The sequence below is a fragment of the Streptomyces sp. NPDC057302 genome (genome assembly GCF_042667685.1).
GTDB lineage: Bacteria > Actinomycetota > Actinomycetes > Streptomycetales > Streptomycetaceae > Streptomyces.
The window spans coordinates 1-43,565 of record NZ_JBHUZJ010000080.1; the positions used below are offsets into that span (position 1 = coordinate 1).

Sequence of the window (43,565 nt, forward strand, 5' to 3'; positions counted from 1 at the left end):
CTTGTACGGGGTCTGGGGCGGAGCCCCAGGTAGGTCCGGGGCGCAGGCACGGTTTTCGGGAAGGGGCGGGGTCGGGGAGAATTACGCCTTCCAGACGCCCGCCTCCGCATGCTCCCGGGCGAATTCCGCGAAGTCACGAGGCGCCCGCCCCAGGACCTCCCGCACCCCCTCGGAGAGATGCGCGTTGCGGCCGTCCAGGTTCGTCTCGAAAAGCTCGACCAGGAACTCCCGCTCCTCCTCCGGAACCCCGAACTCCGCGAGCGCGCCCGCATACTCCCGGGCGGACACCGGCACGTACCGAATCTCCCGCCCCGCAGCCGCAGCCACCTCGGCCACCGCGTCGCGGAACGACAGGAGCCGGGGGCCCGACACCTCCACCACACGGCCCGCGTAACCGGAGTCGGGACGCAGCACCGCCACCACCACATCGGCGATGTCCCGCGAGTCGATGAACGGTTCGAGGACCTCCCCGGCAGGGAACACCAGTTCCCCGGCCCGCATGCCGTCGAGCAGCGGACCCTCGCTGAGGTTCTGCGCGAACCAACTCGCCCGTACGACCGTCCATTCCGCCCCGGACTCCCGCAGCGCCCGCTCGGCGGGCTCCGCCTGGTCCTCGCCCCGTGCGGACAGGAGCACGATCCGCCGCACGCCGAGCGCCACCGCCTGCCGGGCAAGCGCGCCCACCGCCTCACCCGCGCCGGGCGCGCCGACGTCCGGCTGGTAGGCGAGGTACGCGGCGTCCGCGCCCCGCAGCGCGTCCTCCCACGTCGAGGGGTCGTACCAGTCGAAACGCACCGCGCCCGACCGCGAAGCGGCCCGCACCGTGCAGCCCGCCGCCTCCGCGGCCTCGGCGACCCGGCGTCCGGTCTTGCCCGAAGCGCCCGTGACCAACACCGTCATGTCCTGCGTGTTCAACGCGTTCTCTGTCATGACTTCAGTGAACTGGCCCGCGCCACAAGGAGCCATCCGCCAGGGACTCACCCCCATACGCGTGCGTCTACGCTTCGCGCATGGACGTACTCGCAGGCTTGCTGGAGGGCCCGCGCGCACGCGGAGCCTTCATGATCCGTGCGTGCTTCGACCCGCCCTGGTCCGTCCGCATCGCGGACGAGGCACCGCTGTCGGTCATGATCATGGTGCGGGGCACCGCCTGGATCGTGCCCGACACGGGTGAACCCCAGCTGATCCGTCCCGGCGACGTGGCCGTCGCGCGCGGCCCCGACCACTACACCGTCGCCGACGACCGGGCGAAGAAGCCCCACGTCGAGATCCGGCCCGGCGAACACTGCGTGCCCCTCGGCGACACCCCGGCCGACCAGTACCGCGACCTGGGGCGGCGCACCTGGGGTCAATCCCTCGACGGCGCCGCCGAGATGCTGATCGGGACCTACCAGGCGCGCGGCGAGATCACCGGCAGGCTCCTCGACGCGCTGCCCCCGCTCCTGATCCTGCCCACCGAGGTGTGGGACTGCCCGCTCACTCCGCTGCTCGCCGACGAGATCGCCAAGGACGAGCCGGGGCAGGACGTCGTGCTCGACCGGCTGCTCGACCTGCTGATGATCGCCACCCTGCGCGCCTGGTTCTCCCGGCCGGAGGCGGCGGCCCCCGCCTGGTACCGGGCGATGGGGGACCCGGTCGTCGGGCAGGCGATCCGGCTGCTCCAGGACGACCCGGCGCACCCCTGGACGATCGCCGCGCTGGCCGCGAAGGCGGGGGTGTCGCGGGCCGCGCTCGCCCGGCGGTTCACCGAACTCGTGGGCGAGCCGCCGATGGCGTACCTGACGGGCTGGCGGCTCGCGCTCGCCGCCGACCTGCTGCGGGACGGCGAGCAGACGATCGGCGCGATCGCCCGCCGCGTCGGCTACGGCAGCGCGTTCGCGCTGTCCAGCGCCTTCAAGCGGGTGTACGGGGTCAGCCCCCAGGAGCACCGCTCACCGGTCGCGTAGACCCTGACCGGCGTAGTCTTGCAGGCGTGTCGTACGAGACCGTCGAGTATGCGGAGCGGCCGTCCCGTGTCGCGGGCGCCGTCCTGTGGACGCGCGCCGGCGGCGGCGCGGCCGGCCCCGTGTACCCCGTGCTTCCCGACGGCTGCATGGACCTGATCTGGACCGGGGGCAGGCTTCTGGTCGCGGGGCCCGACACGCGCGCGTACCGCCCCGCACAGGAGGCCGCCGCGCGCTACGTGGGCATCCGCTTCTACCCCGGCACCGCCCCCGCCTTCCTCGGCGTGCCCGCGCACGAACTGCGCGACCGGCGGGTCGCCCTCGCCGACCTGTGGCCCTCGGCCGACGCGCGCCGCCTGACCGAGCGCATGGACGCGGCCCGCGATCCGGCGGCCGTCCTGGAGTCCCTCGCCCTGGCGCGCGCGGGCGAACCGCCCGACCCGCTGCTCGCGCACGTGGTCAAGGCCCTGGACGCCGGGCGTTCCATCGCGGCGACCGCCGACGAGGCGGGCATCAACGCCCGCCTGCTGCACCGGCGTTCACTCGCCGCGTTCGGCTACGGACCCAAGACGCTGGCCCGGGTCCTGCGCCTGCAGCGCGCGCTCGCCCTGGCCAGGGGAGGCCTGGCGTACGCGGAGACCGCGGTCGTCGCGGGCTTCGCCGACCAGGCCCATCTGGCGCGTGACGTCAAGGAGTTGACGGGGATGCCGCTGAGCGAGCTGCTCAGCCCGCGGCCGGGCTAGACAGCGGCGCGAACAGGTCGACGCCGTTGCCGTCCGGGTCGAGCACGGAGGCGTACCGCTGGCCCCAGAAGGCGTCCCACGGCTTCAGCTCACCGTGATGTCCGGCGCCGGTCAGCTGCTCGTACACGGCGTCCACGCCCGCGGGGGTCTCGCAGTGGAACGCGAGCCCGATGCGGCCCGAGCTCTGCGGCGGCTCCCAGTTCTTGTCGAAGGAGCGGATGGTCTCCTCCGTGTCGAAGGCGATGCGCAGACCGCCGGGAAGCGCCGCCTCGACATGCGGCTGGGCCTCGGCACCCTCGGGGAACTCCAGGCCGAGGCGGCGGTAGAAGGCGAGCGTGGCGGCCATGTCGCGGACGACGATGCCGACCAGGTCGAAGCGGGGTGTGATGTTCGTGTTCATGCCCCGCAGCCTAGGCAGCAGCTCCGCGCCCGTCTTGAAGAAAACGGACGCCGCGCCACTCCTTGCCGCCGCCCGCGCACGGTCGTACATGTGGGCAAGGAGTGCTGCAAGCACCGGTCCGAGGGGAGTCGACCGCCATGTCCTCCACATCCGCCATGCCCGCCATGCCCACCACGGCCGCGCTCGGCAAGCGCCCGGCCAGCCCGGTCCGCCTGGAGGGGGAGTACGACCCCGTGCTCTCCCGCTGGCTCTGGCTGGTGAAGTGGCTGCTCGTGATCCCGCACTACGTCGCCCTGTTCTTCCTGTGGATCGGGCTGTTCTTCACCACCGTGGTCGCGTTCTTCGCCATCCTGATCACCGGCAGCTATCCACGGGCGCTGTTCGGCTACACCGTCGGTGTGCTGCGCTGGACGTGGCGCGTCGAGTACTACGCGTACGGTTCGCTGGCCACCGACCGCTATCCGCCCTTCACCCTGCACGACGTGGCCGACTACCCCGCCCGCCTGGACATCGCCCACCCCGAGCACCTCTCCCGGGGGCTCGTTCTCGTCAAGAGCTGGCTCCTGATCCTGCCGCAGCTCCTGGTGGTCGGCTTCTTCACGGGCGGCCTGCGCTTGAACGTCGGCCTCGCCGGGCTCCTCGCCTTCTACGCGGCCGTGACCCTGCTCTTCAAGGGCCACTACCCCCACGGCATGCACGACCTCAACCTCGGCCTGCACCGCTGGGCCGCGCGCGTCCTGGCCTACGGCCTGCTGCTCACCGACGTCTATCCGCCCTACCGGCTCGACCAGGGAGACCGTGAGCCCGCGGGCTGATGCGCGAAGGTGAACGCGAACTCGGCCGGAGCGGCGTGCAGTTCGTACTGCGGCAGTACCCCGGGGCCGCAGGACTGCGAGCCGATGCCGTGCTGCCCGTGGTCGAGATGGACCCACACCGTGTCACCGGGGACGAGATCCGTGCGGTGCGCCGCCGCGTCCAGCTGCTCGGTGGTCCAGCGGCGCGCGGTGAACCAGAAGGCGGGCTCACCGGTCACCCGCACCCCCGCACCGGTGAAGCCCGCCCGCAGCTCGGCCCGACGGACGTCCGCGCGGGCGCCGTTCTCCTGCGGGCGCACGTAGGGGGTCTGCATGCGGTCGACGGGCATGGACCAGTTGCCGATGTCGGACGCCGCCGCGGTGTCCGGATACGCCTCGTGGGGCCCGCCGCCGAACCAGCGCGCGTGCCCGTACGCGGCGGGCAGGCCGAGCCGGATGCCGAGCCTGGGCAGCGGTGCCGTCCACTCGCCCTCGGGCGCGACGGCAACGGTCAGGCGCAGCCGCGTGCCGTCGGACGTCCAGCGGTAGACGGTACGCAGGCCGATGTCGCGCGCGGCGGGCGCCACGCGCGTGCGGACGGTGAGGGCCTCGTCCGTCAACTCCACCGCTTCGGTGCGGTGTTGCATCCGGTGCAGGCCCAGCTCCCGCCATACGAGGCCGTTGCGCTGTCCTCCTTGCCAGGAAGCCCCGTTGTCGTTGTCCGTGGGGGCCCGCCAGATGTCCAGACGCGGGGCGCTGGGCAGGGAGATGTCGGCGAGGCCGCGCAGTTCGCCGGTGCGGGCGTCGAAGGTGCCGGGGCCGAGCGTGATGAAGTCCCCGTCCCTGAGCGGCTGTTCACCGACTGCGGGAGGCAGGACAGGGCGCGCCGAGACGCGGAACTCGCCGCGCGCGACTCCATGGTCCAGCTTCGTCCAGTTCGTTTTGACGTCCACCATCGCCGTGAGGTGCAGGAAGGTCTCGGCGTGACGGCTCGCGGGCGGTGCGTCCGGCAGCTTCAGGTCGACGGATTCGCCGGGTCCGAGCTCCGGCGGAACGGCGAGGTCGCCCGCCGCGTACACCGCGTCGTCGTCGCCGATGTACGTCCACTCGAAGGACAGATGGGAGAGATCGGTGAAGTCGTGCAGATTGGTGACCCGGACCGTCCCCGTGTCCGCGTCGTACGCGAACCGCACCGGCTGGATGACCCGCTTGTACGTGTCGAGCCCCGGCGAGGGCGTCCGGTCGGGGAAGACCAGGCCGTCGCAGACGAAGTTCCCGTCGTGCAGCTCCTCGCCGAAGTCGCCGCCGTAGGCGTAGCCGAACTCCGGGTGGGTGAGGCCGTGGTCGATCCACTCCCAGATGAAGCCGCCCTGATTGCGTTCATGGGCGTCGAACAGCGCCTGGTACTCGCTCAGACCACCGGGGCCGTTGCCCATCGCGTGGCCGTACTCGCAGAGGATGAAGGGGAGTTGGCGGCGCGACTGCGGCTCGTCCGGGTCCTCGCGGCGGCCGATGCGCTCGACCTCGGCGTGGTCGGCGTACATGCGTGAGTACATGTCGGTGTCCGCGCAGGACGCGTCGCCCTCGTAGTGGATGAGCCGGCCCGCGTCCCGTGACCGGATCCAGCGTGCCATGGCGGTCAGGCCGCGGCCCGTGCCGCACTCGTTGCCGAGGGACCAGATGATCACCGAGGCGTGGTTCTTGTCGCGCTCGACCATGCGGGCCGCGCGGTCCAGGAGGGCGGGGGTCCAGCGGTCGTCGTCGACGGGGTTGCCGCGCCAGGCCTGCTCGGTGAAGCCGTGCGTCTCCAGGTCGCACTCGTCGATCACCCACAGGCCCAGCTCGTCGCAGAGGTCGAGGAAGGCGGGGTGCGGCGGATAGTGGCTGGTGCGGACCGCGTTGATGTTGTGCTGCTTCATCAGCCGGACATCGGTGCGCATGGTGGCGAGATCGAGGGCGCGGCCCGTCTCGGGGTGGAACTCGTGCCGGTTCACGCCGCGGAACAGGATGCGGCGGCCGTTGACCTTGATGACCCCGTCCTCGACGGTGACCGTGCGGAAGCCGATCCGCAGCGGGACGCGCTCGCCCGCCGTGGCCAGGACACCGTCGTACAGCCGTGGCGTCTCGGCGGTCCAGGGCTCGACGGCCACCGTCACGGAATCGCCCGTGGCGACATCGATCCCCAGCTCGGGCACGGTGACCCGGCCGTCCACGTCCGAGTCGACCCGCAGTGTCCCCGACCCCGCGCGATGGTCGTACGAGGCATGGGTGAAGAAGTCGAGCGCGCAGCCGTCGGGGCGGTGCAGCAGGGTCACGTCACGGAAGATGCCCGGCAGCCACCACTGGTCCTGGTCCTCCAGGTACGACCCGGACGACCACTGGTGGACGCGGACCGCGAGCACGTTGCCCGACGGCTTCAGGAGGTGGCCGACCGTGAACTCGTGCGGCAGCCGTGAGCCCTTGAACTCGCCGAGCTCCGTGCCGTTCAGCCAGACGCGGGCACAGGACTCGACGCCGTCGAAGCGCAGTGTGCCGCCGCCGGTCGCGGGCCAGTCCGCGGGCAGGTCGAAGGTGCGCAGGTGGTCGCCGGTCGGGTTCTCGGTGGGTACGCGGGGCGGGTCGACCGGGAAGGGATAGACCACGTTCGTGTAGAGGGGCGCGCCGTGGCCCTGCAGCACCCAGTGTCCTGGCACCGCCACGGTGTCCCAGGCCCCGGCGTCATGGCCGTCCGAGGCGAAGGATTCGTCGGCCGCGTCGGCATACGGGGAGAGCCGGAAGCGCCAACTTCCGTTCAAGGAGAGGGAGACGGCATCCGAGTGCGCATACCACGCGCGGGGCGGGAGGCTGCCGGTGCCGGGGGATACGTCCTCAAGGTAGGGGAGATCCATGGCCTCCATCAGACAGCGGGGAGGCGGGGCGTCACAACACCCACGCGGCGGGGGTTGTTGGATTCTCGGCGGCCGGGTTGGACGAATGCGTCACGTGCTGCGGATTTCGTCGTACGTCGCCGCGTACCCAGTTGCAATTCGTTGAGGTGTGGCATTTCGCGCGCGATATCGGTAGCTTGCGGAGGCGTGACCATCAGCCAGCAGCTTCCGCAGACCGACCGCACCCGCCACCGCCGCCTGCGCGAACAGGGCAGCCTGGACCGCGCCGACCTGGAGGCGATCCTCGACGCGGGGTTCATCTGCCATCTGGGCGTCGTCGTCGACGGGCACCCCATGGTGGTGCCGACCGTCTACGGCCGCGACGACACCCAGCTGTATCTGCACGGCTCGGTCGCCAGCCGCAGCCTGGCCGCCGACCCCGAAGCGGCCGTGTGCGTCACCGTGACGCACGTGGACGGCCTGATCCTGGCCCGCTCGGTCTTCGAGCACGGCGTCAACTACCGCAGCGCGATGATCCACGGCGTCCCGCGCAAGGTGACCGACCCGGAGGAGAAGCTGACGGGCCTGCGCCTGCTCACCGAGCACGCGGCGCCCGGCCAGTGGGACTACGCCCGCAGGCCCAGCCGCAAGGAGCTCGCCGCGACGACGCTGCTCGCCCTCTCCCTGGAGGAGGCCTCGGTCAAGACGAGCGTGGGCCCGCCGGACGACGGCGAAGGGCCGGACGCCGAGCTCGGCATCTGGGCGGGGAACCTTCCCCTGACGGCAGGCTGGGGCACCCCGGTCGCCGACCCGCTGCTCCCGCCCGGCATCGCGGCTCCGCCGCACATCGCCGGTCGCGCCGGGACACGGCAGGGCTCCATGGGGTCGTAGCGGTACTGATGGCCGGTGCGCGAGGGCTATCGGAGATCCAGGTCCCCGGAGATGACGCGCCGCGCCACCGATTCCAGGGGCACGCCCAGGGCGAAGGCCCGCGCCTTGATGAGCGCCAGGGCGTCAGCGACCGAACCGCCGGTCTGCTCGGTCAGCACGCCGACGGCCTGGTGGACCACGGCCCGCAGATCCGCGCCCCCGTAGAGCCCGGGATCCGAGTCGGGGCCGATCAGTACGCCGTCCGCCAACGCGTCGGCGACCGTGCGGAACTTCCCGGCCCTGGCCAGGGCCGGCGGGGGATCGTAGACGCTGAGCACCCCTATGCAGTCCGACGAGACCTTCAACGGCAGCGCCGCGACCGCATGCAGGCCGAGGGCGGCGATACCGGAGCCGTAACCGGGCCAGCGCCTCTCGAGTGCGGCGCCCGACGCGTATACCGCGCGCCGGTCGCGGAACGCGTCCAGGCCTGGGCCCGCGGTCAGGACGTACTCCAGATCCTGGGCGCCGCGCGACGGCCGGTCCGAAGCGGCCACCGCGAGCTGGCCCAGGTCGGCCCCGACGAGCGTGAGCGCGGCACTGAGGGTCCCGCAGGCCTCCGCTACTCCCGCCATGAAAAGAGGGCGCAGGCCACCACCTCTGCTCTCCGCCTCCGTCAACCTGGCGGCGTACGCCTGCTGGAGGCGGGCCGTGGTCAGATGGCGCTCGGCGACCGCTCGGTGCCGAGTCGCCATCGCCGCGTGGAAGTCGCGTCCGTTCTCCACGAACAGCCGCTCGTGCCGCTCGGCGTTCACCGATTCCTGCACAGCGCGTTCCGACGCCCGCTCGGCTCTCTGCCAGGCGGCTTCGGCCAGCCCGCCCGGCAGTCCGGAACTGCCTTGCCTGGAGCTCATCTTCACAGAGTACGGCGTACCGGTTCAGTTGCCGCCTTCAGTCGAAAGGTCTTCCATGAGCAGGACGACGCCGCCGTTGTGGGCGTCGAACGGGGAACAGATGACCGAACATTCGATGTGGCGTCCGATACGGTTCACCGCCGGGATGGACACGGGCCCGGCCCGCTTGCCCGACGCCACGCACTGCTGGATGACCTCGCGCAGATGGTCGGTGGGCAGCCCGAAGTCCAGGGCGAAGAACGACTCGCCGAGCACCTCGTCCGGACGCAGGCCCCACAGGTCGACAGCGCCGCGGTTCCAACTCCTGGCCCGCATGTCATCCGAGAGAACCACCACACCCGCCGCGATGCTGGTGACCACACCCTCCAGGAAGGCCCTGGCCTCGTCCAGGTCCGTGGTGCGCAGGCGCATCTCGTCGTTCATCGTCTCGAGCTCTTCATTGCCGGACTGGAGCTCTTCGTTGGTGGTCTCCAGCTCCTCGTTCGTGGACTGGAGTTCCTCGTTGGTGGTCTCCAGCTCCTCGATGCTCGACTGGAGTTCCTCGTTGGTGGTCTCCAACTCCTCGTTGGTCGCCTGGAGCTCCTCGTAGGCCGTCTCCAGATCCTCGCGGACGCGCTTGATCTCGGTCCTGAGCTTCGTGGCCTGCGTGACGTCCGTGAAGGTGATGTTGATGGCGAGGGGCGTGCCGGGGCCGCCCAGGATCGGCTGGATGTCGATGTCGAAGTACTGGAGCGCGTTGCCCAGGCGCCGCTCGGCGCCGTGCACCTGAAGCGTCCGCCGCTCGTGCATGGCCTGGTCGATCAGGGAGCGGAGCTCGATGGGCCGGTAGGAGAGCTCCAGGTCACGGAACGGGCGTCCCATGTCGTTGGACGTGAGGCCGAACTGGGCGCGGGCTCCGTTGTTGATCAGCATGACCGTGCCGTCGCCGTCCAGGGCGACGCTCGCTCCCGGCGACGCGTCGAGGATCAGGTCGTACAACTGCCTGGTGCGCGTGGCCTCTTGTTCCGCCATCGTCTCGGCGGCCCGGACCTTGACCGGGGCCGACGCGAAAGGCGGCAGGCTGTGGCCGGCACGGCGCCGGAAGACGCGCTGACGGATGCTGACCGCGTCGAACCGGTCCCCGTCGTTCAGGAGCATCTCGGCCTTGCCGAGGAAGAGATGGCCGCCCTCCCTCAGGGCGAAGTGGAAGCGGTCCAGGATCTGCGTCTGGGCCTCGACGTTGAAGTACATCAGCGTGTTGCGGCAGACGAGCAGGTCGAGGCGGGAGATCGGGGCGTCGCGGGTGATGTCGTGCCGCCCGAAGATGACCCGGCGACGCAGATCGGTCCGGAAGACGTGCTGCGTGCCGTACCGCTCGAAGTACTTGTCGCGCAGCTCCTTGTCGAGCGACGCCAGAGCCTTCGCCGGGTACTGGCCGAGGCGGGCGTCGCGCAGTGCCTCCTCGTCGACGTCCGTGGCGTAGATCTTGACGCGGCGCACGCATTCCTTGATGCCGAGCTCCTCCGCGAAGAGGATGGCGAGGGAGTACGCCTCCTCGCCGCTGGAGCAGCCCGCGCTCCACACCCGGATCTCGTCGTCGTCCCCGGCGGCCTCGACCAGCGCGGGCAGTACGTCGCGCTTGATGAGCCCCCACGCGTCCGGGTCCCGGAACACCGACGTGACGTTGATCAGGATCGTGTTGAACAGTGCACGGAACTCGTCCGTGTCCGTCTCCAGGAGATCGCGGTAGTCGCCGTAGTCCGGCACGCCGACGTCGCTCATCCGCTTGCGGATGCGGCGGCCCAGCGTGGACCGCTTGTATCCGGTGAAGTCGAACCCACGCGAGTCACGGAGGAAGTCGAGGAGGTCTTCCAGACCTTGATCGACGGGCTGGTCGCGTTCCGCGTCACGGGCCCGCCCCGCCCCCCGTGCCCGCTCCGTCTCGTGCTCCTGCTCCGTCTCGCTCACGCGCTCTGCTTCACGCACCTGCTCGGTCTCGCTCTCGCGCTCTGCTTCACGCGCCTGCTCCGTCACGTGCGGCGGCTCCGGATGGCCCAGCGCCCCCGGGCCGGCATCCTGCTCTGTCCCGGCGCCGGGCGAATCGCTCATCACTGCCTCTTGTCCTCGACGAGGCCGCGGACGGCCGCGGCGATTTCCTCGATACGGAGCACGAAATCCACGGCTCCGGTGTCGACCGCGGCGCCGGGCATCCCGGCGAACTGCGCGCTCTGCGGGTCCTCGACGATCACGGTGCCGCCGCGCGACTTCACGGCCTCCACGCCCATCGCCCCGTCGACACCGGTGCCGGTGATCACACAGGCGATGGCCCGTGGTCCGTACGCTCCGGCCACCGACTCGAAGAGCAGGTCGGCCGAGGGGCGCACGAAGTGCACGAGCTTACTGTTCGACAGGGTGAGTATCCCCTCAGGGCCCACGAGGAGGTGCCGGTCGGGCGGCGCCAGATACACGGTGCCGGGCACGACGTGCTCTTGGTCCTCGGCCAGCTTCACGGTGAGTTCCGTGCGCCGGGAGAGGACCTCCGCGAGGAGGGTCCGGTGGCGCGGATCGAGGTGCTGGACCACGAGCACCGGCACGGGCAGATCGGGGCCGAGCGCGCCGAGCAGCGAGCCGAGGCCCTGAATGCCTCCGGCGGACGACGCGACGGCCACGATGGCGAACGGTCCCGGTGTGTGCTCTTGCGACCTCACACCATTGAGCCTAGTCGCTGCGGGTCCGATCGGTCCCGTCGCACAGGGCGGCGGCGCTGACCCTTGTCGCCACCCAAGGCGTCTGCTTGACTCCGCCCGCCAGAACGCCAGAACGCCAACTCACCGGCGGAGGTCGCCATGGACATCACCCGCAGACGCCTGCTGTCCGCCCTGTCGGCCGCGGGCCTCCTGGCGGTGGTCCCCTCGCTGCCCGTGAGCGCGGCGCAGGCCGTGGCGGACAGCGCCCGCCTCCTGGCCAACACCGTGGGCATCTTCGCGGGGACCACCGAGTCCAACGCGCGCCCCGAGACGGCCGCCAAGCTCGCCGCCGTCGACAAGGCCGCCCGCACGAACCTGAAGTCGATGGACGACGCGGGCGCGGGCGAGCTCTTCGCCGGCCTCGCGCTCGGCACGGACGACGCCAACCTCAACACGGCCTACAAGCGGCTGTACGAGATCGCCCTCGCGACCCGCGCCCCGGGCACCCCCTCGGACCTCTACGGCAACACCGCCGTGCAGCGCCGCGTGATCGACGGCCTCGGATGGCTGCACGAGCGCCACTACGGCGACCAGTCCAAGGGCTACTACGGCAACTGGTTCAACTGGGAGATCGGCATCTCCCAGCACGTCAGCAAGACCCTCGCACTCCTCGTCGACGAGGTGCGCAGCTACCGGCCCGACCTCATCACCACGTACGTCGCCTCGATGGACGCCTACCTGCGCAACGGCACCGGTGGGGACGTGAACCTCGACTCCCGCTTCCACACCGGCGCCAACCTCGCCGACATCACCACCAACCGCATCCTTCAGGGCGCGCTCATCGGCGCGGGCGGCGAGGCCCGCATCCGCAAGGCCCTCACCGACCAGCTGACGGTCTTCGCCACCGTCGACCCCTACCACCTCAGCCACGGCGTGACGGACGGCCATTACGCCGACGGCTCCTTCATCCAGCACGCCTCCGTCGCGTACACCGGATCGTACGGAAAGGGCCTGCTCACGCGGGTCGTGCAGACCCTCAAGATCCTCGACGGCACCGGCTTCGCGCACGGCGAGGAGCTGGTGCCGACCGTCCAGAGGTGGGTGCGCGACGGCTTCGCGCCGCTCATCTTCGAGGGCTGGATGATGGAGATCGTCAAGGGGCGCGCGGTGTCGCGGCCCGACGGCGGCTATGTGGACGTCGCGATCGTCGTCGAGGCCGTCGTCGACCTCTCCTCGCTGTCCACCGGCGCCGACGCCACCGCCCTGAAGAGCTATGTGAAGCACATCCGCGCCACCTCGCGCGCCACGCTCGACCCCACCGGCTTCGTCTCGCCCGTCAGCATCGTGCGCTACACCGACATCATCGGCGACGCGTCGGTGGAGCCCGCCGACCTGAACCCCGCCGCGCGCAGCGTCGCCTTCAACGCCATGGACAGGACCGTCCACCGCAGACCGGGCTACGCCTTCGCGCTCGCACGCAGCTCCGACCGGATCAGCAAGTACGAGTACATGAGCGGCGAGAACCTCATGCCGTGGTTCCAGGGGGACGGCGCGTACTACCTCTACCTCTCCGGGCAGGACCAGACACAGGCGTACGGGGTGGACTACTTCACCACGGTCTCGCCGTACGGCCTCGCGGGTGTCACCGCGCCGGTCGAGCGGCGCGGGACGGTCCCCGAGCTGTACGGGAAGCCGTACTACGACAACCCAGGCCACCCCCTGAACTTCACGTCCTCGTCCGAGTCGCAGAACAAGTACGTCTACTTCCCGCGCGGCACCAACCGGCACTCCGGTGGCGCGGTCCTCGGGGCGTACGGCGCGGTCGGTGCCGTGCAGTCCAGTGATGTCGCCTTCCACGACCGCGCTCTGCTGCCGGACGACTTCGTGGTGTACCGGAACGCGACGGCGACGAAGTCGTGGTTCCTGCTCGACGAGGAGGTCGTGGTGCTGGCCGCGGGGGTGGGCGACGGCGCGGGGCGGGCCGTGACGACCACGGTCGACGCGCGGACCGCGGCGCCGGACGACCAGGTCTCCGTCACGGGGGAACTGCGCAACGGCCGCCCGTGGAACGGCGCGGGCACGGGTGACCTGCGCTGGCTGCGCTACGCCAACGCCACGCGGCGCACCTCCGTCGGCTACCTCTTCCTGGACACCCCGAAGGTGCGCATCGCCCTGGACAAGGTCACCCGCAGCCGCCGGGTCGTGCGCACCGCCAACGCGGACACCCCGGTGACGCGCACGGTCCTGGGCGTGACGGTGGACCGGGCCGCCGGGGCCGGTCCCATCTCCCTGGCCTACGCGCTGGTGCCGAACGCGGGCGCGGCGGGGCTGGGGTCCTACCGGGGCGGGCAGCCGCTGAAGGTCCTCGCGAACACCGTGCGGTTGCAGGCGGTCAGCCACGCGGGCCTCGGCCTGACCGCCGCGAACAGCTTCACCGCGGGACGCCACGAGGTGGCCGGGGTGCGGATCGACGGGCCCGCGTCGGTACTCGTGCGGCGCCAGGGGCGCGGCTCTACCAGCGTGGCGGTGTCCGATCCGACGATGGACCGCGCCAGGATCAGCGTGCTGCTCCGGGGCCGTCCTCTGCGGGAGGTCAAGGCCGACGCGGGGGTGCGCGTGAGCCGGGCGCACGGCGGCACCCGGCTCGACGTCGACACCCGCCACGCGTACGGCCGGAGCTTCACGGTGACGCTGCGGGGCTGAGGCGCCCTTCGCGGGGCGGGACTCTTCGGGGGCGGGGCTCAGGTTTCGTCGGCGGTGCCGGTGCCGGTGCCGGTGACGGTGACGGCCTGCACCGGGCAGGCCCGCACCGCCTCGCGCACCAGGGGGTCGCCGCCCCCGTCCTCACGGCCGGGGAGCACCTCGCTGAAGCCGTCGTCGTCCTGGGTGAAGACGCTCGGAGCGGTGAGCGCGCACATGCCCGCACCTACGCACCGCTCGGTTTCCACATGGACCCGCATGTTGACCACCTACCAGATGACGGGGAGTTCGAGCATCCCCTGGATCGTGTCGCCCGGCTTGAACGGAATCTCCCGCGCGGGCACCGCGAGACGCAGCTTCGGCATCCGGTCGAAGAGGGCCCGCAGGGCGATCTCGATCTCGGCGCGGGCGAGGTTCTGGCCGAGGCACTGGTGGATGCCGAACCCGAAGGCGAGGTGATGGCGGTCGGCGCGGTGGAAGTCCAGTTCCTCCGGAGCCTCGTAGGCCGTGCCGTCGCGGTTGATGAGGGACGTGGAGAAGATGACGCCGTCGTCCGCGCGAATGGTGCTGCCCGCGACGTCGATGTCCTCCTTCGCCACCCGCAGCATGCCGTCCGCGATGGACAGGAAACGCAGCAACTCCTCGACCACCGTGGGCATCAGCGTCCGCTCGGCCCGCAGTTCGGCGAGCTGCTCCGGGTGCTGAAGGAGGGTGAACGTACCCAGGGAGATCATGTTCGCCGTGGTCTCGTGCCCCGCGACCAGCAGGATCGTCGCCAGGCTGACCAGCTCGTCGCGGTCGAGCGCACCCTCGGCGAGCTGGCGGTGGATCAGCTCGTCGAGGAGTCCGTCGCCGGGCTCCCGCTGCTTGCGCTCGATCAACGCGCAGAAGTAGGCGTCCAGTTCGTCCCGGGCCCGCTCGGTGTCCTCGGCGCGGGGGCCGCGCAGCAGCCGGCGCGACTGCTCCTCGAAGAACTCGTGGTCGGCGTAGGGGACGCCGAGCAGGTCGCAGATCACCATGGACGGAACCGGCAGCGCGAACGCGCCGACCAGTTCGGCCGACGACCCCGCCGCGGTCATGGCGCCGATGAGCCGGTCGACGGTCTCCTGGATACGCGGTCGCAGCGCGGCGATCCGCTTGACCGAGAAGCTGGGGATCAGCATGCGGCGCTGCGTGTTGTGCAGGGGGTCGTCGACGCCGAGGAGGGCGACACGGCGGTTGCTGATCTTCGCGAACCGCTCGGTCGGCGCGGGGAACGCCTCGTTCTCGCGGTCGGTGGACAGGCGCGGGTCGATGAGCAGGTCGCGGGCCGTTCCCTGCCCGGTGACCACCCAGACGGAACGCCCGTCGAAGAGCCTGACCCGGGAGAGCGGCCGGGCCTCGCGCAGCGGCTCGTACGACTCCGGCGGGTGGTAGGGGCAGGTGCGGTCCTGTGGGAAGGCGACTGGTTCGGACGTGACTGATTCCGTCATGGACTTACCTCACAAGCGGAGGGGCTCCCTTTACCTGTTCCATTGGATGCCTGGGGCATCTACTTGGTCCACGACAAGACAAGCCAGATAACGCCCCTTTTGCCGTACGAATCTGGCCGGAATCACCCCCTCCGCTCAACCTTCTTGCGTCTAGGGCCGCCGAGGGGCGCGCCAGGGGGCGTGCGCTTCGAGGGCACGCTTGACCGGCGCGTGCCGTGGGCAGGTGTTCGGTGTGCGCCCCCTTGGGGGATTCGGCGTGGCCGGGGCCCCAGGTGTCGCTAAGGTCCCCCCCATGCTCATCCCCGCCTTCGTCGACATGCGGCCCATCGGAAGGTGCAATCTCAGCTGCCCCTTCTGCTTCGGCCCCAGGCACGAGGTCCCCTCCATGTCCAGGGAAACGGCACTGCGGGTCGCGTCCGCGCTGAAGGACGGGGGTGTGCGTGGCGTCGTCATCTCCGGGGGTGAGCCGACCTTGCTCTCCTATCTCGCCGAGCTCGCGCGGACACTGCGCGGGCCCCAGGCGGACGGGCGCTCGGCAAAAGTGGTGCTGAGCACCAACGGCCTCGCGCCCCTGCGCGCGATGGAGCGCGTACTGCCCCACCTCTCCTGGATCGCGCTGCCCCTGGAGTCCGCGGACGCGGCGGAGCACCGCGCGCTGCGCACCGGCGTCGCGCCGCACCGGGAGAAGATGCTCGGCCTGCTCGGAGAGGTCCGCAAGAACCACCCGCACGTCCAGGTGAAACTCGGCACGGTCGTCACGCGGCTGAACGTCGGGGGCGCGCCCGACGTACTGAACCTCATCGAGGACGCCTGCCTGCCCGACGTATGGAAGGTCTACCAGATGTCGGAGACCAACTACGGCGCCGACAACCGGGGTTGGCTCGCCCTGGGCGACGAGGAGTTCGAGGACGTCGTCCACCGGTGCGAGGCGGCGGCCCGGGAGCGCCGGGTCGCGCTTCGGGTCTACCGCAACAGGAGCCGGACGGGCAGCTACTTCTTCATCGACCCGGACGGCGAGGTCGTCGTCATCGACGACGGCGGCGAGCGCAGGACCGGGAACTTCTTCACGAGGCTCGCGGAGCGGGAATCCCCGCTGTCCCACCAGGTCACCGGAGCCAGGAACGTCGAGAACTTCACCGGCACTTACCCGGATGCGCCCCCGGACGCACCGGACACATGAGGAGTCCGCGATGACGGCACAGGTACGCGTAGGGGTCCAGGCGATCGTCCGTGCGGGCGGTCGCGTGCTGCTGGGCCTGCGGACGAACACCTTCGGCGACGGCACCTGGGGGCTGCCCGGCGGCCATCTCGAAGTGGGGGAGTCCCTGGTCGGCGCCGCCTGCCGCGAGCTGGAGGAGGAGACGGGCCTGCGCGCGACCGGCACGCGCGTCGCCTGCGTCACGGACCCCGACCCGGCGGCCAATCACCACATGCAGGTCGGCGTCGAGATCCTCGACTTCACCGGTGAGCCCCGCGTCCTGGAGCCCGAGCGCTGCCTGCGCTGGGAGTTCTGGCACCTGGAGGCCCTGCCGGGACCGCTCTTCGTCGGCTCGGCCGGCGTGCTCCGCAGCATCAGGGGCGGCGCTCTCCATCTGCCTTGAACCGGTCGTCCGACTGTGCGCGCACCGCGTCCCGCAACGCCGTCTTGTGCTGTTCCTCGCTCGCCTCGAACTGATCGAGGGTGCTGGCCAGTTCCCACTGGATGTCGAACTCGGCCCGGCTGTCCGAGTAATACCGGCTGTCCTTGTGGAACTCCACCTCCAGCACATTCAGCTTGCGCCGCGTCCTGCGCTCCGGGTTTGACGTGATGTAAGGCTCGAAGAATCCGCGGTCCGTGGTGAGCAGGGTCGAACCGGGGATGTCGATATGCGTGAGCCGTAACTCGATACGGTCGTGATATGTCTCGCGAAGCGTGCGGTAGGCGTCTATCACGTGCAGGAAAGTCTTCGAGTAGTAGTCGCTCGCCGCGATGATGTCCACGATGTTGTGGGAGTTGGGGCGCTCGGCCGTCGCGTCGTGCTTGGTGAAGATCGCGAGATTGTTCCAGGGGCTGCTGATGATGGCGTAGAAGTAACTCCCCTGATTCAGGGCGTGGATGACCTGCGGATGGAAAAGCTTCAGGTCCTTCAGGAAGAAGGACGCACCCGCGTGCGCGACCAGCCTGATCACATTGCGTTCGTGCCGGAGCGCGTCACCCTTGGCCTTGTTGCGGGCGCTGTTCTCCTGAGGCGTGTAGACATGCTCGATGAGATAAGGGAGTTCGTCCGACGGCGCGGTGGCATCCCGCATGTCCGCGAGCGCCGCACGCAGCGCGAGCGTCTGGGAGTGGTCACGGCCCAGGGTCCGCGCGGCGCTCGCGGTGGCCGAGTCGAGCAGGGACACGGCCTGATGCCTGCGCGAGGCACAGGCCGCCGTGCCGTCGGCCGCGTCGAACTCCGCGGTGGCCAGCGCCGCCTGGGCGACGAGCGTCTCCTGATGATCGGCGCCGAGGAGCGCGGCCGCCCGGAGGTGGGCGATCTCCAACGCGCTCAGCTCCGCCTCGATCTGCTCCTCGTCCTGCTCCGCCTTGGCCGCCTGGAATCGCGCCTGGGCCAGCGCCGAGCGCGCTGCGACAGCCTTGGGATCGTCGTCGTCCTTGAAGCTCGTGAACCAGTCGACCGAAGAGGCGAAGTCGTCCAGGGTGCGGTTGAGTTCGACGGTGTCGCGCCGGATCGACGCCACCTCGACCCGCACCCAGTCGGCGGTGAGCCGCGCCTCCGGATCGCCGCCGTAGTACCTGCCCAGTACGGTGACCGCCTTCTGCGCCCAGATCTTGGCGTCCTCCAGATGCCCGGCCCGCAGACTCACGGCGCTCAAGTTGGCGAGGATACGGGCGAGTTCGGGAGCGGCGGCGCGCTGAGCCCGGTTGAGGGCGTAGTTCAGGACCATGCGGGCCCGGTCGAGATCGTCGTGCTCCGCGAGCAGCGAGCCCAGTTCGTTCCAGGTGTCGGCCGCGAACAGCTCCTGGTCCGCTTCGGCAAGCTCCATGTGGCGCAGGGTCACCGCGGCGAGGGCGTGCGAGCGTTCCCTCATGTCGAGGGCGAGGAGCAGCTGCGCGAGATTGATGTGCTGGCGGGCGTGGGGCCGAAGGAGCGCGTAGGGCGCTTGTGGGTCGGTGAGCCGCTCCACGTAGCCCGCGACCGATTCCTTGAGGTCGGAGCGGGCCGTGCCGTGCGCCTCAAGAGCGTCCTCCGCCGTCGCCAGCGCCTCGCTGACGTTCGCGATCGTCGTCATGTCCCCTCCAGGAGACGGGCCGCCCTGGTGTGCGGCATGCTCGTCACGGCCGGGGCCGGTGCCAGCGCAGGTTCACATAGCTGGTCACGGCGGCCAGTCCGGCCGGCACCGTGCGGTCCTTGCGGGCCAGTGCTTCCGCCTCGTGGTCCTGGCGCACCTGGTAGATGCGTTCGGCGTCGGACAGCGGCTGTTGCGGTTCGGGGCGGAACTTGAAGGTGTCGAATCGGCGCACCGCCTCGTCGATCGTGCCGGCGAACAGCGTGCCCTGAGGCGCGTCCGTGGTGGCGGGCCGCGCGACGAGCAGCCCGAGGACGACCGAGGGACGGTCGGGGCCGGGCTCGCCACGGTCCACGGGGCTTCCGGAGAACTTCCGTACGTCGTCGCACGAGCCGTCGTGCCGCAACCGGTGGCAGTTGACGGCCTGTTCGCCCGTGCTCTGATAGATGACCGATACGTGGCTGACGGTTCCCCGCAGCCTGCCGTTGCCCGACGGCCTGCGGGCCGCGGTCCACGCTTCTCCTTCGCGGGCGACGTCGAAGTGGATGCCGGGCAGGGGCACACTTTCGCCCTTCTGGAAAAGAATCTTCACGAGAGCCATGTCGGCGAGGAGATCGAATTGCTGGACCTCGCCCTCGATGCGCCTGCCGTCCGGGAGCCGGAGGAGGACAGGGCGCATGCGATGGTCTTTGTCATCCCCCAGGCAGTGCGCGGCAGTCAGCGCGAAATGCCTGGTGAGGCGTACACCGGAACCGATGCGATCGTTGTTCCGGAATATCTGGATCAAGTGTTTCTGGTGCGGCTGTTGATGCGGCTCGTGATGCGGCATGGGTTCGTCCCCCCGTCCGATCCCAAGAGCGAGCAACCGCCCTGTGCGGAGGCTGGCTGCTCTTGCACGGTGAATATGCAATGGTAGCCACGAAGGGTTCCGGGCCGGGAGGTACCGCACAACAAACCTTTACGGTCCGTGAGTTGAGGAGATCCTTCCGTGCTCGTGCGCCGGAAAGGGCGCCACTTCCCTCAAGGTCTTCTGCGTTTCCTCGTGCCGTGCACCTCCTCGCGCAGGATGCCCAGGAGCAGTTGGTCGAAATCCTCTGATTCCTCGACGCGCTCGATGAATTCCCGCCACAGCGGGTCCGTCCGGCTCACCCGGGGGTTGGTCCCCTCCTGGTTGTCCCAGTCGTGCCAGGCGTCGATCCACGCACGCATCGCCTGGAAGGCGGCCCAGTGCGCGTCGAGGACAGGCGTGGTGGCATAGATCTCCAGCCGGGCCGCGAGGGCATGGACGTCGCTCACCGCCGCGCCGGTGCCGTCCGGCCAGTCACCCGTGCTCGATAACTCCGTACGCAGGGCGCTGACCCGGTGCACGGCGATCATGGCTTCCTCGTACACGTCCATGCACCGCGACCACACGCGGCTCTCGCGCTCGCGCCTGTCCGTCGCGTGCTGGGTGAGCCAGGCACCGGAGAAGGAGGCGACGGCGCCCAGGGTCGTACCGATGATCGCCGCTTCGGCCGGGTTGAGTCCCACTCTGCCATCATGGCGGTGACTGGGGGGTACAGCTGTGACTGACCACGACCTGACGGGTTTCACGCGGAGCCGGTTCACGCACGAGGGCGTCACCCGCAAGGTTCTGCGGCGCGGGGAAGGGCCCGCTGTCATCGTGATGGCGGAGGTGCCGGGGATCACGCCCAAGGTCCTCGCGTTCGCCGAGAAGGTTGCCGCCATCGGGTGCACGGCCGTGCTCCCCGTGCTGTTCGGGACGCCGGGGCGGGACGCCGACCCCAAGGCCCACGGCGCGCTGAAGTCGAATCTCTACATCGCGTCGACGATGCTGAAGGTGTGTGTGAGCCGGGAGTTCACCGCATTCGCCACCGGCCGCAGCTCGCGCGTGGTGACCTGGCTGCGCGCCCTGGCCGCGCACGAGCACGAGCGGTGCGGCGGCCCCGGGGTCGGCGCCGTCGGCATGTGCTTCACCGGGGGATTCGCCCTGGCGATGGCCACCGACGACCGGCTGCTCGCCCCCGTCCTCTCCCAGCCCTCGCTCCCACTGCCCGTCAACGGCCGCCGTGCGTGCACCATCGACATCTCGGAGGACGAACTCGCCGTGGTGAAGGGCCGTTGCGAGCGGGACGGCCTGCGGGTCCTCGGCACGCGGTTCAAGGGCGACCGGCTGGTGCCCGGCGACCGGTTCGCCTTCCTGCGCCGTGAGCTCGGCGACGCGTTCACCGCCGTCGAACTCGACGACGGCGACGCGAACCCCGAAGGCGTCCTGGCCCCGCACTCCGTCCTGACCGAGCACCTCATCGACGAACCGGGGCAGCCCACGCGGGCGGCGCTCGACGAGGTGCTCGACCTCTTCCGTACGCGGCTGCTTCAGGACACCGGCGGTGCGGCGGCCTCGTAGCCGCTCGCCCGCACCGCCCGCGGTGTCGCGCCCCACCAGCGCCGGCAGCAGCGGTTGAGCGCCGACTGCTCGGAGAGGCCGATGAGCAGGGCGACCTGGCCGAGCGGGAGGTCGCTGCCGGTGAGATAGCGGAGCGCCGCGCTGCGCCGCTCCTCGTCGATGAGCTCCGCGAAGGTCGTGCCCGCGGCGCGCAGGCGGCGCTGAAGGGTCCGCGGATGGACGTTCAGGAGACGCGCCACGGTCCCGATCTCGGGCGGGGACGTGCCCAGCGACCGGCCGACCACCGCGCGGACCCCGGTGACGATGTCCGCGCTCTCACTGGGCAGTTGCTCGTCCAGGTAGGCGAGCGCGAGCCGCCGCAGATGGGCGTTGCCGCCCCCGAGCGGCCGGTCGGCCAGGCTGAGCGGCACCCGCAGCAGCGCCGCCGGGCGGTCCGCCTTCACGGGTACGCCGAAGAAGTCCTCGTAGACCGACAGCGGGGCGAGGAGGGGATGCGGCAGCTCCACCGAGCCCAGGCCGTAGGGGCGGCCCACCAGGTAGACGATGGCCCGGTGCATGAACCCCATGGACAGGTCGATGCCCTGGGGCGGCGCCTCGCCCCCCTCGCGCACGCCGTAGCGCAGGGCGGCGACCCCCGGCGTGCCGTACGGATCCGGTTCGAGGCTGAGGCTCAGCGAGCGCGCGTGCACGAAGAGATAGCGCGTGGTGCACTCCAGGGCGTCCCCGAGGGTGGCGGAGTTCTGGATGGCCAGGGCCAGGGCGCCGAGCATGCCCAGATCCTGCCGGGCCGCGATGCGCAGGCCCAGATCCGGACAGCCGAGATCCTCGGCGGCCAGCTCCAGTACCGTGGCCATCGCCTCCTCGGGCACCAGGAGGTCGTCCCCGTCGAGCGCGGCCGTGGGGCAGCCCGCCTGCCGGGCGTAGGCCTCGGCGTCACCGCCGAGCTCCGCCACCGTGGCGCGGAACCCGCGCAGCCCCGCCGATCTGATCACGGACATGTCGTCCAGGGTCAAAGATCTGTCGTCCCGGGTCAATTCCTGCCGAGTGTGCTTCCGGACACTGAAAAGCATGACGCACACCGCAGACTCAAGCACCGCCGATACCGCGGACACCACCGGTAGCGACACCTCGGCCGGGCACGCCGACGTCGAACACATCGACGTCGTGATCGTCGGCGCCGGTCTCTCGGGCGTCGGCGCCGCCTACCGCTTGCAGACCGAGTGCCCCGAGCGTTCGTACGCGATCATCGAGGCGCGGCAGTCCATGGGCGGCACGTGGGACCTGTTCCGCTACCCGGGTGTGCGCTCGGACTCCGACATGTTCACCCTCGGCTACGCCTTCAAGCCCTGGCGCGAGTCGAAGGTCCTGGCCGACGGCGAGTCCATCCTGAGCTACATCAAGGAGACGGCCGCCGAGTTCGGCATCGACCGCCGGATCCGCTACGGGACCAAGGTCGTCGGCGCCGACTGGTCCACCGCCACGGCCCGCTGGACGGTGACGCTGGAGCACACCGGGCAGGACGGCAGCCGCACCCGCTCCACCGTCACCTGCGACTTCCTGTACTCCTGCGCGGGCTACTACGACTACGACCAGGGGCACGCCCCCGAGTTCGACGGCGTCGACTCCTTCACCGGCACGGTCGTGCACCCCCAGTTCTGGCCCGAGGACCTGGACCACACCGGCAAGCGAGTGGTCGTCATCGGCAGCGGCGCCACCGCCGTCACCCTGGTGCCCGCCATGGCCGCGAGCGCCGCCCACGTCACCATGTTGCAGCGCACCCCGACCTGGATCGGCTCGCTGCCCTCGCGGGACAGGCTGGCCGACGGCATCCGCGCCGTACTGCCGGCGGGCGCCGCCCACCGCGTCGTCCGCACGAAGAACATCCTCTTCACCATCGGCCTCTACCAGTTCTGCCGCCGCAGCCCCAAGGCCGCCCGGCGGCTGCTCACCGGCCTGAACAAGCGCATCGTCAAGGACGACCAGCTGGTCGCCGACCACCTCACGCCCTCGTACGACCCGTGGGACCAGCGGCTGTGCGCGGTCCCCGACGCCGACCTCTTCGAGGCCCTGAAGAAGGGCGAGGCCGAGATCGTCACCGACCACATCGACCGCTTCGTCCCCGAAGGCATCCGGCTGAAGTCCGGCCGCGTCCTGGAGGCCGACGTGGTCGTGACCGCCACCGGACTCCAACTGCTCGCCTTCGGCGGCATCGCGCCGCGCGTGGACGGTCAACCGGTCGAGCTGAAGCGGCAGTTCGTGTGGCGCGGCGCGATGATGACCGGCGTACCGAACTTCGCGGTCTGCATCGGCTACACCAACGCCTCCTGGACGCTGCGCGCCGACCTCACGTCGCGCCTCGTGTGCAAGGTGCTCAACCACATGCGCGAGAACGACTACGCGGCGGTGGAACCGAGGCCGACCAGCACCCTCAACGAACGCCCGCTGCTCGACCTGGCCTCCGGATACGTCCAGCGCTCCATCGACGCCTTCCCCCGGCAGGGCGACCGGAGCCCCTGGAAGGTCCGGCAGAACTACGTCATCGACGCCGCGTCGACGATGCGCACCAACCTGCGCAGGACGCTCTCGCCGACCCCGCTCTCCGCCGTGCGCCGGGCCCGTACGGCGGCGGCCGAGCGGCCCGTCGCCGCGGGCGGCGAAAAGGGTTGGCGCTCCGCCTGAGCCCGCGGCTAGGGTTGTTCCCGTTCGTCCGGCGGCCGGTTGGCCGCCGGTGCAGGCCGAGTGTGATCCAGGAGGTGTGACCGATGGCTGTCGTCGAGATGGGCGTTGCCCGCATCGAGAAGTCCGTTCATTCCACCTCCGTGGCCACCGGCTGACCTTCCTCTCTTCCGCGCGCCAGTGTGCGCGTGCGCCGGGGCCACCCTTGTGAAGGGTCACCCCTTGTCCTCCTCTGCGTTCTCGCAGGCTTCTTCTCCGACTTCGCACCCTCTCGCGCCCTACGGCTGGGACGAGAGCTGGGAAGCCGAATTCACCCCGTACGCGGACCGGGGCCTGCTGCCCGGCCGCGTCCTGCGCGTCGACCGCGGTCAGTGCGACGTGGTCACCCCGGTCGGCACCATGCGTGCGGACACCGAGTTCGTCGTGCCGCGCGACCCCATGAAGGTCGTGTGCACGGGGGACTGGGTCGCCGTCGACCCCGAGGGCGGCGATCCGCGGTACGTCCGTACGCTGCTGCCGCGCCGCACCGCCTTCGTGCGCTCCACCTCCTCCAAGCGGTCCGAGGGGCAGATCCTCGCGGCCAACGTCGACCACGCGATCATCGCGGTCTCGCTCGCCGTCGAGCTCGACCTCGGCCGGATCGAACGCTTCCTGGCCCTCGCCTGGGAGTCCGGGGCGCAGCCGCTGGTCGTCCTCACCAAGGCCGACCTGATCCCGGACGCCACGGGCCTGTCCTACCTGGTCGAGGACGTGGAGACGTCGTCCCCCGGCGTACAGGTGCTGCCGGTCAGCGCCACCACCGGGGAGGGCGTCGACATCCTGTGCGCCGTCGTCTCCGGCGGTACGTCCGTCCTGCTCGGCCAGTCCGGAGCGGGCAAGTCGACCCTGGCCAACGCACTGGTCGGCGAGGACGTCATGCACGTCAACGCCGCCCGTGACGTGGACGGCAAGGGCCGACACACCACCACGACCCGCAACCTCCTCGTGCTCCCCGCCGGCGGTGTCCTCATCGACACACCGGGCCTGCGCGGGGTCGGTCTGTTCGACGCGGGGGCGGGCGTCGGCCAGGTCTTCTCCGAGATCCAGGAGCTCGCCGCCGACTGCCGCTTCCACGACTGCGCCCACACCGCCGAGCCGGGCTGTGCGGTGCTCGCGGCCGTGGAGGACGGCACGCTCCCGGACCGCCGCCTCGACAGCTACCGCAAGCTGATCCGTGAGAACCAGCGGATCGTCGCCAAGACGGACGCGAAGCTCCGGGCGGACATGCGGCGTGTCTGGAAGCTGCGGGGCGCGGAGGGCAAGGCGGCCATGGAGGCCAAGCGGGGCCGGATCCGCTAGCCGGGTCCTTCGAAGGGCTGCGGCTGTGTGTTGCGGGGGTGCTCGGGCGCCCCCGCAATGCCCCCGCAACGCGACGTCCGAATCCCGCCAGCCGGAGCGGCTCCGACGCCGCACACTGGAAGACGTGATCGATGAAGAGACCGGGTACGAGGCGGTCCGCAGCCGCGACGCGCGCTTCGACGGGGAGTTCTTCTTCGCCGTCGAGACCACCGGCATCTACTGCCGGCCCAGCTGCCCCGCCGTCACCCCCAAGCGCCGCAACGTCCGCTACTACACCACCGCGGCAGCCGCCCAGGGCTCCGGATTCCGGGCCTGCCGGCGCTGCCGCCCGGACGCGGTGCCGGGGTCCGCGGAGTGGAACGTACGCGCGGACGTCGTAGGACGCGCCATGCGCATGATCGGGGACGGGGTCGTCGACCGCGAGGGCGTCTCCGGTCTCGCCGTGCGGCTCGGCTACAGCGCCCGGCAGGTCCAACGCCAGCTCACCGCCGAGCTCGGCGCGGGGCCCGTCGCCCTCGCCCGTGCCCAACGGGCGCACACGGCAAGGGTGTTGCTCCAGACGACGGCTCTGCCCATCACGGAGATCGCGTTCGCTGCGGGGTTCGCCAGCGTGCGGCAGTTCAACGACACCATCCGCGCGGTGTACGCCCTGACGCCCACCGCGCTGCGGGCCGCCGCGCCGCGTGGCGGGGGCGCCGGGCGCGCCACCCCGGCCGCCGGGATTCCGCTGCGGCTCGCCTACCGGGGGGCCTACCAGGCCGGCGCCGTCTTCGACCTGCTCGCGGCCGAGGTCGTCGTGGGGGTCGAGCAGGTCAGCGGGGAGCGGGGCGGCCGGACCTACCGGCGTACGTTGCGGCTGCCGTACGGCACGGGGATCGTGGCCGTCGAGGAGAGCGACCACGGGGTCGGCGGGTGGCTGGACGCCCGGCTCCACCTGACCGATCTGCGCGACCTCACGACCGCCGTCCAGCGGCTGCGGCGCCTCTTCGACCTCGACGCGGATCCGTACGCCGTGGACGAGCGGCTGGGCGCGGACCCACGCCTGGCTCCGCTGGTGGCGGCCCGCCCCGGCCTGCGGTCGCCCGGGGCGGCGGACCCCGAGGAGTTCGCGGTGCGCGCGCTGGTGGGCTCCGCGGCGGCCTCGCTCCTGGTGGAGCGGCACGGGAAGGCGCTGGACGCGGCGTGCGGTGCGCTGACCCACGTCTTCCCCGAGCCCGGAGCGCTCGCCGGGGAGCCGGGTCCCTTGGGGGCGCTGGCCGGTGCGCTTGCCGACGGGCGGGTTCGGCTTGATGCGGGGGCGGATCGGGAGGATGCGGAGGGGGCGCTGCTGGGTTTGGAGGGGTTGGACGCGGGTGTGGTGGCTTTGATTCGGATGCGGGCTCTCGGGGATCCCGATGTGGGGTTGCCGGGGTTGCCGGGGTTGCCGGGGGTGGCGGTGCGTGAGGGGTGGCGACCTTGGCGGTCTTACGGGGTGCGGCATCTGTTGGCGGCGGGGTAGGGCTTTTCCCCAACCCCACCCCTTCCCGAAAACCCGCTCCGGCGCGGGGGGCCTCGGTGGACGTCATCACCGGCTCCGCCGAGTTCGTCCTCAGTCGCCGGACGGGCTGAAGATTCACTCCGGTCCGGGGAAGTCTTTCAGCCGTGCAGCCGGGAAGGGGCGGGGTTGGGGAGAATTACTCCTCCAAGCCCCAGCTATGGATCCGCCGAGGATGAATCCGAATCAGCTCCTCACTGAAGTGAGGACCCAGATCGTGCGGCCCCGTCAGGAGCTCCGCATCCCCCCGGATGTCGACCCCCCGCACCTTCCACGGCCGCTCACTCACCATGTCGTCCACGACCAGCGAAACCTTCGGATTCTTCTGCAGATTGCGCCACTTCTTCGTCGTCCCCAACGCATACCCGCCGATCAGAATCGTCCCGTCGTCCTGCGGGAAGAACCCGACAGGATTCGCCTGCGGCTGGCCCGTCGCGTCCACGCTGGCCATCCGGCCCAGACGCTGGGACTTGAGGTACGCCCGCTCGGCATCGCTGAATTCGGTCATGGCGCGAGCCTCGCACGCGTACCCGGCTCGCATCCGCCGCCCCCTGGAAAATGAGGCAGCGAGAGGCAGGGACCTGACCCGGGCACTCAGCCCCAGATCACCGCCCCCAGCCAGGCCCCCGCGATCAGCAGACACGCGAACAGCTCGGTCAGCACGCTCCAGCCCCCCGCCCGCATCACCGTCCGCGTCGCCGCCACGGCCGCCCCGTGCCTGCCGAGCCGCAGCCGCTCCGCGAGGTAGATCCCGCCGATGAACCCCGGGATCGACCCGATCACCGGCACCACGCAGAACCCGACAAGGGCCCCGGCCCCCGCGTACACGGCCGTACGGCGTGTGGCGCCGCTCTGCCGGAAGCGCCGGGGCGGCAGCAGCCAGCGGACGCCCTGCGCCGCCAGGAGCACCAGGGAAGCGCCGACCAGGATCCACCAGGCGACCGGCTCCGGATCCTGCAGCGCCCACCACAGAACCGCGGCCCACACCAGCCACGGCCCCGGCACCCCGGGTACTAGCACCCCGCCGATCCCGAGCGACAGCACGACTCCGACCAGCAGGAGTTCCCACGCTCCCATCTGTCAAGCGTGCAGTAAACGAGAGAAAACCGCAGGTCGCGAACGTCCGGCCGCCTCAGCCGGAAGGAGTCGGCCGCACCCGCCGGGAGGCATCCAGCTGCCCCAGCCCCCGCCGGAAGGCGTCAGCGCGCCACCCAGCCCCGCTCGTACGCGTGCCAGCCCAGCTGGAGCCGCGTCGTCACGCCCGTCAGCTCCATCAGGCGCTTGACCCGGCGCTGCACCGTCCGGAGCCCGAGGTCGAGCTGTTTGGCGACGCTCGCGTCCGTCAGGCCCGCGAGCAGCAGCGAGAGGATCTCCAGGTCGGCGCCGTCAGGCCCGTCGGGGGCGGCCTCGGTGACCGAGTGGCCGCCCTCGCCGAGCCGCAGCGGCAGCGCGTCGCGCCACACCGCCTCGAAGAGCCCCGTCAGGGATTCGAGCAGGCCGCTCGCGTGCACCACGAGCGCGGCGGGCTCGGCCCTGCGCGAGGTCAGCGGCACCATGGCGAGCGAGCCGTCGGCGATCACCAGCTTCGTCGGGACGCGGTCCACGACGCGCACCTGTTCGTCGCGGCCGATCGCCGTCGACAGCTCCATGAGGCCGGTGGGCATCGCGAGGACGGAGCGTTCGACCACCACGCGGTAGGTGACACCACGGCCCGCGGCCTGCGCCTCCGCGTCGTTCTCCATGCCGGTGATCGCCACGGGGTTGCCGGTGACCAGGGCGCACACCTCGTCGCTCGCCCCCAGCTGGAGCTGGAGGAAGCGCTGCGAGACCGCGCCCGCGCCGGTCACCACTTCGACCAGATCGTGCACCGCGGGCTCCGCGGCCTGGGCGCGGTACTCCTCGGCGAGCAGCTTCGCCGCCAGCTCGGCCTTGTCCAGTTCGTGCCGCTGCTGGGTCAGGAGCGCGCCGAGGGCGACACCCGGCGGGGCCGCCACCCACCGCCCCGCCTTGCCCGACGCCTGGGCCGCGAGGCCGTGCAGCTCCAGGTGGCGCAGCGCACGCACCGTGTCCGGCTCGCCCAGCGAGAGCCGCCGGGCGAGATCGGGCACGTCGGCGGCGCCCACCGCCACCAGCGCGCGGTACGCCGATTCGTGCGTCTCGTCCAGCCCTATCGAAGCCAGCATGCGGCGACGTCCCTCCCCAAGGATCCGTTCCGACGGCGCCCTGGCGGAAAACAGCCACGGCGTAAACCCGCCCCAGGACATCATCCCCGCACCCCCCGCCTCTCTGCCAAGGTGACGCCACCGCAGCACCAACGGCAGCCGCCAATACGGCCTTTGGACGGATTTCGGCTGTGGTTCCGCATGCCCGACAACCTTGGGGAGAGCGATGCGCCCGATATCGCGCACGGCCTTGGGGGCGGCGTCCGCCGCCGTCCTCGCCGTCACCGCGGCCGTCCCGTCCGTGGCCGAGCCACGCACGGCCGCGGCGGACACGAGTCCGCTGGTGGGGGGTGCGCCACGGAGCGAAGGGAGCTCCGTCGTCACCCTCGTCACCGGCGACCGCATCCTCGTCACGTCCGACGGCAAGGACCGCGCGGGCGCCGGCGCGCTGCCCGGCGCCGACGGCACGGTGCCCCTCATCCAGACCAGGCAGTCCGGCAAGGACCTGTACGTCTACCCCGAGGGCGCCGTCCAAGCGATCGCCGACGGCAAGGTCGACGAGGAACTCTTCAACGTCACCGGGCTCGTCCGCCAGGGCTACGACGACGCGCACGCCAAGCAGCTGCCGCTGATCGCCGTGTACGACAAGTCCGTCGACGTCGCCCGCTCGGTGCCCGCCACGCCGCGCGGCGCCGAGCGCGGGCCGGTCCTCGAACCCGTCGACGGGGTCGCGCTGAAGGCCGACAAGAAGAAGGCTGCGGACTTCTGGGCCGACGTCACCTCCGCCAAGTCCCGTTCCGCGTCCGACCTGAAGAAGCTCTGGCTCGACGCCAAGGTCGAGGCCACCCTCGACAGATCGACGAAGCAGGTGCACGCCCCCGAGGCCTGGGCCGCGGGGTACGACGGCAAGGGCACCAAGGTCGCGGTCCTGGACACCGGCGCCGACGCCGAACACCCCGACCTCAAGGGCCGGATCGGCGCGACCGAGAACTTCACCGACTCGCCGGACAACGAGGACCGCCAGGGCCACGGCACCCACACCACGTCCACCGTCGGCGGCACCGGCGCGGCGAGCGACGGCAAGAAGAAGGGCGTCGCTCCCGGCGCCGAGCTCCTGCACGGCAAGGTCCTCAACGACAGTGGCTCAGGCGCCACTTCCTGGATCATCGCGGGCATGCAGTGGGCCGTCGACCAGAAGGCCGACGTCGTCTCCATGAGCCTGGGCAACCCGGCGCGGACCGACTGCACGGACCCGATGAGCACGGCCACGGAGGAGCTCGCGCAGTCGAGCACGGGCACCCTCTTCGTCCTCGCCGCGGGCAACACCGGGCCGAGCCTCAACTCCGTCTCCTCGCCCGGCTGCGCGCCGAGCGTCCTGACCGTCGGCGCCGTCGACCGCGACGACTCGACGGCCTCCTTCTCCAGCCGGGGGCCCGCATACGGCTCGCACACCCTCAAGCCGGAGATCGCCGCACCCGGCGTTGAGATCTCCGCGGCCGCCGCGGGCGGCAGGGGCGTCTACGCGTACCAGTCCATGAGCGGTACGTCGATGGCGACCCCGCACGTCGCGGGCGCCGCCGCCCTGGTCAAGCAGCGCCACCCGGACTGGAGCGCACAGCAGATCAAGTCGGCCCTCGTGTCGTCGGCGGACAGCGCCATCCCCGGTGACGTGACCGAGACGGGCGGCGGCAGGCTCGACGTGAAGGCCGCCGTCGACCAGAAGGTCCTCGGCTCGCCCGCCGTGCAGGGCGGCAGCTTCGGCTGGCCCCAGGACAACTCGGACCGCACCACGGTCGACGTCCCGTACACCAACACCACTGACAAGGCAGTGCGGTTGAAGCTGTCCGTGCAGGGCGTCACCGGCAACGACGGCTCCGCAGTGCGCTCGGACATCGCCAAGCTCGGCGCACACTCCGTGGAGGTCGCCGCCGGGGCCACGGTCAAGGTCCCGCTGAAGCTGGACCCCGACGAGGACCTCGAGCGGGCCCAGTACGGCGACGTGACGGGCCGCGTCCTGGCGAAGGCGTCCGGGGGCGTCGCGGTCTCCACGCCCTTCTCCCTCTACGTACAGCCCCAGACCGTCAGCCTCCGCGTGAAGCTGGTCGACCGCGGCGGGAAGCCCGCCGCGGGCCCCTCGTCCGTCGACCTCATCGGCACCGACGACGCCAGCGGTGAGCGCCGCTTCAACGAGGGCGCCAACGACCAGACGTACCAAGTGCGCCCCGGCTCCTACTTCCTGACCGGATTCGTCGCGACGCCCGACGCGGACGGCGGCACGCTGACCGACTCGCTCACCCACCTCGCCAGGCCCCAGGTCGAGGTCAAGAAGGACATGACCGTCACGCTCGACGCCCGCAAGGCGCACCGCCTCGCCGTGAAGACGGACAAGGAGTCCGAAGTGCGGGGCGCCACCCTCGGGTTCGCCCGCACCTGGGGCGCCGACCACTGGCTGCACGCGGGCACCGCGTCCGGGCCGCGCTCCATCCGCGGCTTCTACCAGTCGGTCGAGGGCAAGGCGACCGACGGCACCTTCGAGTCCGGCAGCTACTGGCGCGCCGCGGCGCCCCTGCTCTCCGAACTCGCCGTCGTGGGCGGCAAGCCGCTGCACCCCGTGACCGCGTCCACCGGCTCCGCCAACCTCGACGGCACGGGCAAGGCGACCCTCGTGGACGCCAAGTCCGGTACGCCCGCCGAGCTCGAAGCCGCAGGGGTCAAGGGCAAGATCGCTTTGGTCAAGGTCCCGGACAGCGGCAGCGCGAACACCGCGGCGACGAACGCGAAGGCGGCGGGAGCGCTCGCCGTCGTCGCCCACCGCACGGCTCCCGGCCGCTGGTACCCCTCGACCGGCTTCACCGGATCTCCGCTCCCGGTCCTCGGCGTCCAGACGGCCGAGGCGACCTCACTTCTCGCCCAACTGGCGCAAGGCAATGTCCAGTTGAAGTGGAAGGGAACGGCGAAGAGTCCTTACGTCTACAACCTCGCCTTCCCCGAGACCGGCCAGATCCGCGACGACCGCACCTACCGGGTACGGGACAAGGACCTCGCCGCGAACGAGGCGACGTACCGCGCGATGGGCGCGGCCACGGACTACGTGGACCTGCCGTCCGCCGTCCGCCCCTCGGGGCTCGAGGTGTACTTCGCCGACATCGAGTCGGTCCCGGCCCCCGGCAAGCGCACCGAGTACTACTCGGCGGGCACGACCGGCTGGGGCCACCAGGTGTCCAGCAGCTTCCCGTTCGGGGAGTTCATGATCGACCCGGTGCGGACGTACGAGAAGGGGGAGCGGCGCGGCGAGAAGTGGTACGAGGGAGTCCTGACGCCCGCGGCGCCGCGTGACGCCCGGGGCAAGCAGGCGCTCGCCGCCGAACGGCAGGGCAATCTGATCGGCGTCGCGCCGGGCTTCTGGGACGACGGGCAACACGCGGGAGTCCAGGGCAGCTTCGGCGACATCGGCGGCATGGAGCTGAAGCGGGACGGCGAGGTCGTGGGGGAGACGGGCTGGCCGTACGGGGTGTTCTCGGTCCCGGCCGGCGACGCGGCGTACGAACTCACCCTGCACACGCAGAAGATCGGCTCGAAGGTCTGGCAGCGGTCCACGGGCACGCAGACCACCTGGGCGTTCCGCTCGCACCTCGACGAGGAGGTCTACTCGCAGGGGATCCCGATGCTGTTCCCGCGCTATCGGCTGCCGCAGGACGGCATGAAGACGCTGGCGGCGAAGGACGGTCAGCGGATTGGCATCACGGCGACAGGGCACTCGGGCTACCAGCCCGGCGCGCTCAAGTCCGCGGCCCTGTCCTACTCGTACGACGAGGGCAAGACGTGGACCGAGGCCAAGACCTCCGCCTCCCAGGGGAAGTGGACCGCCACCGTGGATCACGCGGGCGCCTCGGGCAAGCAGGTCTGGCTCAGGACCGAACTGACGGATGCGAACGGAAGTTCCGTCACTCAGACGGTGGCTCGCGCCTACGACGTGCGATAAACACACAGACACCGCCGGGCGGTCCTCCCGTGGGGGGTGGGCCCGCCCGGCGGCCCTCATCACCCTTCCGGTGGCCGGAATTTCCGGATGCACCGTTTTCGTGCGGCCTTTGCGGTGGACAATAGGGGCATGAGCCAGCAGGGGGAGAGGCACGACGGGGCCTCCGGCCAGGAGGACGACTGGTGGAGTCAGCTGTACGACGACTCCGCTCATGACACGGGTCCGGCCGAGGCGGCCGACACCCTCGACGACAGGTTCGCGTCGGCGGTCGGCGCGGCGGGCGAGAGCGCGACCGACTCCGCGCCGACCCCCGGGGGCGAGGGCGCGACCCCGGGCGTCGAGGGCGCGGAAGGAACAGTCCCGCGCCCAGGCCGCTTCCCCGATCCGGAGCCCTGGCCCCGGGACCTCCAGGACGGCCGGGGCACGCGGGACGCCCCGCCGGACCTGGCTCCCCGCCCGCCAAGCCCTGCCCCGGACCTCGCTCCCCGGACGCCGGGTCCTGCCCCGGACCTTGCTCCCCGGACGCCGGGTCCTGCCCCGGACCTTGCTCCCCGGACGCCGGGTCCTGCCCCGGACCTTGCTCCCCGGACGCCGGGCTCTGCCCCGGATCTTGCTCCTCGGACGCCGGGTCCTGCCTCGGACCTCGCTCCCCGCACGCCGGGTCCTGCCCCGGACCTCGCTCCCCGCCCGCCGGGCTCTGCCCCGGACCTGGCTCCCCGGACGCCGGGTCCTGCCCCGGACCTCGCTCCCCGCACGCCGGATCCCGCGCCGCCGGGGGAGCCGCCCGCGCCGCCGTCGCCCCCGTACCAGCCCCCGCCCACGGCCGCCGCCCGCATCCGCCCCGACGTCGCCCCCTGGGAGCCCTCCGCCGCGCCCACGGGGCCTGTCACCTTCCCGGCGGGGCCGCCGAAGCCCCCGGGGGACCCGAGCCGCACCACCGCCGTTCCCGCGCCCCGCGCGCCCGAGGAGTCCGCGGCTGCGGGGTCGCAGGCGCCGGCCCCGGGGGGACCGCAGCCGCCCGTGGCGGGAGCTTCCGTGGACGCCGTCGCGTACGTGGGCGACGGGCCGCCCACCTATGACGCCGAGCCCACCGTCCTGCCCGCCGCCGACCCGGACGACCTCGGCGATCTGGTCGCCGACACCGTCCTGGACGGTGCCCGCTACGGCACCTCCACCCTCCGCGCCGTCTCCGTGCGCGGGGACTCCGCCCGCTATCGGGGCGAGCCGCGGCGCGACTCGCTGCTCACCGCGCGGTTCGGGACCGGGGAGAGTGCTCTCGTCCTGGTGGCCATGGCCACCGGCGCGCGGGCCACGCCGGGCGCGCACCGCGCCGCCGCCGAGGCCTGCGCGTGGATCGGGCGGGCCGTGGGGCGCAGCCACCAGCGATTGTCCGAGGACATCAGGGCCGCCCGCCGCGGGGACCTCAAGAGCGGGCTGCACCGGCTCACGGACCGCAGCCTGGGCAAGCTCCGCGCCCACGCGGCCGACCTCGGCATCGAGCCCGATGAGTACGCGGCGTCCCTGCGCTGCCTCCTCCTGCCCGCCGACCCCGAGTGCCGCACCCGCGTCTTCTTCGGTGTCGGCGGCGGCGGACTCTTCCGGCTCAGGGACGGCGCGTGGCAGGACATCGAGCCCCACGTCAGCGACTCCGCGGGGGACCCGGGACCCCCTGTCGTCGGCTTCGGGTCCGTGCCCGCGCAGACCCCGGAGGGCGATCGGCTGACCATGGACATGGGGATCATCACGCCCCCGAGTCCGTACGAGCCCGCCCCCGAGCCGCCGCCCCGCGAGCCCTTCCGCTTCCGTGCCTCCGTAGCCCGCCCGGGTGATGCCCTGATGCTCTGCAGCGGCGGCCTCGCGGAGCCCCTGCGCGGTGAGCCCGAGCTCGCCGCGCACCTCACCCAGCGGTGGGCCAAGAGCGGTCCGCCGGGCCTCGCGACCTTCCTGGCGGACGTCCAGGTCAGGGTCAAGGGGTACGCGGACGACCGAACGGCGGCCGCCGTTTGGGAGGCGTGAGCGCCCGCCCTGTGAATTCATGGACCCCAAGAGAGTCGCAGAGCAGTCAAGGGGACTGAAGGGTTCGTGAAGCCATGGCCAAGCAGAACGTCGCCGAGCAGTTCGTCGACATCCTCCACCGCGCCGGTGTGCGCCGTATGTACGGAGTCGTGGGCGACAGCCTGAACCCGGTCGTGGACGCGATCAGGCGCACCAAGGGCATCGACTGGGTGCAGGTCAGGCACGAGGAGACGGCGGCCTTCGCGGCCGGCGCCGAGGCCCAGATCACCGGGAGCCTCGCCGTCTGCGCCGGATCCTGTGGCCCCGGCAACCTGCACCTGATCAACGGCCTCTACGACGCCCACCGCTCCATGGCGCCCGTCCTCGCCCTCGCCTCGCACATCCCGTCGAGCGAGATCGGTCTCTCCTTCTTCCAGGAGACCCACCCCGACCGGCTCTTCCAGGAGTGCAGTCACTACAGCGAGATGATCTCCAGCCCGCAGCAGATGCCGCGGCTGCTCCAGACCGCCATCCAGCACGCGATCGGACAGTCCGGCGTCAGCGTCGTCACCCTGCCCGGAGACATCGCCGACCAGACCGCCCCCGACAAGTCCCCCGAGAGCGCCCTCGTCACCTCGCGCCCCACCGTGCGCCCCGGCGACGCGGAGATCGACAAGCTCGCCGCGATGATCGACGAGGCCGACAAGGTCACCCTCTTCTGCGGCAGCGGCACGGCAGGCGCGCACGCCGAGGTCATGGAGTTCGCCGAGAAGATCAAGTCCCCGGTGGGCCACGCCCTGCGCGGCAAGGAGTGGATCCAGTACGACAACCCGTACGACGTGGGCATGAGCGGCCTGCTCGGCTACGGAGCCGCGTACGAGGCCACCCACGAGTGCGACCTCCTCATCCTGCTCGGCACCGACTTCCCGTACAACGCCTTCCTGCCCGACGACGTCAAGATCGTCCAGGTCGACGTCCGCCCCGAGCGCCTCGGCCGCCGCTCCAAGCTGGACCTCGCCGTCTGGGGCGACGTACGCGAGACCCTGCGCTGTCTCACCCCGCGCGTCACGCCCAAGTCCGACCGCAAGTTCCTCGACAAGATGCTGAAGAAGCACGCGGACGCGCTCGAAGGCGTCATCAAGGCCTACACGCGCAAGGTCGAGAAGCACATCCCGATCCACCCCGAGTACGTGGCGTCCGTGGTCGACGAACTCGCTTCCGACGACGCGGTGTTCACCGTCGACACGGGCATGTGCAACGTCTGGGCGGCGCGCTACCTCACCCCAAACGGCAAGCGCCGCATCATCGGTTCCTTCAGCCACGGCTCGATGGCCAACGCCCTGCCGCAGGCGATCGGCGCCCAGTTCACCGACCGCAAACGCCAGGTCGTCTCCATGTCGGGCGACGGCGGATTCTCCATGCTGATGGGCGACTTCCTCACCCTCGTCCAGTACGACCTGCCGGTGAAGGTCGTCCTCTTCAACAACTCCGCCCTGGGCATGGTCGAGTTGGAGATGCTGGTGGCCGGACTCCCTTCGTTCGGCACGGCCAACCACAACCCCGACTTCGCCGCCGTGGCCCGCGCCGCCGGTGCCTACGGAGTGCGCGTCGAGAAGCCCAAGCAGCTCGTGGGCGCCCTGAAGGACGCCTTCTCGCACAAGGGGCCCGCCCTCGTCGACATCGTGACGGACCCCAACGCCCTCTCCATCCCGCCCAAGATCAGCTCGGACATGGTGACCGGCTTCGCGCTCTCCGCCAGCAAGATCGTCCTGGACGGCGGAGTCGGCAGGATGGTGCAGATGGCACGCTCCAACCTGCGCAACGTGCCACGCCCCTGACGGTCAATCAGGCGGGCCGCAGCCGCAGCGTCACGATCTGGAACGGCCGCAGCGCGAGCACGAGACCCGCGTCGTCGGTGTGCGCCGGTTCGAGCGGGCGCTCCAGGAGATCGGTCACCTCGGCCGTGCCCACCGCGAACGACGTGGTGAGCGCGGCCGCCGCGCGCCCGCCCCGCGACTCGTAGAGCCGCACCACGACATCACCGCTCCCGTCGTCCGCGAGCTTCACCGACTCCACGGTCACCGCCGGGTTGTCGACGCTCACCAGGGACGGCAGCACGGGCGCCGCGGCGACCCGTAGCGGCAGGTTCAGGGCGAGCCCTTCCGCGACCGCGTCGCCCGTCGACGCGCCGGGCAGCAGCGCGTACGTGAACCGGTGCACGCCCAGGTCCGTCTCCGGGTCCGGGCTGTGCGGGGCGCGCAGGAGCGTGAGCCGCACGGTGGTGCCGAGCCCGTCGCCGTGCGGAGCGCGCGTCACGTCATGGCCGTACGTCGAGTCGTTGAGCACCGCCACGCCGTACGTCTCCTCGGCGACCCGCAGCCACCGGTGCGCGCAGATCTCGAAACGGGCCGCGTCCCAGCCGGTGTTGGCGTGCGTGGAGCGGTGCACGTGCCCGAACTGGATCTCGGCGGCGGACCGTTCGGCGTGCACGTCGAGCGGGAAAGCGGCCTTGAGCACCTTCTCCGACTCCTGCCAGTCGACGTCCGTGACGACGTCGACACGACGGCTGCCCGCCGCTAGCCGGATCTCCTGGGTGATCCGCGACTTCCCGAAGGCGCGCACCACCCGGACGGCAACCCGCAGCGGCCCGTCCTCGACCAGCTCCACGGACTCGGCCTCCGTGAGGTCCGTGTGCGTATTGCGGTAGTGCTTGTCCAGGTCCCAGGCGTCGTAGTGCGTCGGGTGATCGGGATGCAGCTGGAGGAGGTTTCCGCGCGTTCCGGGGGAGAGGACCTCGCGGTGCGCGTCGATGTCGTGCACGGAGGTCAGCAGGCCGTCCGCGTCGATCGCCACGCGCAGATGCTCGTTGAGCAACTGGATCTCACCGTCGGCGAGCACTGCGCTCGCCCCGGTCTCCCGTGTGTACGAGGCGGCCTCGTCCAGGCTCGTGCTTCCCAGGGCCGGGACATGGACGTGCACCAGGGCGCCGTCCTCGTCCGTGACGACCTCACTGCGGGCGTACGGCGACGAGTTGAGCGCGGCGGGCCCACCCGGGCCGAGCGAGCGGACCGCCGCCGCGGTGAGCTCGTCGAGCTCGGCCAGCACGCGCGCGTACGTGTCGCGGGCCTCGCGGTGCACCCAGGCGATCGACGACCCCGGCAGGATGTCGTGGAACTGGTGCAGGAGCACGGTTTTCCAGAGCCGGTCGAGGGTTGAGTAGGGGTAGACGTACGCGGGGTCGCGCACCGCGGCGGCCGTGCACCACAACTCGGCCTCGCGCAAGGCGTGTTCGGTGCGACGATTGCCACGCTTGGTGGCCGCCTGCGTCGTGTACGTCGCGCGGTGCAGCTCCAGATAGAGCTCACCGGACCAGACCGGCGCCCGCTGCCCGTACTCCTCCTCGGCGGCGGCGAAGAACGCCGAAGGACGCTCGATCTCGACGCGCGGCGACCCCTCAAGGGAGCGCAACCGCCGCGCCTTCTCCAGCATTTCGCGGGTAGGACCGCCACCGCCGTCGCCCCAGCCGAACGGCACCAGGGAGCGTGAGGCGCGGCCCTTCTCGGCGAAGTTCTTCTCCGCGTGGGCGAGTTCGGCGCCGTGGAACTGCGAGTTGTAGGTGTCCACCGGAGGGAAGTGCGTGAAGACGCGGGTGCCGTCGATGCCCTCCCACCAGAACGTGTGGTGCGGCATCTTGTTGGACTGGTTCCAGCTCAGCTTCTGGGTGAGGAACCAGCGCACGCCCGCGAGCTTCGCCAGCTGCGGGAACGCCGCCGTGTAGCCGAAGGAGTCCGGCAGCCAGATCTCCTGCGTCTCCACCCCCAGCTCCTCGCGGAAGAACCGCATGCCGTGCGTGATCTGGCGGGCCAGCGCCTCGCCGCCCGGCATGTTGGCGTCCGACTCGACCCACATGGAGCCCACCGGCGCCCAGTTGCCGTCCGCCACGGCCTTCTTGATGCGCTCCCAGATGTGCGGCTGGTGCTCCTTGACCCACGCGTACTGCTGGGCCTGCGAGCAGGCGAAGACCAGCTCGGGATAGTCCTGGGCGAGCGCCGTCACGTTGGCGAAGGTGCGCGACGCCTTGCGTACGGTCTCGCGCAGCGGCCACAGCCAGGCCGAGTCGATGTGCGCGTGCCCGGTCGCCGACACCCGGTGCGCGCTGGCATGGGCGGGGCTCGCGAGGACGTCCGCCAGCTCGGCGCGGGCCGCCGCCGCCGTGCCCGGCACGTCGTGCAGATCGAGCGCGTCGAGCGCCCTCTCCAGGGCGCGCAGGATCTCGTGCCGCCGCGGGCGGGCCGCGTCCAGCTCGTACATCAGCTCCGAAAGGACCTCGATGTCCAGTGTCAACTGCCATACGTCCTCGTCCAGTACGGCGAGGTCGGCAGACGCGAATCGGTAGATGGGGCGATCTCCGGCGGTCAGAACATCGCCCAAAGGTGTCGGCTCGAAGTCGTGCAGGACGGCCGGGTTGGCGGCGGCCTCCAGGAGCAGGTGCACCGGCTCACCGCCCTGGGCGACCGCCGCCACCGGGATGTGCCGGTTACGGGGGTGAATGCCCTTGATGGGCACGCCCGAGGCGTCGTACACGAGCCCCTCGGCCTGGAAGCCGGGTCCCTCACCGGTGAAGCCGGGGTCGACGACCACCTCCACATGCCGCCCCCGCCAGGCCTCCGGCACCTGACCGCGCAGCCGGAACCAACTCGTTGACCAGGGCTTTCCCCACTCCGTGCCCGCTTCGAAAGGCGCGTACGAGGCGTCGATGGCCTCGGCGACGGGGACGGGTTCGCCCGGCGCGTGCCAGACGGAGAGGGCGAGCGGCACACGGTCCGCGTACTGGGCGGGGCGGATGAACTGCCGCAGGGCGCGCTCCAGGCGTCCCTCCACCAGCAGTCGGTCGTCGTGCACGGCGGCTCCTCGGAATGCTCGGGCGGTCCCGGCGCGGGGCGTAAGAGCCCGGTCGGGATCATGCAGAAACGGTCCACCGCTTCACTTCCCCGCAAGGCTCGGGCGCACCCACTCCAATCGTTGACGAATGGACATGAGTGCCGCCATCCGGGTGGGGCATGCATTCCGTGAGCGTGTTCGAGCAGGAAGGAATTGACTCGTTTTGTGGGCGGGGGTCATGGCCAGGCAGGTAAGAGGGGGCGGTCCCATTCATCTTGGGACCTCTTCGCCGAAAGCAAGGGACGAGCCGACCGACGGCAAGCCGGGCGAGCCGCACAGGGCTCAGCTCCGGCGCAGATTGGGGCGATCAGACCTGCGGGCGGTCCCTGAAGTCAGGGGCGCGCTGCGTGAACTGCTCCGGTCCTGGGGGAGGCCCGGAAGAGCCGAGATAGCCGAACTGCTGACCAGCGAACTGGTCACGAACGCACTGGTGCACACCGATCGTGACGCCATCCTGACGGCGACCGTGCGGCCCGGCAGGCTGCGCGTCGAGGTCAGGGACTTCGTGGGGCGCCGCCCCAAGCTCTGCGCGCCGAACGCCGACGACGGCACGCATGGCCGGGGCCTGATGCTCGTGCAGTCCCTCTCGGACGCGTGGGGCGTACGCGCGCACGGGGTCGGGAAGGTGGTGTGGTTCGAGCTGGACGGCGGCCCGGCGTGAACCGGACCTCCGGCCAACTCCCGTCCTGCGCCGCTGACATCAGCCGAACTGCTGCTCCAGATCCTTGAGCTTGCGCTCGAGGGAGTCGAGCCGCGGCAGCGCCTGGGTGTCGTCCTCGGCGGTGAGGTCGACGGTGACGGGTTCAGAGCCGCTCTTCACGGCCTGGAGGGAGGGACGGGAGCGCAGAGGCAGCTGGTCCTGTTCCTGCGGGGCTATCGCAGGGTCCGCGCCGACTTGCGCGGACCCGGTGGCCGGCGCGACCGCCGGCAGATCGACCTGACGTCCCTGGCCACGGCCGGGGAGACTGCGATGGCCGCGGCTGATCGCCTTGAGCTGCGCACGCTCCAGCTTCTCGCGGTCCCGCCTGCTGATCCGGGTGCGCTCCTTCTCGCGCCGGTCCTCCCGGACCTCCTCGACCGCCTCGTCCAGGGTGCGTACGCCTTCGAGGAGCATCAGCGACCAGGCACCGAAGGTCTCCCGGGGCGCGCGCAGCCACCGTACGATCCGGATCTGCGGCAACGGCCTTGGCACCAAGCCCTGTTCGCGCAGTGCCGCACGGCGGGTCTGCTTCAGGGCGCGGTCGAAGAGCACCGCGGCCGACAGCGACATCCCGGCGAAGAACTGCGGGGCGCCCGCGTGACCGAGCCCCCTGGGCGCGTGCACCCAGTTGAACCAGGCCGCCGCGCCCGCGAACGTCCACACCAGGAGCCGCGAGCCGAGGGCCGCGTCACCGTGGCTCGCCTCGCGCACGGCGAGCACGGAGCAGAACATCGCCGCGCCGTCGAGCCCGAACGGAACCAGGTACTCCCAGCCGCCGGTGAGGTTGAGGTTCTGCCGGCCGAAGCCGACGAGTCCGTGGAAGGAGAGTGCGGCGGCGACCGCCGCACAGCAGAACAGCAGAACGTACGAGGCCGATCCGTAGAAGGCTTCCTTGCGCCTGCGGCGCTCCTCGCTGCGTTCCCAGGTGTCGTCGCTGGAGGCACCGGCGGCCGCCTTCTGCCCGGCGCGCTTGCCGCGTGCGAGTACCGCCACCGCCACCAGCATGCCCAGGAGCAGGACGCCGCCCGGAAGCAGCCAGTCCAGCGATATGTCGGTCAGTCTCATCTGGGGTCCCTTGCGTCGCGGTAGGGCGTTCGGGCGCCATAGTGACCCAATCCGGATGGCCCCCAGAGGGGTTTTCGGGCAAGAGAACGCCAAGGGGGGTGCAAAGGGGTGTGGCGCGCGCCGTTTTGCTCGAACTCAAAGGCAGGCAAGGGGAATTGAGTTCGATTAAACGAACACGAAAGGGTGGTTCAACGGGGAGGGGGCGCCGTTTTGGTTCGGAGCGGGGCTCCGGTCAGGCCGCCGCGGCGGCGCTCAGCCGTGCGATGCGGTCCGCGTCGCAGGTGCGCGGGCAGGTCACACAGGTGTCCTCGGGACGCAGCGTGTAGAACATGCAGCAGCTCGCGCGATCACGCGTCGGCAGGGACTCGCCGCTGGGCCCCCGCAGCTCACGGAAGCCCGCCGTCCCCACGTACGGCTTGGTGGCGCCCGGCAGCAGCCGCTCCAGATCGGTCGTGGCGCGCTGCTCCTCGCCCAGCAGATGGGCGATGTACCAGAGACCCTCGACGATCTCGTCCGTGGCCAGGCTCCACAGGGCGCGCGAGCGGCGCCGCATCCGGGGCCCGAAGGCGTCGAGGAGCGGTCCCAGGTGCTCGGCGACGGCGGCCCGCACCTCCGCGCGCAGCGCCTCCTCGTCCGGCACCACGTGGGCGCCGGGCATCGAGGCCGCCGGATCGTCGGGCAGACAGGCGAAGCCCGTGCTGCGGACGGCGAGGCGGCCCAGCGTGCGCTCGTAGGAGACGTTCCGTACGGGGTAACGGGGGACCCGGCGGTGCAGGAACCACGGCACGGTGATCAGCAGAGTGGCCGGCCAGGCATAGCGGTGCAGGGCGAAGCTGGCGATGACGTCGGGGCGCCCCGCCTGTCCGTAGTCCTTCAGTACCTGCGCCTCGTCCCACGCCAGGAACGCGTCGAGATCGGCCCCGCCCTCCGCGAGCCGGGCGGCGGTGACCCAGCCGCCGCCCTGTGGGGCCTGCTCGTCGTCGCCCAGCTCGTCCACGCGGAGTCCGGGGAACACCTCGTTGAGGCGTGCGTAGGCGTCCGCGAGGGCGCTCGGGGCGCGCTTCGCCAGGGTGGGAACGGACATAGGGGGACCACCGAATCGCGATCGATTGCAGGTAAGCCTTACCTTACCCGGAATGATCGAGGTTTCAACTGGAGGGCTGTCCGCCTATGGTGCCTCTCGTACCTTTCGGACCCGGCGGACTTTGGGGTGGACCTCGTGGAGCAGGCCAGAGCGCATGACGCGTACCGCCTCGCCGTCCGTGTGCCGGAGCAGGTGCGGGCCTCGTCGGCCCCGCAGGCCCGGGGTGAGCACACGCACGGGGAGGCGGTGTCGCTGCCCGCGCCCCGCAGGACGGTGCAGCGCAACTCGGTCCGCGGCCAGATCCTGGACGCGCTGCGGGCCGCGCTCGTCGGCGGCGAGCTCGCGCCGGGCGAGGTGTACTCGGCGCCCGTGCTCGGCGAGCGCTTCGGGGTCTCGGCGACTCCGGTGCGCGAGGCGATGCAGCAGCTGGCGATCGAGGGAGCGGTGGAGGTCGTACCGAACCGCGGCTTCCGGGTCACCGAGCGCAGCGCTCGGGAGCTGGGGGAGCTGGCGGAGGTGCGGGCGCTGATCGAGGTGCCGGTGATGCTGCGGCTGGCCCGGACGGTGCCCGCGGCGCGGTGGTGCGAGTTGCGGCCGCTGGCGGAGGCGAGTGCGGTGGCGGCGGCCGGTGGGGATCTCGCCCGGTACGCGGAGGCGGACCGGGCCTTCCACGGGGCGGTCCTCGGCCTGTCGGGGAATCAGCAGCTGGTGCAGGTGGCGGACGATCTGCACCGGCGGTCGCAGTGGCCCCTGGTGAGTGGCCCTGTCGCCGGGCGGCGGGCGGATCTCGTGGCTGACGCGGCGGAGCACATGGCTCTGCTTGAGGCGTTGGTGGCGCAGGATCTTGGGGTTGTGCAGGCCTTGGTGCGGGAGCACTTCGCGGGGGCGGGGGGCTGAGGTTCGGGCGGTCCCTGCGGGGCTCTCCCCAATCCCACCCCTTCCCGAAACCAGGGGGCTCCGCCCCCTGGAACCCCCCTACAAGATGTCCTCAAACGCCGGACGGGCTGGAATAGTCCGTCCGGCGTTTGAGGACGAACTCCTACGT

The 43,565-nt window shown here is 71.2% G+C and carries 35 protein-coding genes; 17 read left to right on the top strand and 18 right to left on the bottom strand.

Annotated elements, in window-relative coordinates:
* Positions 1 to 81 precede the first annotated feature (81 nt).
* A complete protein-coding gene (locus ACFUPX_RS36135; protein WP_383332476.1) occupies positions 82 to 930 on the bottom strand; it encodes an NAD(P)H-binding protein in 849 nt (282 codons plus the stop codon).
* 80 nt (positions 931 to 1,010) lie between these two features.
* Here ACFUPX_RS36135 and ACFUPX_RS36140 point away from each other — a divergent pair, with 80 nt between their 5' ends.
* Both ACFUPX_RS36140 and ACFUPX_RS36145 read left to right on the top strand, forming a co-directional pair.
* Positions 1,011 to 1,946 (top strand): AraC family transcriptional regulator, encoded by a 936-nt coding sequence (locus ACFUPX_RS36140; protein ID WP_383332478.1) that lies wholly within the window; start codon positions 1,011 to 1,013, stop codon positions 1,944 to 1,946.
* Positions 1,947 to 1,972: 26 nt separating this feature from the next.
* A complete protein-coding gene (locus tag ACFUPX_RS36145) occupies positions 1,973 to 2,686 on the top strand; it encodes a DUF6597 domain-containing transcriptional factor (protein WP_383332480.1) in 714 nt (237 codons plus the stop codon).
* On the opposite strand, the gene ACFUPX_RS36150 is transcribed toward ACFUPX_RS36145, so the two are convergent.
* Positions 2,667 to 3,074 (bottom strand): VOC family protein, encoded by a 408-nt coding sequence (locus ACFUPX_RS36150; RefSeq protein WP_383332534.1) that lies wholly within the window; start codon positions 3,072 to 3,074, stop codon positions 2,667 to 2,669. The two genes, ACFUPX_RS36145 and ACFUPX_RS36150, sit on opposite strands and share 20 nt — an antisense overlap.
* 149 nt (positions 3,075 to 3,223) lie before the next feature.
* Here ACFUPX_RS36150 and ACFUPX_RS36155 point away from each other — a divergent pair, with 149 nt between their 5' ends.
* Positions 3,224 to 3,901 (top strand): DUF4389 domain-containing protein, encoded by a 678-nt coding sequence (locus ACFUPX_RS36155; RefSeq protein ID WP_383332482.1) that lies wholly within the window; start codon positions 3,224 to 3,226, stop codon positions 3,899 to 3,901.
* On the opposite strand, the gene ACFUPX_RS36160 is transcribed toward ACFUPX_RS36155, so the two are convergent.
* Complete coding sequence (locus ACFUPX_RS36160) at positions 3,862 to 6,768, bottom strand: glycoside hydrolase family 2 TIM barrel-domain containing protein (RefSeq protein ID WP_383332484.1); 2,907 nt, start codon at positions 6,766 to 6,768, stop codon at positions 3,862 to 3,864. The genes ACFUPX_RS36155 and ACFUPX_RS36160 overlap by 40 nt on opposite strands.
* Before the next feature lie 192 nt (positions 6,769 to 6,960).
* Here ACFUPX_RS36160 and ACFUPX_RS36165 point away from each other — a divergent pair, with 192 nt between their 5' ends.
* Positions 6,961 to 7,638 carry a pyridoxamine 5'-phosphate oxidase family protein gene (locus ACFUPX_RS36165; protein WP_383332536.1) on the top strand — a complete coding sequence of 226 codons (678 nt, stop codon included), beginning with the start codon at positions 6,961 to 6,963 and terminating at the stop codon, positions 7,636 to 7,638.
* Positions 7,639 to 7,664: 26 nt separating this feature from the next.
* Here ACFUPX_RS36165 and ACFUPX_RS36170 read toward each other — a convergent pair whose 3' ends face one another.
* From ACFUPX_RS36170 to ACFUPX_RS36180, 3 genes are read right to left on the bottom strand one after another with little or no spacing between them, the layout of a single operon-like run.
* Entirely contained in the window at positions 7,665 to 8,528 is an 864-nt protein-coding gene (locus tag ACFUPX_RS36170) for a GAF and ANTAR domain-containing protein (protein WP_383332486.1), read from the bottom strand.
* 24 nt (positions 8,529 to 8,552) lie between these two features.
* Positions 8,553 to 10,616 carry a CheR family methyltransferase gene (locus ACFUPX_RS36175; RefSeq protein ID WP_383332488.1) on the bottom strand — a complete coding sequence of 688 codons (2,064 nt, stop codon included), beginning with the start codon at positions 10,614 to 10,616 and terminating at the stop codon, positions 8,553 to 8,555.
* On the bottom strand, positions 10,616 to 11,215 hold the full coding sequence (locus ACFUPX_RS36180; protein ID WP_383332490.1) for a chemotaxis protein CheB: 600 nt from the start codon (positions 11,213 to 11,215) through the stop codon (positions 10,616 to 10,618). The genes ACFUPX_RS36175 and ACFUPX_RS36180 overlap by 1 nt, the downstream gene beginning before the upstream one ends.
* A 138-nt stretch (positions 11,216 to 11,353) precedes the next feature.
* Between ACFUPX_RS36180 and ACFUPX_RS36185 the strand changes: the two genes are divergently transcribed.
* Positions 11,354 to 13,897 carry a polysaccharide lyase family 8 super-sandwich domain-containing protein gene (locus ACFUPX_RS36185; protein ID WP_383332492.1) on the top strand — a complete coding sequence of 848 codons (2,544 nt, stop codon included), beginning with the start codon at positions 11,354 to 11,356 and terminating at the stop codon, positions 13,895 to 13,897.
* A gap of 38 nt (positions 13,898 to 13,935) precedes the next feature.
* On the opposite strand, the gene ACFUPX_RS36190 is transcribed toward ACFUPX_RS36185, so the two are convergent.
* Positions 13,936 to 14,154, bottom strand: coding sequence for a ferredoxin (locus ACFUPX_RS36190; protein WP_383332494.1), 219 nt, complete (start codon positions 14,152 to 14,154; stop codon positions 13,936 to 13,938).
* Between the two features lie 9 nt (positions 14,155 to 14,163).
* On the bottom strand, positions 14,164 to 15,366 hold the full coding sequence (locus tag ACFUPX_RS36195; protein ID WP_383332496.1) for a cytochrome P450: 1,203 nt from the start codon (positions 15,364 to 15,366) through the stop codon (positions 14,164 to 14,166).
* Positions 15,367 to 15,682: 316 nt separating this feature from the next.
* Between ACFUPX_RS36195 and ACFUPX_RS36200 the strand changes: the two genes are divergently transcribed.
* Together ACFUPX_RS36200 and ACFUPX_RS36205 are read left to right on the top strand one after the other, a co-directional pair.
* On the top strand, positions 15,683 to 16,546 hold the full coding sequence (locus ACFUPX_RS36200; RefSeq protein ID WP_383332538.1) for a radical SAM protein: 864 nt from the start codon (positions 15,683 to 15,685) through the stop codon (positions 16,544 to 16,546).
* 10 nt (positions 16,547 to 16,556) lie between these two features.
* Positions 16,557 to 16,967: an NUDIX hydrolase gene (locus ACFUPX_RS36205; RefSeq protein WP_383332498.1), complete on the top strand. Its 411-nt coding sequence runs from the start codon at positions 16,557 to 16,559 to the stop codon at positions 16,965 to 16,967.
* On the opposite strand, the gene ACFUPX_RS36210 is transcribed toward ACFUPX_RS36205, so the two are convergent.
* Together ACFUPX_RS36210 and ACFUPX_RS36215 are read right to left on the bottom strand one after the other, a co-directional pair.
* The gene (locus tag ACFUPX_RS36210) at positions 16,939 to 18,639 is read right to left on the bottom strand and encodes a hypothetical protein (protein ID WP_383332500.1); all 1,701 of its coding nucleotides are present in this window, start codon (positions 18,637 to 18,639) and stop codon (positions 16,939 to 16,941) included. The genes ACFUPX_RS36205 and ACFUPX_RS36210 overlap by 29 nt on opposite strands.
* Before the next feature lie 43 nt (positions 18,640 to 18,682).
* Positions 18,683 to 19,423, bottom strand: coding sequence for a serine protease (locus tag ACFUPX_RS36215; protein ID WP_383332540.1), 741 nt, complete (start codon positions 19,421 to 19,423; stop codon positions 18,683 to 18,685).
* Between ACFUPX_RS36215 and ACFUPX_RS36220 the strand changes: the two genes are divergently transcribed.
* Positions 19,319 to 19,552 (top strand): hypothetical protein, encoded by a 234-nt coding sequence (locus ACFUPX_RS36220; protein WP_383332544.1) that lies wholly within the window; start codon positions 19,319 to 19,321, stop codon positions 19,550 to 19,552. The two genes, ACFUPX_RS36215 and ACFUPX_RS36220, sit on opposite strands and share 105 nt — an antisense overlap.
* 104 nt (positions 19,553 to 19,656) lie before the next feature.
* Here the strand turns inward: ACFUPX_RS36220 and ACFUPX_RS36225 are convergent, their stop codons facing one another.
* A complete protein-coding gene (locus ACFUPX_RS36225) occupies positions 19,657 to 20,166 on the bottom strand; it encodes a hypothetical protein (protein WP_383332502.1) in 510 nt (169 codons plus the stop codon).
* Positions 20,167 to 20,200: 34 nt separating this feature from the next.
* Here ACFUPX_RS36225 and ACFUPX_RS36230 point away from each other — a divergent pair, with 34 nt between their 5' ends.
* Entirely contained in the window at positions 20,201 to 21,043 is an 843-nt protein-coding gene (locus ACFUPX_RS36230) for a dienelactone hydrolase family protein (protein ID WP_383332504.1), read from the top strand.
* Here the strand turns inward: ACFUPX_RS36230 and ACFUPX_RS36235 are convergent.
* Positions 21,013 to 22,041 (bottom strand): AraC family transcriptional regulator, encoded by a 1,029-nt coding sequence (locus ACFUPX_RS36235; protein WP_383332506.1) that lies wholly within the window; start codon positions 22,039 to 22,041, stop codon positions 21,013 to 21,015. The two genes, ACFUPX_RS36230 and ACFUPX_RS36235, sit on opposite strands and share 31 nt — an antisense overlap.
* A 70-nt stretch (positions 22,042 to 22,111) precedes the next feature.
* Here ACFUPX_RS36235 and ACFUPX_RS36240 point away from each other — a divergent pair, with 70 nt between their 5' ends.
* The 3 genes from ACFUPX_RS36240 to ACFUPX_RS36250 all read left to right on the top strand — a co-directional run bounded on the left by ACFUPX_RS36240 (position 22,112) and on the right by ACFUPX_RS36250 (position 26,555).
* The gene (locus tag ACFUPX_RS36240; RefSeq protein WP_383332508.1) at positions 22,112 to 23,722 is read left to right on the top strand and encodes a flavin-containing monooxygenase; all 1,611 of its coding nucleotides are present in this window, start codon (positions 22,112 to 22,114) and stop codon (positions 23,720 to 23,722) included.
* 219 nt (positions 23,723 to 23,941) lie between these two features.
* A complete protein-coding gene (gene rsgA / locus ACFUPX_RS36245) occupies positions 23,942 to 25,057 on the top strand; it encodes a ribosome small subunit-dependent GTPase A (RefSeq protein ID WP_383332510.1) in 1,116 nt (371 codons plus the stop codon).
* 127 nt (positions 25,058 to 25,184) lie between these two features.
* The gene (locus ACFUPX_RS36250; RefSeq protein WP_383332542.1) at positions 25,185 to 26,555 is read left to right on the top strand and encodes a bifunctional transcriptional activator/DNA repair enzyme AdaA; all 1,371 of its coding nucleotides are present in this window, start codon (positions 25,185 to 25,187) and stop codon (positions 26,553 to 26,555) included.
* Between the two features lie 175 nt (positions 26,556 to 26,730).
* On the opposite strand, the gene ACFUPX_RS36255 is transcribed toward ACFUPX_RS36250, so the two are convergent.
* The 3 genes from ACFUPX_RS36255 to ACFUPX_RS36265 all read right to left on the bottom strand — a co-directional run bounded on the left by ACFUPX_RS36255 (position 26,731) and on the right by ACFUPX_RS36265 (position 28,774).
* Positions 26,731 to 27,099, bottom strand: coding sequence for a PPOX class F420-dependent oxidoreductase (locus ACFUPX_RS36255; protein ID WP_383332512.1), 369 nt, complete (start codon positions 27,097 to 27,099; stop codon positions 26,731 to 26,733).
* Positions 27,100 to 27,185: 86 nt separating this feature from the next.
* Entirely contained in the window at positions 27,186 to 27,668 is a 483-nt protein-coding gene (locus tag ACFUPX_RS36260) for a DUF456 domain-containing protein (RefSeq protein ID WP_383332514.1), read from the bottom strand.
* Positions 27,669 to 27,790: 122 nt separating this feature from the next.
* Positions 27,791 to 28,774 carry a helix-turn-helix transcriptional regulator gene (locus ACFUPX_RS36265; protein WP_383332516.1) on the bottom strand — a complete coding sequence of 328 codons (984 nt, stop codon included), beginning with the start codon at positions 28,772 to 28,774 and terminating at the stop codon, positions 27,791 to 27,793.
* 205 nt (positions 28,775 to 28,979) lie between these two features.
* On the opposite strand from ACFUPX_RS36265, the gene ACFUPX_RS36270 reads away from it, so the two are divergent.
* The 3 genes from ACFUPX_RS36270 (at position 28,980) to ACFUPX_RS36280 (ending at position 36,568) form a co-directional block, all read left to right on the top strand.
* Entirely contained in the window at positions 28,980 to 32,735 is a 3,756-nt protein-coding gene (locus tag ACFUPX_RS36270) for a S8 family serine peptidase (RefSeq protein WP_383332518.1), read from the top strand.
* Between the two features lie 129 nt (positions 32,736 to 32,864).
* The gene (locus ACFUPX_RS36275; RefSeq protein WP_383332520.1) at positions 32,865 to 34,751 is read left to right on the top strand and encodes a protein phosphatase 2C domain-containing protein; all 1,887 of its coding nucleotides are present in this window, start codon (positions 32,865 to 32,867) and stop codon (positions 34,749 to 34,751) included.
* Between the two features lie 74 nt (positions 34,752 to 34,825).
* Positions 34,826 to 36,568, top strand: a complete 1,743-nt coding sequence (locus ACFUPX_RS36280) for a pyruvate dehydrogenase (protein WP_383332522.1) — start codon at positions 34,826 to 34,828, stop codon at positions 36,566 to 36,568.
* A 7-nt stretch (positions 36,569 to 36,575) separates the two neighbouring features.
* Here ACFUPX_RS36280 and ACFUPX_RS36285 read toward each other — a convergent pair whose 3' ends face one another.
* The gene (locus ACFUPX_RS36285; protein WP_383332524.1) at positions 36,576 to 39,632 is read right to left on the bottom strand and encodes an alpha-mannosidase; all 3,057 of its coding nucleotides are present in this window, start codon (positions 39,630 to 39,632) and stop codon (positions 36,576 to 36,578) included.
* A gap of 217 nt (positions 39,633 to 39,849) precedes the next feature.
* Between ACFUPX_RS36285 and ACFUPX_RS36290 the strand changes: the two genes are divergently transcribed.
* Positions 39,850 to 40,332 carry an ATP-binding protein gene (locus tag ACFUPX_RS36290; RefSeq protein ID WP_383332526.1) on the top strand — a complete coding sequence of 161 codons (483 nt, stop codon included), beginning with the start codon at positions 39,850 to 39,852 and terminating at the stop codon, positions 40,330 to 40,332.
* 39 nt (positions 40,333 to 40,371) lie between these two features.
* Here ACFUPX_RS36290 and ACFUPX_RS36295 read toward each other — a convergent pair whose 3' ends face one another.
* Together ACFUPX_RS36295 and ACFUPX_RS36300 are read right to left on the bottom strand one after the other, a co-directional pair.
* Positions 40,372 to 41,436: a DUF2637 domain-containing protein gene (locus ACFUPX_RS36295; RefSeq protein ID WP_383332528.1), complete on the bottom strand. Its 1,065-nt coding sequence runs from the start codon at positions 41,434 to 41,436 to the stop codon at positions 40,372 to 40,374.
* Positions 41,437 to 41,668: 232 nt separating this feature from the next.
* On the bottom strand, positions 41,669 to 42,520 hold the full coding sequence (locus tag ACFUPX_RS36300) for a (2Fe-2S)-binding protein (protein WP_383332530.1): 852 nt from the start codon (positions 42,518 to 42,520) through the stop codon (positions 41,669 to 41,671).
* 135 nt (positions 42,521 to 42,655) lie between these two features.
* Here ACFUPX_RS36300 and ACFUPX_RS36305 point away from each other — a divergent pair, with 135 nt between their 5' ends.
* Positions 42,656 to 43,417 (top strand): GntR family transcriptional regulator, encoded by a 762-nt coding sequence (locus ACFUPX_RS36305; RefSeq protein WP_383332532.1) that lies wholly within the window; start codon positions 42,656 to 42,658, stop codon positions 43,415 to 43,417.
* Positions 43,418 to 43,565 lie beyond the last annotated feature (148 nt).

Coding starts and splice junctions, on each gene's coding strand:
- ACFUPX_RS36135 (WP_383332476.1), bottom strand. CDS start 930: ATGACAGAGAACGCGTTGAACACGCAGGACATGACGGTGTTGGTCACG.
- ACFUPX_RS36140 (WP_383332478.1), top strand. CDS start 1,011: ATGGACGTACTCGCAGGCTTGCTGGAGGGCCCGCGCGCACGCGGAGCC.
- ACFUPX_RS36155 (WP_383332482.1), top strand. CDS start 3,224: ATGTCCTCCACATCCGCCATGCCCGCCATGCCCACCACGGCCGCGCTC.
- ACFUPX_RS36160 (WP_383332484.1), bottom strand. CDS start 6,768: ATGGATCTCCCCTACCTTGAGGACGTATCCCCCGGCACCGGCAGCCTC.
- ACFUPX_RS36170 (WP_383332486.1), bottom strand. CDS start 8,528: ATGAGCTCCAGGCAAGGCAGTTCCGGACTGCCGGGCGGGCTGGCCGAA.
- ACFUPX_RS36175 (WP_383332488.1), bottom strand. CDS start 10,616: ATGAGCGATTCGCCCGGCGCCGGGACAGAGCAGGATGCCGGCCCGGGG.
- ACFUPX_RS36185 (WP_383332492.1), top strand. CDS start 11,354: ATGGACATCACCCGCAGACGCCTGCTGTCCGCCCTGTCGGCCGCGGGC.
- ACFUPX_RS36190 (WP_383332494.1), bottom strand. CDS start 14,154: ATGCGGGTCCATGTGGAAACCGAGCGGTGCGTAGGTGCGGGCATGTGC.
- ACFUPX_RS36195 (WP_383332496.1), bottom strand. CDS start 15,366: ATGACGGAATCAGTCACGTCCGAACCAGTCGCCTTCCCACAGGACCGC.
- ACFUPX_RS36200 (WP_383332538.1), top strand. CDS start 15,683: ATGCGGCCCATCGGAAGGTGCAATCTCAGCTGCCCCTTCTGCTTCGGC.
- ACFUPX_RS36205 (WP_383332498.1), top strand. CDS start 16,557: ATGACGGCACAGGTACGCGTAGGGGTCCAGGCGATCGTCCGTGCGGGC.
- ACFUPX_RS36210 (WP_383332500.1), bottom strand. CDS start 18,639: ATGACGACGATCGCGAACGTCAGCGAGGCGCTGGCGACGGCGGAGGAC.
- ACFUPX_RS36220 (WP_383332544.1), top strand. CDS start 19,319: ATGGTCTTTGTCATCCCCCAGGCAGTGCGCGGCAGTCAGCGCGAAATG.
- ACFUPX_RS36235 (WP_383332506.1), bottom strand. CDS start 22,041: ATGTCCGTGATCAGATCGGCGGGGCTGCGCGGGTTCCGCGCCACGGTG.
- ACFUPX_RS36240 (WP_383332508.1), top strand. CDS start 22,112: ATGACGCACACCGCAGACTCAAGCACCGCCGATACCGCGGACACCACC.
- ACFUPX_RS36255 (WP_383332512.1), bottom strand. CDS start 27,099: ATGACCGAATTCAGCGATGCCGAGCGGGCGTACCTCAAGTCCCAGCGT.
- ACFUPX_RS36260 (WP_383332514.1), bottom strand. CDS start 27,668: ATGGGAGCGTGGGAACTCCTGCTGGTCGGAGTCGTGCTGTCGCTCGGG.
- ACFUPX_RS36265 (WP_383332516.1), bottom strand. CDS start 28,774: ATGCTGGCTTCGATAGGGCTGGACGAGACGCACGAATCGGCGTACCGC.
- ACFUPX_RS36270 (WP_383332518.1), top strand. CDS start 28,980: ATGCGCCCGATATCGCGCACGGCCTTGGGGGCGGCGTCCGCCGCCGTC.
- ACFUPX_RS36275 (WP_383332520.1), top strand. CDS start 32,865: ATGAGCCAGCAGGGGGAGAGGCACGACGGGGCCTCCGGCCAGGAGGAC.
- ACFUPX_RS36280 (WP_383332522.1), top strand. CDS start 34,826: ATGGCCAAGCAGAACGTCGCCGAGCAGTTCGTCGACATCCTCCACCGC.
- ACFUPX_RS36290 (WP_383332526.1), top strand. CDS start 39,850: ATGGCCAGGCAGGTAAGAGGGGGCGGTCCCATTCATCTTGGGACCTCT.
- ACFUPX_RS36295 (WP_383332528.1), bottom strand. CDS start 41,436: ATGAGACTGACCGACATATCGCTGGACTGGCTGCTTCCGGGCGGCGTC.
- ACFUPX_RS36300 (WP_383332530.1), bottom strand. CDS start 42,520: ATGTCCGTTCCCACCCTGGCGAAGCGCGCCCCGAGCGCCCTCGCGGAC.